Genomic DNA, 57,304 nt, shown 5'->3' with positions numbered 1-57,304 from the left:
GCCTGAACGGACCCCGGCACGCCCCCGACCGGGCGCATGACCTTCCTGCCCTGCCAGACGACGCGCACAAAACACAAGCATTCATAAACCGACCGACCAAGGAGCAAATATGGCTAACACGTTGCAACTGCCGCAAGGCATGCAGATTTCGGCTGATATCAAGCCCGGCTTCGAAACGATTCTCACGCCCGCGGCGCTGGAACTCGTCGCGAAGCTGCACCGCGCATTCGAGCCGCGCAGGCAGGAACTGCTGAAGGCGCGCGCGGAGCGCACGAAGCGTCTCGACGCGGGCGAGCGCCCCGATTTCCTCGCGCAGACGAAGGCCATCCGCGAGGCCGACTGGAAAGTCGCGGCTCTGCCGAAGGATCTGGAATGCCGCCGCGTGGAAATCACGGGCCCGGTCGAGCGCAAGATGATCATCAACGCGCTGAACTCGGGCGCCGATGCCTACATGACCGACTTCGAGGATTCGAACGCGCCGAACTGGGACAACCAGATCACCGGTCAGATCAACCTCAAGGACGCGGTGCGCCGCACGATTTCGCTGGAGCAGAACGGCAAGTCGTACAAGCTCAACGACAAGGTGGCGACGCTGATCGTGCGCCCGCGCGGCTGGCACCTCGACGAGAAGCACGTCACGGTCGACGGGCAGCGCGTGTCGGGCGGCATCTTCGACTTCGCGCTCTATCTGTTCCACAACGCGCAGGAACTGATCGCGCGCGGCAGCGGCCCGTATTTCTATCTGCCGAAGATGGAAAGCCACCTCGAAGCGCGTCTGTGGAACGACATCTTCGTCGCCGCGCAGGAAGCCGTGGGCATCGCGCACGGCACGATTCGCGCAACCGTGCTCGTCGAGACGATTCTCGCGGCGTTCGAGATGGACGAAATCCTGTATGAGCTGCGCGAGCATAGCTCCGGCCTCAATGCGGGCCGCTGGGACTACATCTTCTCGGCAATCAAGAAGTTCAAGAACGACAAGGACTTCTGCCTCGCGGACCGCGCGCAGATCACGATGACGGTGCCGTTCATGCGCGCCTACGCACTCGAACTGCTCAAGACCTGCCACCGCCGCAACGCACCGGCAATCGGCGGCATGAGCGCGCTCATCCCGATCAAGAACGACGCGGCTGCGAACGACAAGGCGATGGCCGGCGTGCGCTCGGACAAGGCGCGCGATGCCACCGACGGCTACGACGGCGGCTGGGTCGCGCACCCGGGCCTCGTGCCGATCGCGATGGAAGAGTTCGTGAAGGTGCTCGGCGATAAGCCGAACCAGATCGCGAAGCAGCGCGCCGATGTGACCATCGCGGGCAAGGATCTGCTCGACTTCCGCCCGGAAGCGCCGATCACCGAGGCGGGCCTGCGCGGCAACATCAACGTCGGCATCCACTACCTCGGTTCGTGGCTCGCGGGCAATGGCTGCGTGCCGATCCACAACCTCATGGAAGACGCCGCGACCGCGGAAATCTCGCGCTCGCAGGTGTGGCAATGGATCCGCTCGCCGAAGGGCAAGCTCGAAGACGGCCGCAAGGTCACGGCCGAACTCGTGCGCGACCTGATCCCGCAGGAGCTGGACAAGGTGAAGGCCGTGGTGGGCGGCGACACGAAGCCGTACGAGCGCGCGGCGCAGATCTTCGAGCAGATGTCGACGTCGGAGAATTTCGTCGAATTCCTGACGCTGCCGCTCTACGAAGAAATCTGATGACCGGCTGATCGCCACGCGCGATCCCGGCGGAAAAAAGGCCCGGCGGATTTTTGCCGGGCCTTCGTGTTTTTTGGCGCGTTAGCGCATCTGACGCTCAGGCCGGCCTTCAGGTCGGCCTTCAGGTTGCCCCTCAGGCCGCATCGAGCCGTTCGTGCGAGACGAGCACGCCGTCGATATCGGCGTATATCCAGTCGCCCGTGCGCACAGCCGCACCCGGCATGCGCACCGTCACTTCACGTTCACCGACACCGCGCCGGAAGCTGCGCTGCGGATGCGTCGCGAGCGCGACAATGCCCACATCAAGCGCATTCAGTTCGAGCGTATCGCGCACGCAGCCGTTGACCACGATGCCCGCCCAGCCATTGTTCTGCACCAGTTCCCCGAGCTTGCCGCCCACCAGCGCGCAACGCAGGCTGCCGCCGCCGTCGACGACGAGCACGCGGCCCGCGCCCGGCGTCTCCAGCGTCGCACGCACGAGCGAATTGTCTTCGAAGACCTTCAGCGTGAACGCCGGACCGCTAAAGGACGGCAAGCGGCCAAACCAGCGGAAAACGGGATCGAGTACGTGCAGCGTGCCGGCAGCGAGCCGGTCTTCGTGTGCGTCGCAGAGGTCGGCAGTAGCGATATTCATGGTGTCTCCATTCGGATACGTTCGGTAAATTCGGATACGTTCGGATAAGGCGAATCGTCCGTATTATGCCTGCCCATTAGACGGTGCAAACACCTCTGTCGAACGGCCATCGCATGTCATCGCCGACCGTGCACCCGTGCGCTTGCAGCCGGATTGCACCTAAAATGAGCGCGAGCCGTTCACATGACGCGCACCTGTGCGCGTGTCTTTCACCATGCCCTTGCAACCGCCGCTGCACGCCAACCCGCACGCCAGTCCGCACGCCGACCCACGCGCCGACCCGCGTGCGGAATTCGCCGATATTCCCCCGGAGTTCGAGCCCACGTCCGCGCATCCCGTGCGTGTACGCTCGCGTCCGATGGCAGCCGGTGTACGGATCTCGCAGCACACCCACGCGTGGGCGCAGCTCGCGTATGCATCGCGCGGCGTGCTGCGCATGATGACGCCCGGCACGACGTGGATGGTGCCGCCGTCGCGCGCAATCTGGGTTCCGCCTTACGTGACGCATGAAGTGGTAATCGTCGAGGATGCCTTCCTGCGCACGCTCTATGTCGACGAATCGGTGGTTCCGTCTGGACTCGACGCATGCCGCGTGGTCGAAGTCTCGGGGCTCCTGCGCGAAACGATCGCCGCCATCGACGAACGCCGCATCGCACCCGCACGTGAACGGCTGCTCGGCGCGCTCGCACTCGACGAGATCACGCGCTCCGCACCGTTGCCGCTCGCGGTGCCGATGCCCGAGGAAAAGCGCCTGCGCTCGCTGTGCGAGGCGCTGCTCGCCGACCCGGCCGGGCCAGGTTCGCTCGAATATTGGGCCGCTCAGGTCGGTGCGAGCACGCGCACAATCGCGCGCCTCTTCCGGCAGGAACTCGGCGTGAGTTTTTCTCAATGGCGACAGCAGGCCATTCTCGCGCGAGCAATTCCACTGCTCAATCAGGGACGGCCGATGGCGATTGTCGCGCAGGAACTCGGCTACCAGAGCCAGAGTGCGTTTTCGGCGATGTTCCGGCGTGCTTTCGGGGAGAGTCCGCGTGCGTTCATCGCGCGCGGCACGGGTGATCGCGCGGAAGAAGGCACTGAAGACTCGGTGTTGCGCGATGCGAGGGACGCCGCTAGCGATGCGTCCGGCGCAACGGACGAATAGACATCGCATAACTTATCGATGCAGCGACTGAACGCAACGTCGATCCTACGTCTCAAGCCGCAATCGAACCGTGTGGATGGCCGCGCGCTCAGACCGGCCGTGTCATGTGCCGTATGGAGCCGAGCCTCGCGAGCCTGGGTCCTGCCACGCGATAGCCCATGCGCTGATAGAGCCGCGCAGCGGGGTTATCGATGAACACGCGCAACTGCAATTCGCGCAGCCCGCGCTCACGCGCCCAGCGATGCGACATGTCGAGCAGGAAAGTGCCAGCGCCGTGGCCGCGGTAGCCCTCGGCGATCTGCACGTCGCGAATATGCAGCGAGTCGCCCTCTTCGGTGATGCGCAGCACGCCGATCGCCTGGCCATCGAGTTCGAGAATGAAGTTCTCCGATTCGCGGTAGCTCGCAAGAAACAGATCGCCGCGCCAGATGAGATGGTGCCGCCGATAGTAGCCACCCATGTTGTTGCGCGTGAGCGCCTCGGCGAACTCGAAGTCGTCCATGGAGGCCTGGCGCAACTGGAAACGCGATGGGATGTCGTTCGGTGCGAACATGGGATGCAAGCGGTACGCCAGGTTGAAGCTCGCTGGGTTAAATCTCGCCGGGTTAAATCTCGATTACGCTACGATACCGCGCGCACGCCGGCAATGACAGATTGTCCGTATGGCCAGACAAAAGGAAAACGGCAGTCCAAATGAAAAAAGCCCACTGGAAAACTCCAGTGGGCTTCGTTCGTCTGGCGGAGCGGACGGGACTCGAACCCGCGACCCCCGGCGTGACAGGCCGGTATTCTAACCAACTGAACTACCGCTCCAGTGCTGCTGCTACCGGCGGGCGTCGGTCGATTCCCGCTGGCTGCGTCGCCGTGCTGCGATGGCGCCGCTGTTGTCTTTGGCGTCCCCTAGGGGATTCGAACCCCTGTACTCACCGTGAAAGGGTGATGTCCTAGGCCTCTAGACGAAGGGGACAACACGGGCTTTCGCCCTTACTGCTTCAACTAAAAAGCCCGCTCAAGTTATAGCCTGAACGGGCTTCATCTGGCGGAGCGGACGGGACTCGAACCCGCGACCCCCGGCGTGACAGGCCGGTATTCTAACCAACTGAACTACCGCTCCAGTTCGACATACGCAGATGGGTGTCAACTGATTCCCACCTGCTGCTTCATCGATCTCATCGACGACGCCTATGTCTGGCGTCCCCTAGGGGATTCGAACCCCTGTACTCACCGTGAAAGGGTGATGTCCTAGGCCTCTAGACGAAGGGGACATGATCTTTTCAGATAATGCCTTGCTACACTTTACTGCGCTTTGCTGCCATTTTCCCGCATTCCGCTATTTAATCTACTCAACAGCGAAAAACAAGATTCTAACTTCTTTACCGCATTATGTGAAGATTTTTTTCTTCACATCCGCTTTCGCGGAGAAATTCTTACTCTGCTCTGTTGGTGGAGGTAAGCGGGATCGAACCGCTGACCTCTTGCATGCCATGCAAGCGCTCTCCCAGCTGAGCTATACCCCCTTGCAGAACAGAAGCGAGATTATAAGGAGCAATTTCGCTTTTGTAAAGAGCTTTTGGATCGTTTCCGGCAACGTTCTTGAAACTTTCGTTCTTGAAACTTCGCCGATCCAGCCACTCCGTCGTGAACTTTGCAACTTGCTCATTGAGCCTGTTCACGCTCCGTTTTCAACGGAGCCCGAATACTACAAGAACTCCTGCGCCGGCGCTAGTGCCGGCGCAGAAAATCTTGAAAAAAGATCAAGCCGATTTCGCGAGACCCTGCTCGATGCGACTCACCACCACATCACGGGTGAAGAGCGAGAGCACCGCATCGATGCCGGGCGTGTGCGTCGTGCCCACCACGAACAGGCGCACCGGCATCGCCAGTTGCGGCATCTTCAGCTTGTGAGCGGCGAGCGTCGCCTTCATCGCAGCCGAAATGCCCTCCTTCGTCCACTCAGCCGCCCTGAATGCACCAGCAAGGTCGGCGAGCGCCGGACGCACGGCGTCCGTGACGTGCTGCGCGAGCGCCTCGGCTTCGGGCTGCGGCTCGCGATAGAACATCTGCGCGCTCTCGGCGATCTCCTTGATCGTATTCGCGCGATCCTTCAGCAGCGCAATCGCGCCTTCGAGCAACGGACCCTGCGCGAGCGATGCATCGTCGATGCCGAGCGCCTCGAAGAACGGCTTCGCGAGTTGCGCGACACGCGCGCTATCGGCTTCCTTCAGGTAGTGGTTGTTGAGCCAGTCGAGCTTGTTCTGGTCGTATTGCGCAGGCGACTTGCCGAGGTGCTCGAGATCGAACCACTCGACAAACTGGTCGCGCGAAAACACTTCGGCGTCGCCGTGCGACCAGCCAAGCCGCGCGAGATAGTTCAGCACCGCTTCCGGCAGATAGCCCGAATCGCGATAGCCCATCACGCTCATCGCGCCGTGGCGCTTGCTCATCTTCTCGCCCTGCTCGTTGAGCACGGTCGGCAGGTGCGCGTAGACCGGCGGCTCTGCGCCGAGCGCACGCAGGATGTTGATCTGGCGCGGCGTGTTGTTCACATGGTCGTCGCCGCGGATCACGTGCGTGATCTTCATGTCGAGGTCGTCGACCACGACGCAGAAGTTGTACGTCGGCGTGCCGTCCGGGCGCGCGATCACGAGGTCGTCGAGTTCCTCGTTCGAAATCTCGACGCGGCCCTTCACGGCATCGTCCCACGCGACGACGCCCGACAGCGGGTTACGGAAGCGCAGCACCGGCTTCACGCCCTCCGGCGGCACCGGCAGGACCTTGCCCGGCTCGGGACGCCACGTGCCGTCGTAGCGCGGCTTTTCACCCGCGGCGCGCTGGCGCTCGCGCAGCGCGTCCAGTTCTTCCGTCGACATGTAGCACGGGTACACGAGGCCCTGCTCGGCCATCTGCGCGAGCACTTCGCGGTAACGGTCCATGCGCTGCATCTGGTAGAACGGGCCTTCGTCGATATCGAGACCAAGCCACGCCATGCCTTCGATGATCGCGTCGACCGCTTCGGACGTCGACCGCTCGACATCGGTGTCCTCGATCCGCAGCACGAATACGCCCTTGTTGTGGCGCGCGAACGCCCACGGATAGAGCGCGGAGCGGATGTTGCCGAGGTGGATGAAGCCGGTCGGGCTCGGCGCGAAGCGGGTACGGACAGGAGTCGTGGTCATGTGCAATTACTCGGAGACGGTACGGCCGCGCGACTGCGGTCGGCGACGGTCGGCGGGGTTCGCCAACGGCGCGGCGCGACCCAACGCGACACGCCTGCGAACGAAGAACCGGGAAAATTCGAGACCGGATTATACCCGCCGCAGGCACCTTCGGCCCGGCCTCGGGCCGCGCACGCGCCCGGCGAATGGGGCACGGGCCGCTTTGCCGCGCATCGTCCCGCGCTTCGCGACCGTGCGCGCATCCTGGGCCGATGTATGTGCCGATGTATGTGCCGACGCATGTGCCGACGCATGTGTCGATGCATGTGCCGACGCATGCGCCGATGCATGGCCGCCCCGTGAACCCAAACCCGCGCCGACACAACGCGTTACAAGCGCTTTTTGAAAACCGGCGCGGCTTTGCCTTATGATGTCGGCGCGCCGTATCCATCGCCCGGCGCCGCGGGGAACGCCAGGCGCTGCCCACGCGACCAGATTGCGGCCCACGGACCGTTCGCGGCGTGTGATCCGGGTGTGATCCTGTGATTGCGCGCCCCACGACAGCCCGTCCGGCGCCGGTTGGAGAACCCGTTTGAAGCCGTCATCGCCCTCTTTGAGCCGCCGCAGCTTTACGCTCGCGGCAGCGTCCACTGTCCTCGCAGCCTGCACGACCGCAGTCACCGAAACCGCCAAAGTCGCACCGCCCGTCAGCGAGACGACCGCCCCGCCGCCCATCGCGAGGCCGGCTCGCCCGGTCCGCGTCGGCCTCGCGCTCGGCGGCGGCGCTGCGCGCGGCTTTGCGCATATCGGTGTGATCAAGGCGCTGGAAGCGCGCAATATCCACGTCGATGTGGTGTCGGGTACGAGCGCGGGCTCGGTGGTCGCGGCGCTCTACGCCTCGGGCATGAATGGTTTCGCCCTCAACAAGCTCGCGCTGCAGATGGACGAAGCGTCGATCAGCGACTGGGCCATGCCGTTCAGCACGCGCGGCTTCCTGCACGGCGTCGCCCTGCAGAATTACCTGAACACGACCCTGCGCAACCGCCCGATCGAAAAGATGGCGAAGCCGCTCGGCATCGTCGCCACCGATCTGCACAGCGGCGAGGCGATCCTGTTCCAGCGCGGCAATACCGGCACGGCGGTGCGTGCGTCGTGCAGCCTGCCGTCGATTTTCGAGCCGGTAAAGATCGGCGGCCACGAATATGTCGACGGCGGCCTCGTGAGTCCCGTGCCGGCTTCGTTCGCGCGCAAGATGGGCGCCGACTTCGTGATCGCGGTCGATATCTCTGCGCGCCCGGAAACGGCCGCTACGGTCAGTCAGTTCGACGTGCTGATGCAGACCTTCACAATTATGGGCCAGTCGATCAAGAACTACGAACTTGAGAAATACGCGGACCTGGTGATTCGTCCGGCCCTGAACGCGATGTCGGGCAGCGATTTTGGCCAGCGCAACGCGGCCATCCTCGCCGGTGAGGAGGCCGTCGCGAGGATGATGCCGGAGCTGGAGCGCAAGCTGGCGGCCGTCCACGCCTCGTTTGCCTGAGAGAACGCGGGCTGCGGCCCGCGCCAACGCAAAAAGCCTGCTTCAGATGAAGCAGGCTTTTCGAGAACCCGGACCGCCTGGTTGCGCGTCGTCGCGCTTAGTTGCCGCGCTTAATTGCCGCCAGAACTGCCGCTGAGCTGAACGCTCACACGCTGCCGGAGGTCCTGCTGCTGTTGCGGCGTAAACGACGCTTCGATGCGGCGGGCGCCGGTAAAGCGCTTTTCCCAATAGCCGTCGTCAAGATCGTCGACACGGATCGTGCTGCCGGTGGACGGCGAATGCACGAACTTGTTGTCGCCGATATAGATGCCGACGTGCGAGAAGGTGCGGCGCATCGTGTTGAAGAACACGAGATCGCCCGGCTTGAGATTTCGCATGCTGACTTTCTCGCCAACACGGCTCATCTCTTCCGCGCGGCGCGGCAGCGACATGCCGAGCGTGTCCTGGAACACATAGCGCACGAAGCCGCTGCAGTCGAGGCCCGAATCCGGAGTGCTGCCACCCCAGCGATAACGGACGCCGATCATGTTCAGTGCGCCCACAACGACGTCGCCGGCCTTGCCGGCCATGCCGGAGAGGAACGATCGGGCGCCGCTGCCAGCCGAAGCCGGGGTCGCCTGTTCAGTGGGAAGGGATTGCGTAGCCTGGGCGTTCGCCGCAATGCTGTGCGAACCGGAGACATCCTGGGTAGAGCTGCTTACTTCGTCGGCGAAGGCGCCGGGCGCCGCGGCTACCAGTATGCCGATGAACATCCCGGCGACGACGCGCGCACAAGCCTGGGTCAAGTATCGGTACTGCATTGTTCGGTAGAAAGTGCCCGCGAAACAGGGGGTTAGAAAAAAACTCTGGACGATACTAGCCAGTAAGTATTTGCGTGTCAAAACAAATAGAAAAAAACAATCGCAATAACCACATCATTGGCGCAGGTTTCTGCGCCTTCGTCATCGCGACAGCGCAGCTTTCAATAATTTTCGCGTGTAAGGATGCGCCGGCTCGTCGAAGATCCGATCGACGTCCCCTGCCTCCACGATCGCCCCGTTTTGCATCACCGCGACCCGGTGCGCCATCGCACCGATCACCTCGAGATCGTGGCTGATGAAAACATAGCCGAGGTTGTATTTGCGTTGCAAATCCGTCAACAATCGCAACACCTGTTGCTGAATCGAAACGTCGAGCGCGCTGGTCGGCTCATCGAGCACGATCACGCGCGGCTCGAGCACAAGCGTGCGGGCGATGGCGATGCGCTGGCGCTGCCCGCCCGAGAATTCGTGCGGATAGCGTTGCAAAGCCGTGCGGTCGAGCCCGACTTCGCGCAACGTTGCAACGATGCGTTTGCGGCGCTCCTCGCTGCCGAGATCGGGCCGATGCAGCGCGAGCCCTTCGCCGACGATGCGCTCGATGGTCTGCCGCGGCGAAAGCGAACTGAATGGATCCTGAAAGACGACCTGCAGATGCGAGCGCAACGAAAGTTTTTCGCGCCCCAGATAACTTTTGAGCGGTTTGCCCTGGAACTCGATCTGACCTGCGGCAGTTCGTTGCAGGCCCAACATTGCCATCGCCAGGGTCGACTTGCCGGATCCGGACTCGCCGACGATGCCGAGCGTCTCGCCCTGCCGCACCGAAACGGTCGCGTCGTTCACGGCCCGAAAGCGTCCCTTGTGCCACCAGCCCTTGAAGCCGGGCAATCGGGTCGGGAAGTCCACGACGACGCCCCTCGCCTCCAGCAGCACCGGCGCGATGGGCAGCACGGGCACGACGTTGCGCTCCGGCCGGCTCGCGATCAGCCGCTGCGTGTACGGATGTTGCGGCGCTTCGAAAATCTGTTCGACGGTGCCGACCTCCACGAGCTTGCCGCGCTCCATCACCGCGACACGCTGCGCAAAGCGGCGCACGAGGTTCAGATCGTGCGTGATGAGCAGCACCGACATGCCCCCGCCGGGTTTCTTGGCTTCTTCGCGCTGCAGTTCGAGCAGCAGCTCAACGATCTGGCCGCGAATCGTCACGTCGAGCGCCGTGGTCGGTTCGTCCGCGAGCAAGAGGCGCGGCCGGCACGCGAGCGCCATCGCGATCATCACGCGCTGGCGCTGGCCGCCCGACAACTGGTGCGGGTAGTCGAAAATGCGCCTGCGCGGCTCCGGAATGCCCGTGCGTTCAAGCAACCCGGCCGCGCGCCCGTAAGCCTCCTTCTTCGTCACGCCGTCGTGCAGCACGATCGTCTCGGCGATCTGTTCGCCGATCGTATAGAGCGGATTGAGCGCCGACATCGGCTCCTGGAAGATCATCGCAATGTCGCTGCCGCGCAGCCCGCGCATCGCGCGCTCGCTCTTCACGAGCAGATCTTCGCCGTCGAAACGGATCGACCCCGTCACCTGCGCGTCGCGCAGCAGCCGAAGGATCGCGAGCGCCGTCACCGTCTTGCCCGAGCCCGATTCGCCGACCAGCGCCACGCGTTGATCACGTCCGATCTCGAACGCGATGTCGTCGACGGCGACCGTGTCGTTAAACCGTACGCTCAGGCCCTCGATTGCGAGCAGCGGCGTGCCGGATTCCTGCCCAGGCGCGCTCACTGGTTGCCTCCGGCCTTCATCGCATCGGAGATGCGCGTATCGAGTGCATTGCGCAGCGCATCGCCCATGAACGTGAGCAGCAGCAGCGTCACGACCAGCACGCCGAACGTCGACATCGAAATCCACCACGCGTCCAGATTGCCCTTGCCCTGCGCAAGCAGTTCGCCGAGACTCGGCGTCGGCGGCGGCACGCCGAGGCCGAGAAAATCGAGGCTGGTGAGCGCGAGGATCGAGCCGCTCATGCGAAACGGCAGGAACGTGATGACCGGCGTAAGGCTATTGGGCAGCACGTGGCGCCAGATGATCTGCCAGTTCGAGAGACCCATCGCACGCGCGGCGAGCACGTAATCCTGATTGCGGTTGCGCAGGAATTCGGCGCGCACGTAGTCGGAGAGTCCGATCCAGCCGAAGAGCGACAACAAAATGATCAGCAGGATGAAACCCGGCTCGAAAATCGACGCGAAGATGATGAGCAGATACAGCTCGGGCATCGCGCTCCAGATTTCGATGAGCCGCTGCCCGAAAATGTCGACCTTGCCGCCGAAGTACCCCTGCACGGCGCCCGCGAGCACGCCGATGATCGTGCCGATCGCGGTCAGCACGAGCGCGAACTCCACCGAGACGCGAAAACCGTAGAGCAGCCGCGCGAAAAGATCGCGGCCGCTCGCGTCGGTGCCGAGCCAGTTCTGCCGCGAAGGCGGCGCCGGATTCGGCACTTTCGAGAAGTAGTTGAGCGTGTCGTAGTAGTACGGATTCGGCGGATAGATCGCGAAGTTGCCCGGCGCGTCGAAACGATGGCGGATATACGGATCGAGATAATCGGCGGGCGTCGGGAAATCGCCGCCGAACGTCGTCTCGGGATATTCCTTGAAAAGCGGGAAATACAGGTGAGCGTCGTAGCGCACGACGAGCGGCTTGTCGTTGCTCCAGAGAGGACCGGCAAGGCTCGCCGCGAACGCGACGAGAAACACGATCAGGCTCCAGTAGCCGAGCCGCTGCTGCCGAAAGCGCGCCCAGACGCGCGAGGCCGGCGTGGGTGACTTGAAAGCGCGCACGGACTCGGTGCGCAATGCGGATTCTGCGCCGGAACGGACTCGGTTCAACTCAGCGCTCCAGTTGTTCGAATTGGATGCGGGGATCGACCCACACGTAGCAGAGATCGGAGATCAGCTTTGTCAGCAGTCCGATCAAGGTGAAGAGATAAAGCGTGCCGAGCACGACCGGATAGTCGCGCCGCACCACCGACTCGTACGAAAGCAGCCCGAGGCCGTCGAGCGAAAAGAGCGTCTCGATCAGCAGGCTGCCCGTGAAGAACGCGCCGATAAACGCCGCGGGAAACCCGACCACGAGCGGCAGCAACGCATTGCGGAACACGTGCTTCCAGAGCACGGTGCGCTCTGAGAGGCCTTTTGCGCGCGCGGTCAGCACATATTGACGGCGGATCTCTTCGAGGAACGCGTTCTTCGTGAGCATGGTCGTCACGGCGAAACTGCCGACCACCGACGCCGTCACGGGCAGCGTGATGTGCCACAGGTAGTCGAGGATCTTGCCGCCCCACGACAGCGTGTCCCAGTTGTCGGACGTGAGGTTGCGCAACGGGAACAACTGCAGGAACGTGCCGCCGCCAAACAGCACGAGCAGCAGCACGCCGAGCACAAAGCCCGGAATTGCATAGCCGATCAGCACGACGAGGCTCGTGACGAGATCGAAGCGCGAGCCGTTGCGCACCGCTTTCGCGATGCCCAACGGCACCGATATCAGATACGTGAGAAAGAACGTCCATAACCCGATGCTGATCGACACCGGCAGCTTCGAAACGATCAGTGACCACACGCTCTGGTGATGGAAGTAGCTCTGTCCGAGATCGAAGCGCGCGAAGCGCCGGAGCATCAGGAAATAGCGTTCGAGCGGCGGCTTGTCGAAGCCGTAGAGCGCCTTGAGCTGCGCGATCTGCTGCGCATCGACGCCCGAATGCGCGCGCATGCCGAACGGCATGCCCTGCTCCGCGCCGCGGCGCAGTTCCCGCACCGCCTGTTCGACGGGGCCGCCCGGCACAAACTGAATCACGGCGAAGGTCAGCGTCAATACGCCGAACAGCGTCGGGATCATCAGCAGCAAGCGTTTGACGATATAGCTCCACATGCTCCTGGCGTCCGTGAGTTATGACTGCGCGGCAAGACCGCGTCAGGGCGCGACGTTCTGGTGCGGCTTGAACCACCATGTCGAGGTGATCCAGTCGATCGCGCCGTAATAAAGCGGCAGCTTCGCCGGGTAAGCCAGCGTGTTCCGGAACGCGACGCGGTGCGTCGTGTTGTACCACTGCGGTACGACATAGTAGCCGCGCATGAGCACCCGGTCGAGCGCATGCGCAGCATCGAGCAGTTGATCGAGCGTTTGCGCCTGCGTGAGCGCCTTGAGAATCGCATCGACGGCCGGCGATTTCACGCCGATCAGATTGCCCGAGCCCGGCTCGTCGGCGGCCTTGCTGCCGAAGCGGTCGACCTGCTCCGCGCCCGGCACCTGCACGTCGGGAAAGCGGATCGTCGTCATGTCGAAGTCGAAGGCATCGAGCCGCTTTTGATAAAGCGCAAAGTCGACCGCGCGATAGTTCACGCGAATCCCGAGCCGCACGAGCGCCTGCGTGTACTGCGCCATGATCGGCGCCCACTGCGCCGAGGCGCTCGTATCGTCGAGCACTTCGAACTCGAACGGCTCGCCTTGCGCGTTGCGCAGCGCGCCGTCGCGATAGGTCCAGCCCGCTGCCGCAAGCAGGCCGCGCGCCTTGAGCAGATTCGCACGCAGCGAGCCGGGCGGATCGGTGTTCGGCTGCACCGGCGGCGCGCCGAACACAGCTGGATCGAGGTCCTTGCGCCACGGTTCGAGCAAGGCCAGTTCGCCCGTCGAGGGCAGCCCCTTCGCCTGCAACTCGGTATTCGCGAACCAGCTATCCAGCCGCGTGTATTGGCTGTAGAACAGCATGCGGTTGAGCCACTGGAAATCCAGCGCGAGATCGAGTGCCTGCCTCACGCGCACGTCCTGGAAAATCGGCTTGCGCAGGTTGATGACGAAGCCTTGCATGCCCGTGCCGTTGTGCTGCGGGAACTCGCGCTTGATGAGCTCGCCGCTGTCGAACCGCTTGCCGACGTCGCGCCGCACCCAGTTGCGCGCGACGTTTTCGACGAGCGCATCGTATTCGCCAGCCTTGAACGCTTCGAGCCGTGCGACGTCGTCGGAATAGAGCTTGTAGGTGATGCGCTCGAAGTTGTTCGTGCCGACGCGCACCGGCAAGTCGTTGCCCCAATAGTGCGGATCGAGCTTGTAGGTGATCGTGCGGCCATTCGAGTGATGCTCGATCACGTATGGCCCGCTGCCGATCGGCTCCTCGAACGCAATCTGATCGAACGCAATGCGGCTGCCGTCGGCGCGCATCCCCCACTTCTGCGAAAACACCGGCATGCCGCCCGCGATCAGCGGCAGTTCGCGGTTACGGGTGCGAAACTCGAAGCGGATCGTCGCCGGATCGATCACGACGGCACGCGTGATTTCGCTGAAATTCGCCTGCACCGATGGCGAAGCCTGTCGGCTCTTGAGCGTGTCGAGCGAGAATTTGACGTCGGCGGCCGTGACCGGATCGCCGTTCGAAAAACGCGCGCGCGGATTCAGGTGGAACGTCACCGAAAGCCGGTCGGGTGCGATGCGAATGTCGTCGGCAAGCAGGCCGTATGCGGATGCCACCTCGTCCATGCTGCCCGCGGTCAGGCTCTCGAACATCAAGCCGAGGCCGGGCGCCGCGTTGCCGCGCATCGTGAAGGGATTGAACTTGTCGAAGCTCGTGAGGCGGTCCGGATTCGCGAGCACGAGCGTACCGCCCTTCGGCGCATCCGGATTCACATAGTCGAAGTGCCGGAAACCGGGCGGATACTTCGGCTCGCCGAATTGCGCAATCGCATACGCGGCGTGCGCGAACGGCATCGCCGCGAATGAGAACGTGAGCGCCAGACAACAGGCCGCCCCCCTCTTCGCCCACGCGCAAAGCCGCGTCGCAACCGTTTGCCCGCGCTGCGCGCGCGCTGCCCTGGCGGGCGTTACTGTCGTCATGGGTGGCGATTTGTCCAGTGAGCGGTGTCTTGTGAGAGAATTCTACCCAAACCGCGCGGCACGGCACTCCGGGCGCGCGACGCATTGACCTGATTAGGAGAATCCATGGGCTTCCTCGCTGGCAAACGCATCCTGCTGACCGGGCTGCTGTCGAACCGCTCGATCGCATATGGCATCGCGCAAGCCTGCAAACGCGAAGGTGCAGAGTTGGCGTTCACGTACGTCGGCGAGCGTTTCAAGGACCGCATCACAGAATTCGCGAACGAGTTTGGCAGCAACCTCGTGTTCCCCTGCGACGTCGCCGACGACGCGCAAATCGAAGCCCTTTTCGTCGATCTGAAGCAGCATTGGGATACGCTCGACGGCCTCGTCCACGCAATCGGCTTCGCGCCGCGCGAGGCTATCGCGGGCGATTTTCTCGACGGCATGACGCGCGAAAATTTCCGCATCGCGCACGACATTTCGGCTTACAGCTTCCCCGCGCTCGCGAAAGCTGCGGAGCCGATGCTCGCCAGCAACGCATCGCTCGTCACCCTGACCTACCTCGGCGCCGAACGCGCGATTCCGAACTACAACACGATGGGCCTCGCGAAGGCCTCGCTCGAAGCAAGCGTGCGCTATCTCGCGGTTTCGCTCGGCCCGAAGGGTATCCGCGTGAACGGCGTTTCGGCCGGCCCGATCAAGACGCTCGCGGCGAGCGGCATCAAGAGCTTCGGCAAGCTTCTCGGCTTTGTCGAGGCGAACGCGCCGCTGCAGCGTAATGTGACGATCGAACAAGTCGGCAACTCGACCGCGTTCCTGCTTTCCGATCTCGCGAGCGGCATCTCCGCCGAGATCATGCACGTCGATGGCGGCTTTCACGCCGTGGTGGGCGTCATGTCCGGCCTCAGCGAATAACGTACTGCCGACGCACTGCCCGCACTTCGTTGCGCGGGCAACTGCAAGACACAAAAAAGCCGCCCTCCTGGGCGGCTTTGCTTTTGCAGCGCTTTTGCGTCCGCTTTTGCGTCCTCAAGCGCCGCGCACGATGTGCTTAGTGCCAGCGGCCGTGATCGTGATCGCGATCGCCCCAGCGGCCATGATCTTCACCGCGGCCATGATGGCGATACCAATCGTCGCGACCCCAGTAGCGGCGGCCATCCCAATAGCGGTCTCCGTGCCAGCCAATGATGATCGCCGGTGCCGGCGCAACATAAACCGGCGCGGGCTGATAAACGACGGGCGGCGGCGCGTACACCGGCGCCGGCGCGACATAAACGGGAGCAGGAACGCCGATATTGACGCCAACGTTCAGGCCGCCAGCCATGGCTGCACCCGACGCACCGATAGCCACACCCCCGACAAGCATTGCAAGAACACGTGCGAACTTCATGGACTCACCTTTTTGCGAATGATTTTGTTGCATGCAATATAGCGCAGCCTCGGGCAGTGAACATTTCACGATTGTAATAACTGATGCACAGAGCGCCTCTGCGCAAGCCGTCGTTACGTCTCGTTACAAGGGCGTGGGCGAAACCGCGCCTCAGTGCCCGCGCAACATGGCGTCGCAACGTGGTGTGAATCGCATTAACAACTTTCCCGGTATTCACAATAGATGCGCCGAAACCACGCGATACTGCAACGCCCGGCAGCATAACACCGCTCATGACGCCGTAGAGGCGAGTCTCGCAACGTTTGCGAGCCGAAGTCAACATACTCGGCGCTCGGTCGTTCGGGGGGGGGTCTACAACGGCGCGCCGGACAAAACGACACATCGCCGCACATCGCTGCGCAGTCCTGACATTCCCGCCAGTCACGGATTGATTCGCGCAAGCCACGCCCGCAACCCACATTTCCCAGCCGCAAAACAAAAACCCCGCAAGTCCGAGAACTTGCGGGGTTTCGCCACCATATGACTGGCGGAGACGGAGGGATTCGAACCCTCGATCCAGGTTTTGGCCCAGATGCTCCCTTAGCAGGGGAGTGCCTTCGACCTCTCGGCCACGTCTCCCGAAAACTTCGCTCGCGCCAGGGAGGCAGCGCGACGAAGCCAAGATGATAGCGGGTTAGCGCGTCGCGGTCAATTTGTGGGACGTATTTTTTTGCAGGATTTCGACCGGTACGCGATCGACTTCGAAACATAAACTCGCGCAATAAAGTTCGGCCACCATACTGCTACGCCCACGAGACCTGTCAAACACGCATTAAACGCGCGTCAAACGCACGTCACACGGCGCTCACTCGTGCTCGAGATCGAATGCCTTGTGCAGCGCGCGCACCGCCAGTTCCATGTACTTCTCGTCGATCAGCACCGAAATCTTGATTTCGGAGGTCGAGATCATCTGGATGTTGATGCCCTCTTCCGCCAGCGTGCGGAACATCTTGCTCGCGACGCCCACGTGCGAACGCATGCCCACACCGACCACGGAAATCTTCGACACCTTCGGGTCGCCGAGCACCTGTTCGGCGCTCACGTGCCCCTTCACCTGGTTCGTGAGGATATCCATCGCGCGCGTGTAATCGCCGCGCGCCACCGTGAACGTGAAAGCCGTTTTGCCCTCCACGCTCTGGTTCTGGATGATCATGTCGACGTCGATGTTCGCATCCGCCACCGGACCGAGGATCTGATACGCAATTCCCGGCTTGTCGGGCACGCCCATCACGGCGATGCGGGCCTCGTCGCGCTGGAACGCGATACCCGAAATGACTGCTTTTTCCATGGTGTCGTCTTCTTCAAAAGTAATCAGAGTGCCCGATTTCATTTCCTCGTCGAGCGGCATCATCGGGTCGGTCAGGCTGGAGAGCACGCGCGTCTTCACCTGATACTTGCCCGCGAATTCGACCGAGCGGATCTGCAGCACCTTCGAACCGAGGCTGGCCATTTCCAGCATCTCTTCGAACGTGATGCGATCGAGGCGGCGCGCGTCGTCCACCACGCGCGGGTCGGTCGTGTAGACGCCGTCGACGTCCGTGTAGATGAGGCATTCGTCGGCCTCCAGCGCCGCGGCCACCGCGACTGCCGAAGTGTCCGAGCCGCCGCGGCCAAGCGTCGTGATGTGACCTTCGGGATCGATGCCCTGGAAGCCCGTAATCACGACCACCTTGCCCGCATCGAGGTCGGCCAGCACGCGCTCGCCGTCGATTTCGCTGATACGCGCCTTCGTGAACGAACTGTCGGTTTTGACCGGGACTTGCCAGCCGGTGTAGCTGATGGCGTCGACGCCGGCTTCGTGCAGCGCGATGGACAGCAGGCCGACGCTCACCTGCTCGCCGGTTGACGCGATCATGTCGAGTTCGCGCGGATTCGGCTGCGCGGAAATCTCTTTCGCGAGCCCGAGCAGGCGGTTGGTTTCGCCGGACATCGCCGAAGGCACGACGACCATCTTGTGGCCTGCCTTGTGCCATTTGGCAACGCGCCTGGCGACGTTCTTGATGCGCTCGACCGAGCCCATCGAGGTGCCGCCGTATTTGTGTACGATGAGTGCCATTGTCGTTCTGAACTGGAGATGTTACCGCGCTGGCGCACTGAAGACGGCCTCGCCGCCCGGCCCTTGGCCCCTGGCTTGGCTACGGCTTGCATGCAGCGCGTGCAGCACGCGCGGAGTTTGTCCGGCGCGCGAAAAACGATTGGGTTCCGGCGCCCCTGCCCGCATGTCGCGACGATGTCCCCGCAACCGACGCTTAACCGCCGAAGGAAAGATCGCGCCCTCTTCACTGCCTGCCGCTTTTGGCGGCGTCCGTGAACACGAAAAAGCGGGCTGGACAAACGAGTTAACCTACCCGATCGGCGCGGAAATTTCAAGACGAAATTGCCTGCTCATGGACGAAAAAGGCTTGTGCAGCAAGGATTTGCAGCAATTGGCGCTATTGATTAAACCCTTTTTATCAATATCGACGCCATGGCAGCGTTAATAATGGGGTCCGATTTATTTTTATAACGTCACGCGATCTGCAGATCCTCGCGCCACTCGATGCGCCGCCAGGTTGACGTCGTCTTAACTGAAGACGCGCCTCCGTGCGCGGCAAATTCCCACTCGGGGAACGCCGCGCGATTCACGCCGATGCGTGGCACGAACAAGAGCGTCTCGCCGCTGAAGAGCAGCGGCACGTCGCGCTCCCAGGCCGGAATGCCCTGCCGCTGAAACAGATGCTTGAGCGTGCGGCTCACCCCTGCTGACGCGTCGCGCACGCGCTCGCCGCCGGAGCGCTCGCGCGCGACGAGCGGTTGGCTGGCGAGCAGCGCTTCGGGCACTGCACCGGGGTCGGCGGCATCGGCGGGCGCAAACACGAATGTGCCGCGCCACTGCGGCAAGCGCCAGATTTCCTCGCCATGCCAGCTCAGTTCGGCCGGTTCACGCACCGATTGCGCAACCTTCGGCTCACGCGCCCTCTCCCAGAAAACCTTCCCGCGATAGCAGCGCAGCCGTTGCCCGGCGTGATCGACGCCCAACGCATGATCGCCGCCGGAGCCGTCCTCGCGGGCGATCTCGCGCAACTGGCGCAACGCATCGGCGATACGCGCGGTCGACGCCGTGGGCAGACCGAGCGTGCGCATCCAGTAACGCAGTACGTTGAGTGCGCGCGCATCGTCGAGCGCGACCAGCTTCGCATGCAAGAGCGACTCGGCATCGTGGCCGACGGCGATATCGCCGAGGTCGATCTGCGCCAGTTCGTCGAGCAGACGCTGCGCCGACGCCGCATGCGCCGCCGTGCGCGCAAGCGCATCGCGATAGCCCGGAAAATGCGCGGCGAGCGCAGGAATCACGTCATGGCGCAGCGCATTGCGCGCGTAGCGCGTATCGACGTTCGATTCGTCGTCGACCCAGCGCACGCCGTGCGCGTGCGCATACGCTTCCAGTTGCGAGCGCAACAGATACAGGAACGGCCGCACGCGCGGCACGCCGCCAGCGGGCGTGCGCGCCGGCGCCATTGCGGCCAGCCCCGCGAGCCCTGCCCCGCGCAGCAATTGCAGCAGCACAGTCTCGGCCTGATCGTCGGCGTGCTGCGCGAGCCACAGCGACTGCGCGCCATACGCGGCGCACATCTCGTCGAGCGCGCCGTAACGCGCCTCGCGCGCCGCCGCCTCAATACCCGCACGATCGGCGCGAGCCACCGCGATGTGCCGCGCGTCGAACGCCACGCCGAGCACGCTCGCCGTCGCCGCGCAATGCGCGAGCCACCGGTCGGCGTTCGGACTCAGACCGTGATGCACGTGAAGCGCGACGCAACGCGACGTGCCCGCGATGCGCACGGCGGCATCGAGCAGCACGGACGAATCGAGGCCGCCGCTATAGGCAACGGCGACGATGCTGTCGTTCGGGAGGCTGGAAAGCGCGACGCCGAGCGCATCGAGAACGATGCGCCCGGCGTCGGGATCGGGATGGTCAGTCACAGCGTGACGGCGCGTTCGCGCCGGCCATGTAGACGCGAGGCTTATGCGCCCGGCGTCGTTTCCTTGAATTTGCCGTAGGCCATCAGGCGCTCGTAACGACGCTCCTTCAGATCGGCGACGCTCATGCCCTGGAACTGGCGCAGCGAGTCGGAGAGCGCGCGGCGCAGCAATGCGGCCATGCCCTTCGGATCGCGATGCGCGCCGCCGAGCGGCTCGTTCACGATCTTGTCGATGAGACCGAGCGCCTTCAGGCGGTGCGCGGTGAGGCCAAGCGCTTCCGCAGCCTCGGGCGCCTTCGCGGCGCTCTTCCACAGAATCGACGCGCAGCCTTCCGGCGAAATGACCGAGTAGGTCGAGAATTGCAGCATCAGCACGGTATCGGCCACGGCAATCGCGAGCGCGCCGCCCGAGCCGCCTTCACCGATGATCGTCGTGATGATCGGCGTCTTCAGTTCGGCCATCACGTACAGATTGCGGCCGATCGCTTCCGACTGGCCCCGCTCTTCCGCGCCAATGCCCGGATATGCGCCCGGCGTGTCGACGAACGAGAAGATCGGCAGACCGAATTTCTCGGCGAGGCGCATCAGGCGCTCGGCCTTGCGATAGCCTTCGGGACGCGGCATGCCGAAGTTGCGCGCAGCGCGCTCCTTCGTGTCGCGGCCCTTTTGCTGCCCCATCACCATGCAGGCCTGGCCGTTAAAGCGCGCAAGGCCGCCGACGATCGCCAGGTCGTCCGCGTACGCGCGGTCGCCGTGCAGTTCGTGAAAATCGGTGAACAGCTCGTGAACGTAGTCGAGCGTATAGGGACGCTGCGGATGGCGCGCGATCTGCGAGACCTGCCACGGGCTCAGACTTAAATAGAGGTCCTTCGTGAGCTGCTGGCTTTTCTTCGAAAGCCGGTCGATCTCCTCCGAGATATCGACGGCCGAGTCGTCTTGAACGAAGCGCAGTTCTTCGATTTTCGCTTCGAGTTCAGCGATCGGCTGTTCGAAATCCAGAAACGTGGTTTTCATGTGTTGGAATCCTTGCACTTGCCGGCAGCGCGTATTCTAACCGCGACTGCCCGCATCGAAACTGGCGCAGAACTATCGGTTGACGATGACGATAGTCAAACACTCAACCGCATCTGCACCTTCAAATGCCGTCAAACCGAAGCACGCGGCTCACGCGGGCTCGAGACTGCGCCACATATACCACGTCGCGACGGTACGCCACGGCTCCCAATTGGCCGCGACTTCGCGTGCTTCGCTGCGCGTGACGGGTTCGCCGCTGAAGTAGTTGACGCTGATCGCACGGATCAGTCCGAGGTCGTCGAGTGGCAGCACATTCGGACGCGCGAGATTGAAGATCAGGAACATCTCCGCAGTCCAGCGGCCGATGCCGCGGATCTGCGTGAGCTCGGCGATCACTGCCTCGTCGTCCATCGACTTCCACTTGCCGACGTGCAGTGCGCCCGACACGAAGTGTTGCGCAAGATCAAGAATGTATTCCGCCTTGCGCTTCGACAGTCCGCATGCCGCGAGCTTCTCGTGACCGAGCTTCAGGAACTGCTGCGGCACGAGCTTGGGGCACGCATCCTCGACACGCCGCCACATCGCCTGCGCAGCCGCCGTCGAAATCTGCTGGCCGACCACCGAGCGTGCGAGCGTGACGAAAGGATCGTCCTGGCTCATGAGATGCACGGGGCCGAACTTCGGAATCAGCTTCTTGAGAATGCGGTCGCGCTTGACGAGATCGGCGCACGCGCGATCCCAGTAGTCGGGGCGTTGCACTTCAAGCTCGAACGCGTCTGACAGATTTTCAGCCGACGTTTCGGGCGCCGCTGCGCCATCGGGCCGCGGCCCGGGCACGGCATGCAACGCTCCGGCATCGAGCGGCACCTGTGCGCCGTTGGCCTTCATGCGCGCCGATTTCGCGCCCGCTTTGGGCGCCGGCTTCGCCTCGCCGTTGAGCGCCGCCCCGCTTTGCTTGCCCGCCGTCTTGTTTGCCGGCGCCGTCTTGCCATCGAGCACGTCTTTTGCGGTCTTCGCCGCCGCGGCGCCGCGCACCGCGCGCCTGCCCGCCGCCGCGCTCGTTTGTGACGCAGACCGCCTTGCCTGCGTCTTTGTGGCCGTTACCATCCTGCCTCCTGCCTCGCGAATCGATCAGTGGAAACTGGACAGCCCGCTCAAACGCGGCGCCACTCGGTCAATCCGCCCGGTTTGTCTTCCAGCGCGACACCGGCATCGAGCAGTTCGGCCCGGATCCGGTCCGCCTCCGCATACTGCTTCGCCTGCTTCGCGGCGGCGCGCGCGGCGATCTTCGCTTCGATTGCGGCTACGTCGAGCGCGCCTGCTTCGGGCGCACCCACGGCCTGCTGCAAGAACACGCGCGGCTCGCGCACCAGAAGCCCCATCACGCGCGCGAGGCGTTGCAGCTGACGCGCGAGCACCGCATCGCGCGTCCGGTTCACTTCAGTCGCAAGATCGAACAGCACGGCAATCGCGACCGGCGTATTGAAGTCGTCGTTCATCGCCGTGCGAAAACGCTGCGCAAACGGCTCGTCCCAGTCGAGTTCGCCCGCATCCGGCGTCACGTCCTTCAGCGCCGTGTAAAGACGCGTGAGCGCGTTGCGTGCATCGTCGAGGTGCACGTCGCTGTAGTTCAACGGTGAACGATAGTGCGCGCGCGCCATGAAGAAGCGCACCACTTCAGCATCGTATTTCGCCAGCACGTCGCGGATCGTGAAGAAGTTGCCGAGCGACTTCGACATCTTCTCATTGTCGATCTGCACGAAACCGTTATGCATCCAGTAGTTGACGAAGGTCTTGCCGGTCGCACCTTCGCTTTGCGCAATCTCATTCTCATGGTGCGGAAACTGCAGATCCTGGCCGCCGCCATGAATGTCGAAATGCTCGCCGAGTAATGCACAGCCCATCGCCGAGCATTCGATATGCCAGCCCGGGCGTCCGCGGCCATAGTCCGAATCCCAGCTCGTATCGGCGGGCTCCTGCGGCTTTGCCTGCTTCCAGAGAACGAAGTCGAGCGGATCCTGCTTGGCGTCGTTTGCCGCCACGCGCTCGCCCGCGCGCAAGTCTTCGATCGACTTGCCCGAGAGCGCACCGTAGTTCGCGAACTTGCGCACCGCGTAGTTCACGTCGCCATCCGTGCCCTGATACGCGTAGCCATTCTTCTGCAGCATGCCGATCATATCGAGCATCTGCGGGATATAGTGCGTCGCCCGCGGCTCGTGATCGGGACGCGCCACGCCGAGTGCATCGGCGTCTTCGTGAAGCGCGTCGATGAAGCGGTCGGTGAGCGACTTGATCGTCTCGCCGTTTTCCACCGCGCGGCGAATGATCTTGTCGTCGATATCGGTGATATTGCGCACGTACGTCACGTTATAACCGAGCGCGCGCAGCCATCGCTGGACGATATCGAATACCACCATCACACGCGCATGGCCAACGTGACAATAGTCATACACCGTCATGCCGCAGACGTACATGCGTACGACGCCGGGCTCAAGGGGCACGAAAGGCTGCTTGTCACGCGCGAGCGTGTTGTAGATGCGCAGTGATTCCATAAAGAAGATGGATACGTGGTCGAAGAAAATCCGCAACGGCGTCGATCGCGGCCGGCCGGTGCGACGCACCGCGGCGCTCAGGCTGCGATCTGGGCGGAGACGACCACGAGGAGCAAAGACAGCCAGGCGTCTCACGCTGCGCGCCCGGAACATACCGGATGCAACCGGAACAAGCGCGCGACGAAAACGCACAGACCTTTTGTTAGAATGGCTCGGAGTATAACACCGCGAACTCACCCTATGAAACCTTCCAGCGGCCGCGCGCCTCGCGTTGCGACCCTTGCCGCAGCGGCGCTTGCGAGCGTCGCGTTCGTCCTTGGCAGCGCGCAAATCGCACAGGCTGCGACGCTTGCGACGACGGACAGCACGCCCGAAGCCGACAGCGCCATCGCGCAGCATAACTGGGCGGCCGCGCTCGAAGCCCTCGACGCGCGCATCAAGTCCAACCCGCGCGACGTGCAGGCGAAGTTCAAGCGCGCCACGATCCTCGCGCGCATCAATCGCGACGACGAGGCGATCGAGGCATTCACCGCGCTCACGCAGCAATACCCTGAACTGCCCGAACCGTACAACAATCTCGCGGCGCTCTACGCGAAGCACGGCCGCTTCGACGATGCGCGCGTCGCGCTGGAAACGGCGGTCAAGGCGAACCCGTCCTATGGGCTCGCCTGGGAGAACCTCGGCGACCTCTATCTGCGCATGGCCGATGCGTCATACCGACGCGCAACGGCGCTCGGCCATGCGAGCGGCACGACGCAGCAGCGCTTAACCGACCTCCAGAATATCGTCGCGCCGTCCAATGCGCCGGGTAAGGCACACCCGGCACACCCGGCGCAAGCCCCAGCCGCAAGCGCCGCGCCTCTCGCTTCGCCCGTGCTGAACAGCCCGACATTCCAGTTCGGCGGCCCGAGCGGGCCGCTCGCGATGCCGCCGTTCATGGCGCCTTCGCAGTAAGCCGCGTCGCGCTGCGCACGCAGCGCCGCACCCTGTTTTTCCGCTACCCGCTTTTCCGAGGATACTCATGAAATGGTTGATGTTGGCGCTCGGCAGCGCCGCCCTGATCGCGAACGCACCGGCCTTTGCGCAACCTGCCGTGCAGGCCGCGCACCCGCAGGTGCTCATCAAGACCAGCGAGGGCGACATCCGCGTCGAACTCTATCCTGAGAAAGCGCCGAAGACCGTCGACAACTTCCTCCAGTACGTGAAGTCAGGCCAGTACAACGGCACGATTTTCCATCGCGTGATCCGCGGGTTCATGATCCAGGGCGGCGGCTACACGACGAGCTATGTCGAGAAACCCACGCGCGCGCCGATCCCGCTCGAGAGCAAGACCGGCCTGAAGAACCTGACCGGCACGATCGCGATGGCGCGCACGGGCGACCCGGATTCGGCGACGGCGCAGTTCTTCATCAACACCGTCGATAACGCCGGCCTCGACTATCCGAATCCGGACGGCAACGGCTACGCGGTGTTCGGCAAGGTCACCCAGGGCATGGACGTCGTGTCGAAGATCGAAGCGGCGCCCACCACCTCACGCGGCCCGATGTCCGACGTGCCGCAAACGCAAATCGTGATTCAGTCGGCGACCGTCGTCGGCAAATAACGGATAACAACGGGTAACGCCGCTCCACTCATCGCACGGCGCGGCACCGGCACACGCGAGCGCACAACGCTTCGCCTCGTGCCGCTGCCGCGCCGTCCAACCACCCCTGCCACAGCAAAGGATTGAATCATGGTCGAACTGCATACGAACCACGGCGTCATCAAGCTCGAACTCAACGCCGAAAAGGCCCCGAAGACGGTTGAAAATTTCCTCGCCTATGTGAAGAAGGGCCACTACGACGGCACCGTCTTCCACCGTGTCATCGACGGCTTCATGATCCAGGGCGGCGGCTTCGAAGCCGGCATGACGCAAAAACCCACCGACGCTCCGATCGAAAACGAAGCGAACAACGGCCTGAAGAACGAGCGCGGCTCGATCGCGATGGCGCGCACCAACGACCCGCATTCGGCGTCGGCCCAGTTCTTCATCAACGTCGCCGACAACGACTTCCTGAACCACTCGTCGCCGTCGCCGCAAGGCTGGGGCTACGCCGTGTTCGGCAAGGTCGTCGAGGGCCTCGAAGTCGTCGACAAGATCAAGAAGGTCAAGACCGGCTCGAAGGGCTTCCATCAGGACGTGCCGGTTGACGACGTCGTGATCGAGAAGGCTGTCATCGTCGACTGACAACACACCGCGCACGCTTCATTCATGCTGCAGGAAAAGGCACTACGACACGCCGCTGCGGGCGTACCTGGCGAGGGCAAGCGCCCTCACGCGGCACGCCCGTTCATGTTCATTTCGGACCTGCATCTGAATGAGGCGATCCCGCACACGGTCGCCGCGTTCGAGCGTTTCATCCGCGTCACCGCCGATCAGGCGGACTCGGTGTTCATTCTCGGCGACCTCTTCGAATACTGGATCGGCGACGACATGCTCGACGATCCATTCGTCGCGCGCATGGCCGCGCTGCTGTACTCGCTTTCGGAGCGCGGCATCGCGCTCTACGTCATGCACGGCAATCGCGACTTCCTGATGGGCAGGCGCTTCATGAAAGCGTCGGGCGCAATCTGGCTGACCGATCCGATCGCGATCATGGCTTTCGGCACGCGCATTGCGCTCGCGCACGGCGACGCGCTGTGCACCGAGGATCACGGCTACCAGCTGTTCCGCAAGTTCGCGCGCAATCGCCTCGTGCAGCTGCTCTTTCTCGCGTGGCCGCTGCGCTGGCGGCGCGCGCTCGCCGAGAAGATGCGGAGCAAAAGCGAAGCAGGCCGTTTGCGGCCCATCTTGCCGCGCTACGACGTGACGGCGCGCGGCGTCGCGGCGCTCTTCAAGCGCAGCCGCGCAGGGACGATCATTCACGGTCATACGCACCGCCCCGCCCGCCACGAGGAACCTGGCGGCGTGCGCTGGGTGCTGCCCGACTGGGATCTCGATCACGGCAAGCCGCGCGGCGGCTATCTGCGCGTCGATGCGGAAGGATTCAGGATGATGCCGCTCGAGTGAGCGGCATCGAAACACCGGCAGGCGCGCTTCTTTATGCGCCGACGAAGATCATGCGCGCACGTTGCTGTGAGCCGCGTGATCGATGAGACCGTGAATCGCGAGCGACACCGGATCGTCCGCGTTCGGCGTGATCCCGTGGGCGCAAAACGCTTCGTGCGCCGTGCGCGGGCTAGCGCGCTTCGTCGTCCCGATCCCGGCCTTTGATCTGAAGGATGTTCTTTGCTATGCCGCGCACGATGTTGACCTCCTCGCGCTCGAGGCCGGAGCGCGCGAAGAGCCGCCGCAGCCGCGACATCAGTTTCTTCGGATTGGCCGGATCGAGAAAGCCGAGCGCGATCAACGCGTTCTCGAGATGGACGTACATGCGTTCGATGTCGTCGCTCGTGGCGAGCGGAGACCCCGCGGGCACAGCGCCCGCAGCCGAAAGCGCGGCGCCCGCCTCGCCTGCGGCGAGATACGCGAGCCGAAGTTCGTAGGCGAGCACCTGGACCGCCTGCGCAAGATTGAGCGAGCTGTACGCCGGATTCGCCGGAATATGGGCGAGCGCGCTGCAGCGCTCGACATCGTCGTTCGAGAGGCCCGTGCGCTCATTGCCGAACACGATCGCAATATCGCCGTGCGCGCCCACCTGGCGGGCGGCGTCCTGCACCGCCTCGCGCGGCGTGCCGGGCGGCGGCCCGTACTCGCGCGTGCGCGACGTCATCGCGAGCGACCAGCGCGTGCCCGCGAGCGCATCCGCGAGCGTCGGCACGACGTGGGCGCCCGCCAGCACATCGTCGGCGCCGCTCGCCATCGCGACGGCATCGGGGTCGCTCTGCGCCTGCGGCATGCGCGGCGCGACGAGCACGAGTCGCGAAAAGCCCATCGTCTTGAGCGCGCGCGCAGCCGCGCCGATGTTGCCGGGATGGCTCGGCTCGACGAGCACGAAACGCGTGGAAGTGAAGCCGCCGCGCAGCGGCTCGTGGGCGTCGCCTGAGGCGGCGTGAAGATCGGAATGCACCAAGATGAGTCTCGAACGACAGCGAAATGAATCGAACACGTATGCGTATGGTAGCGCGCCTTGCGGCTGGCCCGCAGCCCGATGCGGAACACGTCAAGCAAGACCCGGCCGGACTCGGGTAAAATGGCGGATTCGCACGCGGTTGCGCGCCTCTTTTGGGTGAGCGCAAGGCGTCGGTGCCCTTGTCGACGGTTTATCGAAGGTTTATCGACGGGCGCCGACATCCGGCCGACCGGCCCGCCGCACCTCGCTCTTATTCAATTCGTCTCCGTTGGCGGGACAGGTCCGCGCAAGCTCCCTGTCCATCGTTAGACGCTTTTATCTTCTGCAAACTGGCGCGCCGCCCTTGGCACGCGCCGGATAAAAAGGATCCAGGCTCATGCATCCCATGCTCAACATCGCTGTCAAGGCCGCGCGCCGCGCCGGGCAGATCATCAACCGCGCGTCGCTCGATCTCGAGCTCGTGCAGGTCTCGAAGAAACAGCACAACGATTTCGTCACGGAGGTGGACAAGGCGTCGGAAGCGGCGATCATCGACACGCTCAAGACCGCCTACCCCGATCACGCCATTCTCGCGGAAGAATCGGGCCACTCGGACAACGAATCCGAATACCAGTGGATCGTCGATCCGCTCGACGGCACCACGAACTTCATCCACGGCTTCCAGTACTACTGCGTTTCGATTGCGCTCACGCACAAGGGCATCATTACGCAGGCTGTCGTCTACGATCCGACCCGCAACGACCTCTTCACCGCCTCGCGTGGCCGCGGCGCGTTCCTGAACGACCGCCGCATCCGCGTGGGCCGCCGCGACCGTCTCGCCGACGCACTGATCGGCACTGGCTTCCCGTTCCGCGAGAAGGACAGCCTCGAGCGCTACACCGATCTGTTCGCCGATATGACCCGCGCCTGCGCGGGCCTGCGCCGTCCGGGCGCGGCGGCGCTCGATCTGGCGAACGTCGCCGCAGGCCGCATGGACGGCTTCTTCGAGCAAGGCCTGAGCCCGTGGGACGTCGCGGCAGGTGCGCTGCTCGTGACGGAGTCAGGCGGCCTGATCGGCAACTACACGGGCGACTCGGACTTCCTGCATGTGGGCGAAGTGGTCGCGGGCAACCCGAAGCTGTACGCGCAGATGGTGCCGATCCTCTCGAAGTACACCCGCATCAACGCGGCCTGACGTTCATGAAAGCCGTGTGTGCCGTGGCCCGGTCGCAAACCGGCGCGGCCATGCGGTGATTGCATCGCAAGCAGTCCGGCAGCAGCGAGCGGCTTCGGCCGCTCGATCGTTTTCCGGGCTGAACACGCCCGGCTGCCTGCTAATGCCAACGATCGCTTGCGGCGTGTCCGGATTCTGCGTGGCAGGTTGCCCGTTTGCAAAGTACGGAATCCTTACCGAACCACGCTCTCGATCATTGTCGGCACGGTGCCCGGCGGCGCGCACGTTTCCATTTGTGCCGGACGCTTCGCCGCACTTCCACGCGTCGGCGGACTTCGCGATGCGTTCGGCATAGCCACAGCCGTGACGCGCGCACCAGCCGAACCTGCGCGCGCCCGGTGACGAACGAGCACGTACGCACGGCGCTGGCCGTTTGGCCAGGTTCACCTGCGCACGGCGCGAGTTAAACTCACGCCCTGAACCCCTAGCAAGACTCCGAGGATGGCTACACACACCGAAGGCGACATCGCGCAACATACGCCGATGATGCGCCAGTACCTGAGCATCAAGGCCGACCACCCGGGCACGCTCGTGTTCTACCGGATGGGCGACTTTTACGAACTGTTCTTCGAAGACGCCGAGAAGGCCGCGCGCCTGCTCGATCTCACGCTCACGCAGCGCGGCGCGTCCGCGGGCAATCCGATCAAGATGGCAGGCGTGCCGCACCACGCCGTCGAACAGTATCTTGCGAAGCTCGTGAAGCTCGGCGAATCGGTGGCGATTTGCGAGCAGATCGGTGATCCGGCCACCTCGAAGGGGCCCGTCGAACGCAAGGTCGTGCGCGTGGTCACACCGGGCACGCTGACCGACGCGGCATTGCTTTCCGACAAAAACGACGTCTATCTCATGGCCGTCTGCCCGGGTCACAACCGGCGCGGCGTCACTGTGAACGTCGGCCTCGCATGGCTCAATCTCGCCAGCGGCGCGCTGCGCCTCGCGGAAGTGGCGCCCGACCAGGTCGCCGCAGCCTTCGAACGCATCCGCCCGGCGGAAATTCTCGTCGCGGAAATGCCTGCCGACACGGCGGGATGGACGGCGCCCGCCGGCATCGGCGCACTCACGCGCGTGCCCGCGTGGCACTTCGACGTTTCATCGGGCAAAGAGCGGCTGCGCGGTCAACTCGACGTCGCCAGTCTCGACGGCTTCGGTGCCGAATCGCTGACGAGCGCGTGCGGTGCAGCGGGCGCGCTGCTGCTCTACGCAGCGGCTACCCAGGGTCAGCAATTGCGCCACGTGCGCAGCCTGAAGGTGGAAGCCGAATCCGAATATATCGGGCTCGACCCGGCCACGCGCCGCAATCTCGAATTGACCGAGACACTGCGCGGCACCGAATCGCCCACGCTCTGCTCGCTGCTCGATACCTGCAGCACGACGATGGGCAGCCGCCTGCTGCGCCACTGGCTGCATCATCCGCCGCGCGACGCGTCGGTTGCGCAGATGCGTCAACAGTCGATCGGTGCGCTGCTCGATGCACCGCCGCCCGCGACTGTCGACGCCTTGCGCGCCGTGCTGCGCCAGGTCGCAGACGTCGAGCGCATTACCGGGCGTCTCGCGCTGCTCTCGGCCCGTCCACGCGACCTGTCGAGCCTGCGCGACACCTTCGCCGCCCTGCCCGCGCTGCGCGAGCAAGTCGCTGCGGCCAGCGGTGCAGCGACTGCGCTCGCGCGCATCGCCGTCGCCCTGGAGCCGCCCGCCGCATGCACGGACCTGCTGCAGCGCGCGGTCGCGCCGGAGCCGGCTGCGATGGTGCGCGACGGTGGTGTGATCGCACGCGGCTACGACGCAGAGCTCGACGAACTGCGCGACATGTCGGAAAACTGCGGCCAGTTCCTGCTCGATCTCGAAACGCGCGAACGCGCACGCACGGGCATCGGCAATCTGCGCGTCGAGTACAACAAGGTCCACGGTTTCTATATCGAAGTCACGCGCGGCCAGACGGATAAAGTCCCCGAGGACTACCGCCGCCGCCAGACGCTCAAGAACGCCGAGCGCTACATCACGCCGGAATTGAAGGTGTTCGAGGACAAGGCGCTTTCGGCCCAGGAGCGCGCACTCGCGCGCGAGCGCTCGCTTTACGACGCGCTGCTGCAGGCGCTGCTGCCCTTCATCCCCGATTGCCAGCGCGTCGCTGCGGCGCTCGCGGAACTCGACTTGCTCGCAGCCTTCGCGGAGCGCGCGCGCGCGCTCGACTGGAGCGCACCGGCGTTTTCGGAGGCGCCCGGCATCGAGATCGAACAGGGCCGTCATCCAGTCGTCGAGGCACAGGTCGAACAGTTCATCGCGAACGACTGCTCGCTGAACACCGACCGCAAGCTGCTGCTCATCACCGGCCCGAACATGGGCGGTAAGTCGACGTTCATGCGCCAGACCGCACTGATCGCACTGCTCGCGTACGTGGGCAGTTACGTGCCCGCAAAAAGCGCGCGCTTTGGCCCGATCGACCGCATCTTCACGCGCATCGGCGCCGCCGACGATCTCGCGGGCGGGCGTTCGACCTTCATGGTGGAAATGACGGAGGCGGCAGCCATCCTCAACGACGCCACGCCGCAAAGTCTCGTGCTGATGGACGAGATCGGGCGCGGCACTTCGACGTTCGACGGACTTGCGCTCGCGTGGGCAATCGCCCGCCATCTGCTCGCGAGCAACGGCTGTCACACGCTGTTCGCCACGCACTACTTCGAACTGACGCAGTTGCCGACGGAATTCCCGCAGGCGGCCAACGTCCATCTCTCGGCGGTCGAGCACGGGCACGGCATCGTGTTCCTGCATGCGGTCCAGGATGGCCCGGCGAACCAGAGCTACGGCCTGCAGGTCGCGCAGCTCGCGGGTGTGCCGGCTGCGGTGATCCGGGCGGCGCGCAAGCATCTCGTGCATCTCGAACAGATGTCGGCCGGCCAGCCCACACCGCAACTCGACCTGTTCGCAGTAGCGACCGACGACGATGAACTGCTCGAAGTTGCGGACGCACCGGAAGCGCCGGACCCTTGCGCGTCGCTCGTCGCCGAGCGGCTGCGCGCGCTCGATCCGAACGAACTGCGACCGCGCGATGCACTCGATCTGTTGTACGAACTGCATGAACTGGCAACGGCGCCGCACGCAAAAAGCTGAGCGTCCACGCGTGACGCCACCACGGCCGGTGCGCCACGGGAGCACCGCGCCGTATCGCGCGTGCGCACTGTACGTCCCGCTGCATGTGCTGGTGGCGACGCTGGCTCTTGCGCTGCCGATCGGCACTGCGTGGGCGCAGTCGCCGCGCTATACGTTCGCGGTCGTTGCCAACGTCTTGACCTCGCAACGCGAAGAACCCGCCGCGAACCGGCTCATCGACGCGATCAGCCGCGAGCCGCAACCGGCGTTTGTCGTCTATGACGGCAACCTCAAGGGTCCGCGCGAAACCTGTGCGGATGCTCTCTACGACCGACGCCGCGCGATGCTCGACGCGTCGCGTGCGCCGCTCGTCTTCGTGCCCGGCCAGCACGACTGGGTCACATGTGGCACGAGCGGATCGGGCGGGTACGATCCGGTCGAGCGGCTCGACCTGATGCGCCAGACCTTCTTTTCCGATCCCGCCGCACTCGGGCAGAGTCCGCTCCCCGTCACCCGCGAAAGCGAGGTGCCGCGATTCAGGCCGTACCGGGAAAACGTGCGCTGGCAGGTTGGCGATACGGTGTTCCTGGCGCTGAACGTGCCGGACGGCAACAACCATTATCTGAATGCAGGTGGGCGCAACGGCGAGTTCGAAGACCGCGTGATCGCCAACGGCTTCTGGCTCGAGCATGCTGCCGAATATGCGAAGCGCCGCGATGCGCGTGCGATTGTGATCTTCGTTCAGGCCGACCCGCTGCCCGAACGCGACGAGCGAGCCGACCGCTTCGCCTGGCTACGCTTCGGCCGTCGAACACACGACGGCTACCTCGAATTCAGGCGCAGTCTGATCAAACTGGCCGAAACTTTCCGCGGCCCGGTCGTGCTGATCCATGCTGACGACACGAAGCTCGCACGCGGCTACATCATCGATCAGCCACTGCGCACTGAAAAAGGCGGGAAGGTGACGAACGTCACGCGCATCGCCTTCGATCTGCACGCCCCGCTCACGCAATGGCTGCAGATAGACGCGGATATGACGCGGCGCACGCCGCTGCGCGTGAGTGTGCGCGACGTGCCGAAGCATCTGCCGCCTCTCGCGCCATCGCTGCCGGACTTCAACCAGCCGACGCTACCACCCGGGCTGCCGGAAATGTCGTCGATGCCCGATGTCACGGAAATCCCGGGCATGCAGCAGGCGCCTGGCGTCCTGCCGGAGAACGCAGCACAGCCCGCGAGCAACGCAATGCCCGCGCCCGCGCAACCGGTGTCCGGTGCGCTGCCGAACAGCCAGCCCCCGGTACCGCCAATGCTGCCAGATCAGTAGATTTTCAGCCGGGCGTGCGGGCGCATGCACCCGCACGTGGCATAGCAGGCGCCGGCCAGAGCCGGCGTGGTGGACAGATTAGTGGAGCGTGGGTTTGGAGCCGTCTTCGCCGCCGTCCTCGTCGTCTTCGTCTTCGTCGATCACTTCGAGGCCGTCCGCGCCGTGCGCATGCTCATGCTCGATTTCATCGTCGGTCGCCTGGCGCACTTCCTTGACTGTCAACGCGAATCGCAGGGCCATGCCCGCAAGCGGGTGATTGCCGTCGAGCACGACCTTGTCTTCGGCAACGTCCGTGACGGTGTAGATGAGCGCGTCGAGGTCTTCGTCGCCCTCTTCCGGCGTGCCCTCGAACTGCATGCCGACTTCGAGCGGCTCCGGGAAACGATTACGCGGCTCGATTTTCACGAGTTCGGGATCGTACTCTCCGAACGCATCCTGCGGCTCAAGCTGGATCTGGGTCTCGAAGCCCGGCTCCTGGCCGTCCAGCACTTCCTCGATCTTGGGGAACGTGCCGTCATAGCCGCCGTGCAGATAAACCATCGGCTCGTCGCTCTCCTCGATCAGATTGCCCTGCGCATCCGATAGCTTGTAAGCGACCGACACGACGGTGTCCTTTGCAATTTTCATTCGATCCTCCAGAATACTGCCGCTATTATACGATGCGATGGCATCCCCCTGACCATCTGACGGGCGCGCTCAAGCGGCGCGCCAGGCGCGTCGCCCCGCGGCAGATATCAACGCCGAATCGCGGTCCACGGCGACCGACCGTGTAGCACGCTCGACCGGCCCGCCAAGCTTTCACTCCGCTTCCAGTTATTAATTGATATACCAATTTCGCTACTGGCTCTTACAGCGCGGTGGGAGTTCGAAGGTGGCTATGCCAAAGTGCTGTCACGCGGGTAATCAGCGGGCCGTTGCCGACGCAGACTCTCGTCGACTGGCTGGAAACGGAACGCGCAAAAGGGCGCTCCAAAATCCATCGACGCGATGCTGATGTATCTTGTTTTGTTGGGCGGCGATTGAGCGGATCGAAGTACCTGTCGTCTTCGCCCACCCAAACGGTAGGCCCGCCGGTCGCCCGCAGATCGCCCCCGGTCGCCTGGTGAGGCACGATTGCAGTTTCACGCGTCAAAATGTGGGAGAAACGCTCGACCGCAGGTCAATCCTGCATTACGATGCGCGCTCGTACTGTCTGAACGGGGAACAGTCTCTGCCCGGAGCGGCAGGAAAGTGGCTGCCAGAACTGGCTGATTACCGGATAACCACGGCGTGATGGATGGGAAACGCTTTGTAACACTCTCACATGCCGCGCCGATGACAGCTTTGCTTTACGAGTGGTATTGTGCGGGCTGGATACGGGCTGGGGCGCTTGCATAAGTGCTCTGAACTGCTATACCGTACCCGGTTGTTATACCGTACTAATATGATGCTAGTATGAGAAAGACAACGTATTGGCCCTGGATTGGTCGACGGTCGATACGAAAGTGCCTATAATTTCCGCCCAGGCTGTTGGGAAGATTCGCGCACTTGAAGCGCGCCTCCTTCAGCCTAGGTCGGTGTTGGGGCACATTACCGGTATTATTTGCGCTGTTGCTTACCTTTAACCATAAAAGGACGTGATCATGAAGAAATCCCTCCTCGTAGCATCCCTGCTGGCAGTTGTCGCACTGGCTGCGTGCAACAAGAGCAGCGATCAGGCTGCCGCGCCGGCAGACGGTGCGTCGGCCCCGGCCGCCGCTCCGGAAGCCGCATCGCCTGCTGCTCCCGCTGCAGCTGCTGCGAGCGACGCTTCGGCACCGGCCGCTGCTGCTCCGGAAGCCGCATCGCCGGCAGCTCCGGAAGCTGCATCGCCGGCTGCTGGCGCAAGCCAGTAAGCTGTATTGCTGCAACGCCCGCGTGGAGTTCAGCTCCGGCGGGCATCGCAGCGCGTCGGCACACAACGTGGCGCTATCGCCAGGTGTGTGCCGCGCAAGCAGAAAAGCCACGAACTTTCGTTCGTGGCTTTTTTGTTTTTGCGGCATCCTCGACATGCGGCGCGCATATTCTGCACGCCCAACGATGCGGCCCTGCCTCTGTCGAAGCGGTCCCGCCCCCGGCAGTGCCGCCCGGCTCGCCGCTTACTGCGCGTCCTCGTCCTCTTGCCTGCCGAAGAACGCCCTCACCACCTCGATCTCGCGCGTGCGCTTGAACGGCGGCAGACTTTGCCAGATGCGGCGTCCATAGGGCTTATCGACGAGACGCGTATCGCAGATCATCAGCACGCCCCGATCCGTTTCGGCACGGATCAACCGGCCCGCGCCCTGCTTCAGCGTGATTACCGCCTGAGGCAGCTGATGGACCGCGAACGGGCTCAAACCCTTCTTCGTGAGCGCATCGAGACGCGCCGCGAGTACGGGATCGTCGGGCGGCGCAAACGGCAGCTTGTCGATCACCACGAGCGATAGCGCATCGCCGCGCACGTCCACGCCCTCCCAGAAACTCTGGCTGCCGACGAGGATTGCGTTGCCGTAGCTCCGGAAGCGTTCGAGCAGCTCCGTGCGGCTCGCGTCGCCTTGCACGAGGAGCGGCGTATTCCAGCCGCGCGCCTCGATCGTCTCGCGCAGTTTCGTGGCGATGCGATCCACCGCGCGCAGCGTCGTGCACAGCATGAATACGCCGCCGCCCGAGGCCTCGATCGCCGGCATGGCGGCTTCGAACACGGCGTCCGTGAACTGCGGCGACGACGGCTGCGGCAGGTTGCGCGGCACATAGAGCAGCCCTTGCGACGGATAGTCGAACGGGCTCGGCAGCGTCATCGAACGGCGCGAGCTGAGGCCCATCTGCGCCGCATAGTGCGTGAAGTCACCGCGCACGGAGAGCGTCGCCGACGTGAAGATCCACGTACGCGGCACGCCTGCACGCTGCTTCGCGAAAATCGGCGCGACCGACAAAGGCGTTTCGTGCAATTGCACGGTGTGCGAGAACACTTCGACCCAGCGGACCTTCTCGTCGGCATCGGCGTGTTCGTCGTCCTGCTCGCCCTGCGCTTCGGGTTTGCGCGCTTCGTTCTTGCGCGCATCATGCGACGGCACTTGGGCCGCCACGGGCACCGTCCAGCCCGCCAGCACGCCCTGCAAGTCGCGCGCGCGGCGCAAGCACGCGCCGAGCGATTCGGCACGTTCAGCCTGGCTGGCGAGCGCCGTCACGAGCGCTGCGAGCTCGGTTTGCAGTGCATCGAGCGAATCGAAGAGCGGATGATCGCCGGGCAACTGCGTGATCGACAGACGCAGCGAATCTTCCTTGAATGCAAGCCGCACGTCGCGCGCGGCACGTTCCAGCGCTGCGCCGAGCTTCACCCACTCGACGGCGTCGCGCGCATGGCTCAGGCCTTCGGTCACGCAATCACGCGCGAGTTCGAGGAACTGCGAGGTGGAAAGTGTTTCGCCAAAGAACAGCGTTGCCGTCTCGGGCAGCTGGTGGGCTTCGTCGAAAATGATCGTGTTCGCGCTCGGCAGCAGTTCGGCCATGCCGGTGTCGCGCAGCATGATGTCGGCGAAGAACAGGTGATGATTGACGACGACGATATCGGCCTGCTGCGCCTCACGGCGCGCCTGCATCACGAAGCAATCCTTGTAGTGCGGACACTCCTGACCCAGGCAGTTGTCGCGCGTCGACGTCACCATCGACCACACCGCCGCCGTCTCGGGCACGCTCGCGAGTTCGGCCTTGTCGCCGGAGCGCGTGATCTTCGCGAAGCGCACGATTTCCTGCAGATACGCCGTTTCCTGGCGCGACGGCAGGCGACCGTTATCGGCCGTACGCTGCAGATAGTAATGACACAGATAGTTCGAGCGCCCCTTGAGCATCGCAACGCTCACCGGCACCGCGAGCGCGTCGCGAACCGTCGGGATGTCGCGCTGGAACAACTGGTCCTGAAGGTGCTTGGTGCCCGTCGAGACGATCACCTTGCCGCCCCAGAGCATCGCCGGCACGAGGTAGGCGTAGGTCTTGCCGGTCCCCGTGCCCGCTTCGACGATCAGCGTGTTGTCGCCCGCCTCCGCGATGGCCTTCGCTGCTTCGTCCGCACGCTCCTGCGCAGCAGCGTCGCTTGCGCCGCCCCGCTGGCGACGCGCCGGCCGCGACTGCAATTCGAACGCCGAGGGATCGGGCAGCGCCTGCGCCGCCGCCTCCATTGCGGCGGCCACGGCACGCGCCATCTCGATCTGCGACGCGCGCGGCCGGTAGCCGTCGATTTCGCGGGCGAGCAGCCCGTCGGCGGCGAACAGGTCTTCGAGTTCGGCGGCGCGGCGCGTGCTCAGCGCCGCCGTCGACACGGATGTTGCTGACGACGCGGCGCCGGACGCGGGACGTGCGTCCGCCGGCACGTCGCCTTCAGGCGCCGGCCGCGATCGGGATACGGGTGTTGAATTCAAGGCAAGCGGTTCCTGCTCGGTCCGGCGGGCGCGGCGGTCTTGAAGCCGCGCCCCGGCGCCTGCCAGGACCCGGAATCAGGCGTACCCGTCCGAAATCTTCGTTGAATCGGGGTCCAGCTGCAGTTGCAGCAGGATGATGTTGTCCTTGACCTTGAGCTTGCGCTTCTTGAGCCGCTGCAATTCGAGATCGTCGCTTCCCGGCGTCTCGGCCATCCGTTCGATCAGCCGGTCCAGATCGCCGTGCTCCGACTCCAGCTGCAGAATGCGGTCCTGAAGAACCGCCGCCTTGACTTCACGTTGCTGCTCGCGCATGCTCGCCTCCTCGTTCTGAACGGCGCGCTCCTCGCGTATCGGATTGCGCGCCTGAGGTGCTGTACGGCTCAAAAAAACGTGCTACTGGTCCTGCTGCTGCATCTGCTTTTGCTGCTGTTGCTGCTGCTCTTGTTGTTGCTGCTTTTGCTGGGCCTTTTCGGCCGCCTGTTTCTGACGTTCTTCGACGTCGGCCTTGTGCTTCGCCGCGTCCGCCTGCTTCTGCTGAAAACGCTCGGCCTTCTGGGTCCGTTCCTGCGCTTTTTGCTCGCCCTGCTGACGCGCCGTGTTCAGCTTCTTCTGGAAATCCGACTGCTTCTGGTCGTACGCGGCCTGGTTCGCCGCGCGCTGCTTCTGCGACTGCTCGCCAGCGTGTTGCGCCTCCGCGAGTGCGTGCTGTTGCTGCTTCTGTTCATACGCCTGCTCGTTGGCCGCGCGCTGCGGTGCTTCGGCGGCGCGCTGCTGCACATCGAGCGCATGTTGCTGCTGCTTCTGCTCGAACGCCGCGGCGTTGCGCGCCTCATTGGCGGCGCGCTGCGGCGCATCTACCGCATCCTGCGCGCGTTGCAGCGCCGCCTGCTGGTCGCGAGCGCGCGCGCGCTCCGCGCGCTGCTCATCGTCGAGCTTGAGCTGCTGGCTGCGGATATCCGCCTGTACGACCCGCATGCGGTCGCGCGCCTTGCCGATGCAATGATTCACGAAGAACGTGCTGTAGCAATCGTGCTGCGCCACCCCATAGCGATAATTGTTCTCCGCCGTGCGCCGGTCGAGTTCCTTCTGACGCGCCTCGAAACCCGCCTGCACGCCCGCAACCGCCGTATCCGACGCGTCCGGCGACGCTTCCGGCGCCGTGTGGTCCTGCGCCTTGACGGGCACGCTGACCGAAGCGCACAACACAATGGCGCAAACCGCCAGACGGGCGGCGATCCGCCAGCCAGCGTCTTGACGCGGGCGAGTCGGTACGAGGGTCGAGCCGGGGAGCAAGCGGAAGGTCGTCAACGTCTTCTGGAGGCAGCGGAACATGCGCCAAATTCTAACACCGCCCGGGTTGAGCACTCCGGCATTTATGGCAAAATGCGCCGCTCCACCAGAGCGCATTCGCGCCGCAAGGCCACCGCGTTCAGGGCACGGGAAATGCAACCTGAGCAGCCCGCGCAACCCGATCATCGCAAGAATATCCAGACCCTATGACGGAAACCGTAGCACTCAAGATCGTCCAGCGTATCGCCGCCGAACTGGCCGTTCAGCCGCGCCAGGTGGCAGCCGCCGTGCAGCTTCTCGATGAAGGCGCGACCGTTCCGTTCATCGCCCGCTACCGCAAGGAAGTCACGGACAATCTCGACGATACGCAGCTGCGCACGCTCGAAGAGCGGCTCCTGTACCTGCGCGAACTCGAAGAGCGCCGTGCCGCCATCCTCGCGAGCATCGACGAACAAGGCAAGCTCACCGACGAACTGCGCACCGCCATTGTCGCTGCGGACAGCAAGCAGGTCCTCGAAGATCTGTATCTGCCGTACAAGCCCAAGCGCCGCACGCGCGCGCAGATCGCGCGCGAAGCCGGCCTGCAGCCGCTCGCCGATGCGCTGCTCGCCAATCCGCTGCTCGATCCGCAAACCGAAGCCGCGCAATACGTGGACGCCGAAAAAGGCGTCGCCGATGTGAAGGCCGCGCTCGACGGCGCGCGCGACATCCTCTCGGAGCAATTCGGCGAAACGGCCGAGCTGCTCGGGAAACTGCGCGACTGGCTGCACGATCAGGGCATCGTGACGTCGAGCGTGGTCGACGGCAAGGAAAGCGAAGAAGGCGAGAAATTCCGCGACTACTACGACTATTCCGAGACCATCAAGACCGTGCCGTCGCACCGCGCGCTCGCGCTCTTTCGCGGCCGCAACGCAGGCGTGCTGATGATCAAGCTGGGCTTGGGCGCCGAGCAGGATGCCCTCGTGCCGCACCCCGGCGAAGGCATGATCGCGCGTCACTTCGGCATCGCGAATCAGGGCCGCCCGGCCGACAAGTGGCTCTCCGACGTGTGTCGCTGGTGCTGGCGCGTGAAAGTGCAGCCGCACCTCGAAAACGAACTGCTCACGGGCCTGCGCGAGCAGGCCGAAACCGAAGCGATCCGCGTGTTCGCGCGCAACCTCAACGATCTGCTGCTCGCAGCACCGGCAGGACCGAAGGCCGTGATCGGCCTCGATCCGGGCCTGCGCACGGGCGTGAAAGTGGCCGTCGTCGACCGCACTGGCAAGCTGCTCGCGACCGACACGATCTATCCGCACGAGCCGCGCCGCGACTGGGACGGCTCGCTCGCGAAGCTCGCGCGCATCGCGCGCGAAACGCAGGCGGAACTCATCAGCATCGGCAACGGCACGGCTTCGCGCGAAACCGACAAGCTCGCCAGCGAGCTGATCTCGCGTCATCCCGAACTGAAGCTGCAGAAGATCGTCGTGTCCGAAGCGGGCGCATCGGTTTATTCCGCATCGGAACTCGCGGCGAAGGAATTCCCCGAACTCGACGTGACCTTGCGCGGCGCCGTCTCCATCGCGCGCCGTCTTCAGGACCCGCTCGCCGAACTCGTGAAGATCGAGCCGAAAGCCATTGGCGTTGGCCAGTATCAGCACGACGTGAACCAGCGTGAGCTCGCGCGCGCACTCGACGCCGTGGTCGAGGACTGTGTGAACGCCGTCGGCGTCGATGCGAACACGGCCTCGGTCGCCCTGCTCGCGCGCGTCTCGGGTCTGAACGCGACGCTCGCGCGCAACATCGTCGACTATCGCGACGCCAACGGTCCGTTCCCGTCGCGCGCGCATCTGCGCCACGTGCCGCGCCTCGGCGACAAGACCTTCGAACAGGCCGCGGGCTTCTTGCGCATCAACAGCGGTGAGAATCCGCTCGACCGCTCGTCGGTGCACCCGGAAGCCTATCCGGTGGTCGAGCGCATGCTCGCGAAGATCAAGCGCACCATCGGCGACGTGCTCGGCAATCGCGAAGCGCTTTCGGGCCTTACGCCGAACGAATTCGTCGACGAACGCTTCGGTCTGCCGACCGTGCGCGACATCCTCAGCGAACTCGAAAAACCGGGCCGCGATCCGCGTCCCGAGTTCAAGACCGCGACGTTCCGCGACGGCGTCGAGAAGGTCTCCGATCTCGTGCCGGGCATGCTGCTCGAAGGCGTCGTGACGAACGTGGCCGCATTCGGCGCGTTCATCGACATCGGCGTGCATCAGGACGGCCTCGTGCACGTGTCCGCGATGTCCACGAAGTTCATCAAGGACCCGCACGAAGTCGTGAAGGCCGGCCAGGTCGTGAAGGTGAAGGTGCTCGACGTCGACGTGAAGCGTCAGCGGATCGCACTGACGATGCGCCTTGCCGACGATCCCGCGAGCGTCGCCGCACAGCGCGGCGGCAGCAGCGGGAACGCTGGCGGCGGCGCGGGCAACCGCAACGGCGGCGGCAATTCAGGCCGCGGGCAGCGTCCGCGCGAAGCGGAACCCGCAGGCGCCATGGCAGCCGCATTCGCGAAGCTCAAGTCACGCTGATCGACGGCGTGTACCGCGCGTGGGCCTGCGATGGCCCACGCAGCGTCGAACAATGAAAAACGGCACCGCGGTGCCGTTTTTCATTGCCGTAAGACAAGCGCAGCGATACAACCCGCGATCAGATCTCGATCTTCGTCCCAAGCTCCACCACGCGATTCGCGGGGATGCTGAAGAAGTCGGTAGGCTTCGCGGCGTTCTGGTGCATCCACGCGAACACACGCTCGCGGAAGAACGACATGCCGGGCAACTGTGTCGGCACCACGGTCTCGCGCGCGAGGAAGAACGACGTGTCCATCATCTCGAACGTCATGCCGTGCGAACGCCCCACTTGTTCGAGCACCGCCTGCACATCGGGCGTTTCATTGAAGCCGTAGTCGGCCTTCACGAGATACAGCCCGCCGCCGATGTCCTTCACGCTCACGCGCTCCGAATCGGCGACATACGGAATATCGCGCGTCACGAACGTCAGGAAGATCGTGCGCTCGTGCAGCACCTTGTTGTGCTTGAGGTTGTGCAGCAGGCTCACCGGCACGAGCGCATTGCTGCCCGTCAGGTAGATCGCCGTGCCCGAGACGCGATGTGGCGGGTGCGCGAGCAACCCTTGCAGGAACGGCATCAGCGGAATACCGTCGGCGGCCGTGCGCGCCTTCACGATCATGCGGCCCTTGTACCAGGTCATCAGCAGGAAGAACAGCAGCGCGCCGATGCACAGCGGCAGCCAGCCGCCCTCCTCGACCTTCAGCAGGTTCGCGCCGAAGAAGCCGAGATCGACGGTCATGAGGCCCCCGATGATCAGCCCGACAAGCACCTTGTTCCAGTTCCAGACCTTCACCATTACGACGCACGCGAGCACCGTGGTGATCACCATGGTCGCGGTCACGGCAATCCCGTACGCGGCGGCGAGATTGTCCGAACTCTTGAAGCCCATCACGATGCACAGGATGATGAAGAGCAGCATCCAGTTCACGACCGGTACGTAGATCTGGCCGATCGCGAGTTCGGACGTATGCAGCACCTTCATGCGCGGCACGTAGCCAAGCAGGATCGCCTGGCTCGTGAGCGAGTACGCGCCCGAGATCACGGCCTGCGATGCGATGACCGTCGCCACCGTCGAGAGCACGACGAGCGGCAGCAATGCCCAGTCGGGTGCGAGCAGGAAGAACGGATTTTCGATGGCGTGGTGGTTCTGCATCAGCAGTGCACCCTGGCCGAAGTAGTTGAGCACGAGCGACGGCATCACGAGCACGTACCAGGCCATGCGGATCGGCTTCGCGCCGAAATGGCCCATGTCCGCGTAGAGCGCTTCCGCGCCGGTCAGCACGAGTACGACGGAGCCCAGCACGACGTAAGCCTGCAAGAGGTGCTCGCCCATGAAGCTGACCGCGTAGTACGGATTGAGCGCGGCGATGATCGCCGGTGCTTCCATGATGCGCGAGACGCCGAGCACGGCAATGGTCACGAACCACAGCACCATGATCGGTCCGAACAGCCGGCCGACGAGCGCCGTGCCATGCCGCTGGATCCAGAAGAGCGCAATGAGGATCAGCATCGTGAGCGGCAGCACGAGATGCGCGAGCTTGGGCGCCGCAATTTCGAGACCTTCAACCGCCGAAATCACCGAGATCGCCGGGGTGATCACCGCATCGCCGTAAAACATGCAGGCGCCGAAGATGCCGAGCCCCGTCAGCACGATGGCAAATCGGCTCGTGCGGTCGAACGGGCGCAACGCCAGCGCCATCAGCGCGAGCACGCCGCCTTCCCCGTTGTTGTCGGCGCGCATCACGAACAGCACGTACTTGATGCTTACGACGATGATGATCGCCCAGAACAGGAGCGAGATGACGCCGAGGATGGAAGTGTTGGTCAGCGGGATCCCGTGAGACGGGCTAAACGCCTCCTTCAGCGAATAAAGCGGGCTGGTGCCGATATCGCCGAAGACCACGCCGATCGCCGCCATGGCGAGAGTCGGCAGAGGCTGCTTGGCCACGTGTGTGCTAGTTGTCATAAACGCGGAAGTCCGTTTCCGAGGCGGAGAAAAAACGACCGCCATTCTAAACCGGGCGACGTGGCGCGCTATGGCGCATCGTTGTTGGGATGCCACGTCGTTCGTTCCGGCGAAGTGTAGCATTGGCCCCATTCGGCGTCTGCCCGGGTGCGTGGCGCGGCGCACCGGCACGCGTCAACCCCCGTCCCAAAAGAAAACGGAGCCCCGAAAGGCTCCGTTCTTCATTCGCCATGCCACGTAATATCACGTCATATCACGTAATACGCGACGACGACGGGCATTGCGCATCCGCATCAGGACACGAGGCTCTGCCCCGACTGCTGGAGGCCGCGCTTGATCCACGCACCGAGATTATGCGGACGCACCGAGTCCCATTCCTCGAACGGCTGATGGATCCACGGATTGGTCGGCAGGTGCTGCACGAAGTAGTCGGGTTTGACTTTCGAGCAGCCCTTGTACCAGAGCACCGCCGAACGCACGCCGGTCACGGCCGGATAGCGCTCCTTGAGGTGATCCTGCACGCGCGCGAGCGTGACGCCCGAATCGACGAGATCGTCGACGAGCAGCACGTTGCCCGAAAGCTGGCCGCGCGTCATCGTGATGTACTGCGCAATGTCGAGGTCGCCCTGCTGCGTGCCGGCCGCTTCGCGGTACGAACTGGTCGCGAGAATTGCGAGCGGCAGGTCGTAAATGCGCGAGAGCTGGTCGCCTACGCGCAGGCCGCCGCGCGCGAGACAGAGGATCTGGTCGAACTTCCAGCGCGACTCGTGCACTGCGAGCGCCAGCAGTTCGACCAGCCGGTGGTACTCATCCCAGCCGACCCACAGATTCTTTTCGTCGTTGCGCGGGTCCGTCATCTGAATCATCGTGCGCGTTCCTCTCACACTTTGAACGGATGACGCAGCAGGATCGTCTCGTCGCGATCCGGGCCGGTGGAAACCATGTCGATCGGCACGCCTGCCACTTCCTGCACGCGGCTCAGGTACGCCTGCGCGCTCTTCGGCAGCGCATCCCACTGCGTGATGCCGATGGTGCTTTCCTTCCAGCCGGGGAACGTTTCATAGACCGGCTCGCAGGCTGCAACCTGCGACGCGCCGCGCGGCAGGATGTCGACGTCCTTGCCGTCCACCTTGTAGCCGACGCAGAGCTTCACTTCGTCGAGTCCGTCGAGCACGTCGAGCTTCATGATGCACAGGCCCGTCACGCCGTTGATCTGGATCGAGCGGCGCAGCGCGGCGGCGTCGAGCCAGCCCGTGCGGCGCGGACGGCCCGTGACCGAACCGAATTCCTTGCCGACGTTCGCAAGCGTCACGCCCGCCATGTCCTGGCGATCGGGGTTGTCGGCATCGTAGAGTTCGCTCGGGAACGGACCCGAGCCGACGCGCGTGCAATACGCCTTCGTGATGCCGAGAACGTAGTTCAGCTGCTGCGGGCCCACGCCCGCGCCCGCCGACGCAGCACCTGCAACGCAGTTGCTCGACGTGACATACGGATAGGTGCCGTGATCGATGTCGAGCAGCGTGCCTTGCGCGCCTTCGAACAACAGATTGCCGCCCGCGCAGTTCACATCGTAAAGACGACGCGAAACGTCCGTGACCATCGGCTTCAGACGGTCGGCGTAACCGAGCATCGTGTCGAGGGTCTGCTGGAAGTCCACCGCGGCCGCGCCCAGATATTGCGTGAGCACGAAGTTGTGATAGTCGAGGCTCTCGCGCAGACGCTCGGCGAAGGTTTCCGGTTCGAACAGATCCTGTACGCGCAGACCACGGCGCGCGACCTTGTCTTCGTAGGCCGGGCCGATGCCGCGGCCGGTCGTGCCGATCTTCGCGGCGCCGCGGCGCGCTTCGCGAGCCTGGTCGATGGCGATGTGATACGGGAGGATGAGTGTGGTGGCTTCGGAGATGAAGAGGCGCTTCTGGACGTCGACGCCCGCGCTTTCGAGTTCGCCGATTTCCTTGAACAGGGCTTCGGGCGAGAGCACCACGCCGTTGCCGATGTAGCATGCGACGCCGGCGCGCATGATGCCCGACGGGATGAGACGGAGAATGGTCTTCTTGCCGCCGATGATGAGTGTGTGGCCGGCGTTGTGACCGCCCTGGAAGCGCACGACGCCTTGGGCGTGGTCCGTCAGCCAGTCGACGATCTTGCCCTTGCCTTCATCTCCCCACTGGGTGCCCACGACGACGACGTTGCGTCCCGGGGTTACATTCACTGCGCTGGCAGACATGGTGTTTCGTAAGCTGGTTAAAAACGCATTTTATATGGGTTCCGGGGCGCGCTCGTGGTTTTTCCCGAAAAAACTGGGTTTTTCCTTTGCGCTCAACGGTATGGGCGAAAAAAAACGGGGACGTGCCGCCCCGTTTGAATCCGCCTTCGGCCCGGCTCAGACGCGTGTTTCGACAACCCACGCGCCGTTGCGCTCGACCAGTACGCGGTCGCACGCGAATTCGTCCATCGTGTGTTCATGACCCGGCAGCGCCTGAATGACGACCTCGCCCGCGTCGCGCAGCGCGGCGACTGCGGCGCACAGTGCCTCGTCGTGACGCCACGGCGCGAGGATCGCGCTGCTGCGCGCTTCGACCGGTGAAATCCGGGCCACTTCGCGCAAATCGAGCGAGAAACCCGTCGCGGCACGCGCCCGGCCAAACGCCTTGCCCACCTTGTCGTAACGGCCGCCGCGCGCGACCGCATTCGGCACGCCGTCCACGTACGCCGAGAACATCACGCCGGTGTGGTACGCGTAGCCGCCCAGATCGGCCAGATCGATCATCAGTTCGCCGCCGTCGATCTCGCCGATGAGGAAGGCCAGATCGTCCAGCGCCCGCGTAATGCCATCGAGCGCCGGCAGACGCTTGCGCGCCTCGTCGAGCACGCTCGCATCGCCATAGAGCGACGGCAGCGTGCGCAGCGCGTCGCGCGTGACCGGCGCGAGGTCTGCCGTGAGTTCCGCGAGCGTCGGCACATCCTTGCCCGCGAGCGCCTCATAGAGCGAATCGCCGAGCGCCGCTGCCGCCGGATCGGTCTCGATCAGGGCGGCAAGCACGCCTGCGTGGCACAGGTCGAGACGCACTTTGGTAAGCCCCGAGAGCCGCAGCGCGTCGAGCATCAACTGCTGGATTTCGAGGTCGGCTTCGAGTCCCGCATGGCCGTAGATTTCCGCGCCGATCTGGATCTGCTCGCGCGTGGCGTGCAGACCGCGCGGACGCGTATGCAGCACATTGCCCGCATAGCACAGGCGCGTCACGCCCTGGCGGTTCAGCAGGTGCGCGTCGATGCGCGCGACCTGAGGCGTCATGTCCGCGCGCAGGCCCAGCGTGCGGCCCGAAAGTTGATCGACGAGCTTGAACGTGCGCAGATTCAGATCGCGACCGCTACCCGTGAGCAGCGACTCGAGATATTCGAGCAGCGGCGGCATGACCATTTCATAGCCGTATGCGCGGAAGCGGTCCAGCAGGCGACGGCGCAATTCTTCGATCTTGCGCGCCTCGGACGGCAGCACATCGGCAATATTTTCGGGGAGTAACCAGGTCGACATCGATTGAGTCCTACCACTATGAAGGCGGCGCGCGAAGCGTGACGCGCGAGCCGCAGTACCGGAGCGCACGGCACAGTCCGCGCGCGCGCATATGCATTCAGGCAATCAGGTTGCGAGCATGAGCAGCACGAGGCCGAGCCCCATCACAATCAACCCGCCGATCCGGATATGGTGCGGCGGCCGTTCCGCGATTTTACGGAAGGTGTCGCGCCACGCCGTCGGAAAGACGAACGGAAACATGCCCTCAATGATCAGCATCAGCGCGATCGCGAGCAGGAGGGAACCGGCTATGTCCATGCTAAAGAACGTACCGCGCAAGTGCGCGGCCCTTCGTTTGTCTCGTATTGTTTAATGTTTGCGCGGTGCGGCGGGAGCCGCTGCGGCCTCGCCGTTGGGACCGCGCATGAAGCGAAAGAATTCGCTCGACGAATCAACCACCATGACATCGCTCGGCTTGAAGGTCTCGCGATACGCCTGCATGCTCTGGTAGAACTGATAGAACTGCGGATCGCGGCCGAACGCCTCGGCGGCAATGGCAGCGGCCTTGCCGTCGCCCTCGCCCTTGATGGCCTGCGCCTGGCTGTAGGCATCGGCGAGCACGCCCTGCTGACGGCGCACCGCATCGTCCTTGATCTGCTGCGCTTCGGCCGCACCCTGCGCACGCTCGTTGGCGGCGTCCTGCTCGCGCGCGGCGCTCATACGCTTGAAGACCGCATCCGCCAGTTCGGGCGGATAGTCGACGCGCGAAAACTCGATGGCGACGACTTCGATGCCAAGCGGCGCCGCCGCCTCGCGCAGCGTATCGCGCGCGCCATTGGCAATCGCTTCCTGCTGCGCGAGCGCGTTGGTCAGCGTGACCTTCGAAAAGGCGCCGCTGAGCGCATCGCGCGAAAGCGAGGCGAGCCGTTCGGACAGCGTCTGCGCGTCGCCGCGCGTCGCCGCGAAGAACTTGAGCGGATCGGTGACGCGATAGCGGATCACCGGGTTCACGAGCAATTCGGTCTTGTCGGACGTCGAGTACCGGACGGCGTCGGGCGCAGCGAACGCCTGGACGCGCGTATCGATGAACGTCGTGGTCTGGAGCGGCGGCGGCAGCTTCACGTGGATGCCGGGTTCGGCAAGCGAATCCGTACGGCCGCCCGTGGACGCAATGACGGCAACGTGGCGCGGATCGACGACGAACACCGACGACGAGATGACGAGCACGGCCACGACGACAACGACCGCAAGCGCAATGATTCGGTTCATATGAGCGCTCCGTTACTGCACGTCGTCTTCGCGACCGCGACTGCGGAGCGCGTCACGCGACCGTAACGACTCGTTGCCGGGGGCACTCGCCGACGCTGCGGGCGAAGCCGCGGCGCCCGGCTGCGCGGCGCCGGACTGCTGCACGTCGCTCGCGGCGGGGGCCGATGCTCCGGGCGCGGCTGCTGCAGCGCCCGGCGCTCCGGCAACCCCGGCGGCGGTAGCGGCAGCCGCCGTGCGCTGGCGCGTCGCTTCGGCGATCTTGTCGAGCGGCAGATTGATCACGCTGTTGCCGGCCTTGCTGTCGACGAACACCTTCGTCGTATTCGAGTAGATATGCTGCATGGTCTCCAGATACATGCGCGTGCGAATCACGGCCGGCGCCTTCGAGTATTGCTCGTACACCTGCTTGAAGCGTTGGGCATCGCCCGTTGCCCGCGCGACGACACGTTCGCTATAGGCCTTGGCATCGTCGATCATGCGTGCGCCGTCAGCCTGCGCGTGCGGGAGCAACTGATCCGCATAAGCCTGTGCTTCGCGCTTCGCGCGCTCGCTCTCCTGGCGCGCGCGCGCGGCGTCGTCAAATGCAGCCTGCACCTGTTCGGGCGCCTGCACGCTCTGGATCGTCACGCCGGTCACGGCGAGGCCGGTCTTGTATTCGTCGAGCGCATGCTGGATCGCATCGGCAAGCTGCGCGCGGATCGGTTCGCGGTCCGCGTAGAGCAGATCGCTCGTGCTGCGCGCGCCCACGACCGTGCGCACCGCGTTCTGCGCGACCTGCGTGACGGTGAGATCGGGATCGATGCTGCGGAAAAGATAATCGGTGGGCTGCCTCACCTGGTACTGCACCGTGAAGCGCACGTCGAGAATGTCGCCGTCGTGCGTGAGCACCGCCGCATCTTTCACATTGGCCGGACGCACGAGGTTGCTGCGGCCGATCTCGACCGAGCGGATCTCGCCGACGTTCACGATTTCCTGCGTCTGGAACGGAAACGGCAAGCGCCAGTGCACGCCCTGCCCGACGGTCTGACGATACTGCCCGAACTGAAGCACGACGCCGGCCTGCCCGTCCTGGACGACAAACACGCCGCTGCCGAGATAGATCGCAATCAGCACGCCGAGCACGATGCCGACGCCGATGCGCGCCCCGTGTCCGTTGTCGGGGCGAGGACCGGGAGCGCCCGGGCCCTGGCCCTTGCGTCCGAAGAATGCCGTGAGGCGGCGGTTGAAGTCGCGCCACATTTCGTCGAGATCGGGCGGACCGTCGCCCTGATCGCCGCCCCTGTCGTCGTTGCGGCCGTTCTTGCCGGGCGGGCGGCGCGAATCGTCCGCGCGGTGACCATTGCCGTCACCACGGCCCCAGCGAGGGTCGTTCAACGTGAGAATGGCGCGCGCACGCTGCCAGCCAGTCCGCTTGTTGTAATCGTTCACCTGTGTTCGTTCACCAGAGTAGACAGCGGGTCAATGCGTGTGGCTTTCGCCTGCTTTTGCCAGGTATTGCGCGGTGGCCGCACGATTCAAACCTTTCGGTTCAAACCTTTCGGTTCGAGCCGTTCCGAACCAGCCTGATTGTGGCTCATTGTGGCTGATCGTAGCTCAGCGGCCGTGTTCCGGTTCCCTGCGAGGCTCATGCGGCAGCGCGTCCCCGTCGGCACCAAAGGCGCCAAACCGCTGCGAAGGCTGCGAAGCGTCGACAAGCGGCTCCGCAGTCGCAATTTCCGCGATGGCAGCGCGCAGCGTATCCAGCCCGACGCCTGTTCGCGCGCTCAAAAAGACGCGCGAAATATTACCATATTCGTCCCGCTCGACCGTCCCGCCGCGGGCCGCCAGTTCAGGCACGGCATCGATCTTGTTGAACACCAGCACCTGACGGATCGAATCCGCCCCGATATCGTGCAACACTCCGTTGACCTGATCGATCTGGTCAAGACGCACCGCGCTCGACGCATCGACCACGTGCAGCAGCAGATCGGCCTGAATGGTTTCCTCGAGCGTCGCACGAAACGCGGCAACCAGCTGGTGAGGCAGCTCGCGGATAAAACCAACGGTATCCGACAGCACGATCTGGCCGACCTCGCCGCCGAGCCACAGGCGCCGCGAGGTCGTATCGAGGGTTGCGAACAACTGGTCGGCGGCATACGCCTGCGCCTTGGTGAGCGCATTGAACAGCGTGGACTTGCCCGCATTCGTATAGCCGACGAGCGACACCGACATCGTCTGGTTGCGCTGACGCTGGCGGCGTTGCGTGCCGTGCTGGCGGCGCAGCTTCGCGAGGCGCCCCTGCAGCATCTTGATGCGCTCGCCGATGAGCCGGCGGTCGGTTTCGAGCTGGGTTTCGCCGGGGCCGCGCAAGCCGATACCGCCCTTCTGACGCTCAAGGTGGGTCCACGCGCGCACGAGCCGAGTGGCAAGGTACTGGAGCTGCGCAAGCTCGACCTGCAGCTTGCCTTCGTGACTGCGGGCGCGCTGCGCAAAAATATCGAGGATCAGGCTCGTGCGATCGACCACGCGGCGGTCGAGTGCGCGCTCCAGGTTGCGTTGCTGGGCGGGCGACAGCGCGTGATTGAAGATGACGATTTCGACGTCGTTCGCCTCGCAGGCGAGACGCAGTTCATCGGCTTTGCCGCTGCCGATGAACATGGCGGCGTCGGGGCTCGAGCGTCGGCCGGTGAGCGTAACGGCTGGACGGGCGCCCGCACTTTGTGCGAGCAGGCTGAGTTCTTCGAGGCCGGCTTCGAAATCGGTCTTGCCAAAGTCGATGCCGACGAGTGCGGCGTTGGTCAAATTAGCGGGTATCAAAATGGAAACGGCCGGTCCGGCTCGCCTTCATGGCGCCCCGGACCGGCCGTGTCGTGGGTCAGGACGTTTCCGAATCCGGGTGGAAATTCACCGGACGGGCGGGGACGACCGTGGAAATGGCGTGCTTGTACACCATCTGCGTAACCGTATTACGGAGCAACACGACGTACTGGTCGAACGATTCAATGTTCCCTTGAAGCTTGATGCCGTTGACCAGGTAGATCGAAACAGGCACGTGCTCCTTGCGCAGCGCGTTCAAAAACGGGTCTTGTAACAGTTGCCCTTTGTTGCTCATAGCGAACTCCGTATTTTTTTGCAGGTTTAACTTGGGACGACGCCGATGAAAAAGGGATCCGGCGCCAATCGCTACACTATAGCTGATTCTCGTTCACCCGCGCGGAACACACCCGTCCGGCCAGGACGGTGTGCGCGCCAGCGAACGCAGCCTAGTTTTTCTCGGTGTAGGGGTTCGTCGAGGAACGAAACTCTATGCGCAATGGAGTCCCGGTCAGCGAGAAAGTTTCCCGGAAGCGATTTTCCAGATAGCGCTTGTAGGTCTCCGTGACCGCATCGAGCGCATTGCCGTGGATCACGATAATCGGCGGGTTCTGTCCCCCCTGGTGCGCGTAGCGCAGCTTCGGACGTACCGGGCCGCGGCGGCGCGGCTGCTGGAACTCCACGGCCTCGATCAGCGCGCGCGTGAGGCGCGGCGTGGGCAACTTGGCCATCGCGGCGGCGTAGGCCGCGTCCACCGAACGCATCAGCGCGCCGACACCGAAATTCTCCGTTGCCGAAATGAAGTGAAACTTGGCGAAGTCGAGGAACTTCAGCTTGCGCTCCAGATGGTGCTTGACGCGATCGCGGGCGTGATCGTCGAGACCGTCCCACTTGTTCACGCCCACCACGAGCGCGCGGCCCTGCTCCACCACGAACCCGGCGATGTGCGCGTCCTGGTCGGAGATTTCCTGCTGCGCGTCGAGCATCATGACCACGACGTTCGCATCCGAAATCGACTGCAGGGTCTTCACGACGGAGAACTTCTCGATCGCCTCGAACACCTTGCCGCGGCGGCGCAAGCCCGCTGTGTCGATGAGCGTGTATTTCTTGCCCCCGCGCTCGAAGTCGATGTAGATCGAGTCGCGCGTGGTGCCCGGCATGTCGAACGCAATCACGCGGTCTTCGCCGAGCAGCGTGTTCACGAGCGTCGACTTGCCGACGTTCGGACGCCCGACGATTGCGATCTTCACGCCATGCTTTTCGGCGTCCTCTTCACTTTCTTCCGGCTGATCGGCGTAGGCGTCGTCGAGCGCCTCGTTGATCATCTCGGTCACGCCGTCGCCGTGCGCGGCGGAAATCGCACGCGGGTCGCCTAGTCCGAGCTCGTAGAAGTCGGCGGCCACGGCACTGTATTTCATGCCTTCGGCCTTGTTGACGACGAGGTAGATCGGCCGGCCGGTCTTGCGCAGATAGTCGGCGATGTGCTTGTCCTGCGGCGCGAGCCCGTTGCGGCCGTCGCAGATGAACACGACGATGTCCGCCTCTTCCACCGCCTGACGCGTCTGGCGCGCCATCTCGTGCAGGATGCCGTCTTTCGCGACGGGCTCGAAGCCGCCGGTATCGACCACGAGGTACGGGCGATCGCCCACGCGCCCCTCGCCATAGTGACGGTCGCGCGTGAGGCCGGGCAGGTCGGCCACCAGCGCGTCGCGCGAACGCGTGAGCCGGTTGAACAGCGTGGATTTCCCCACATTGGGGCGCCCGACAAGGGCGATTACGGGTTTCATCTGATGTTTTCTACGGTAAGGCGCGGCAACGCTCTGCGCTTGCAGGGCTGCATCACTTGCAAATTATCACGAAAATCGCCCGATGCCGGGGCGAGGCGTGCGACCGGTATTTCGCACCAGTCCGGCCGGTGCCGGACAGACGGGCGAGAGACGGGCGAAAAACGGGCGGACCGCAGCCGGGAAGCCCGCGCCCTCTTTCAACGCATCAGTTCAAAAATGCGTACGGCCGGCATAAGCCGGCCTGGATCAGGCGACGTACGGTCTGGCCGACCCGCCGCCTTCGAAGCATGATCCTGGCGCCGCCTGGCCACGCGGGCCGGGCAGCGCAGGATACCGCTTACTGCGGACGCAGACCGAACAGGTTGCCGTTCTTCGTCTGGACGACGAGCGTGTTGCCGACCAGGACCGGTGCCGCGGTAATCGGGCTGCCGTCGGTTTTCACGCGCGCCACGAAGCTGCCGTCGTCCATCGACAGGAAGTGGACATAACCCTTGAAGTCGCCGAGCACGACTGCGTGGCCGAGCACGGCCGGCACGCTGAGACCGCGGTCCTTGAGCTTGTTCGTGACCCAGGTCTGCGTACCCGTCGAAACGTTGTACGCATGCACGATCGACGCATCGTCCGCGCCGACCACGGTGTTCTCGTCCTGGGCTATGCCGCTCACGCTCGAGAACGGCTTTTGCCAGATTACGCGGCCCGAATTCGCATCGAAGCAGGCGAGCTGCCCCTGGAACGTGACCGCGCACGTCATGGCGCCAACCAGCGTCGGCGGGCCGCTCACGTCGTTGATGCGCTCGACTTCCGTCACACCCTTCGGATAGGACACCGGCGTTTCCCAGAACGCGTCGCCCGTCGTGAGGTTGAGCGCGGCGAACCCGCCGCCCGGGAAGCCCGCGAGCACAGCCTGGTCGCCCGCGAACGTCATGCCGGCCGACACGCGCAGATTGAGCGGAACCGCACGGTTGCGGTAGGTCCACTTCTGCTCGCCCGTCTGCGCATTGAAGCCGACGATCTGACCGTCGATCGTGCGCACGACCACGAGGCCGTTGCCGACGAGCGGCGGCGAGATGATTTCGCCGGGCGCGGTGGCTTTCCACGAAAGCTTGCCGTTCGCGTCGAGCACGTAGACCTGGCCCTTCAGGCCGCCGACAGCGGTCAGATTGCCGTCGCTGCCGACGCCCGCCGAAATGTCGTCCTTGAGCTTCGTGCTCCAGATTTCCTTGCCGGTCTGCGCGTCGATCTTCGCGACCGAGCCGTTCTCGCCCGCCGCAAACACGGCATCGCCGACGGCGACCGGCGAGAACAGATAACGGCCGGCCTTGCCGACGCCCGCTTTCCATACCTGCTGGACGTTGAGCACCGGCTTGAACTGGGTGAGCGGCGTCGGCACGTGGCTCGCGTCCTTGCCCGACGAGCAGGCCGTCAGCGCCAGGACCGTCATTGCACAGGCGGCGGGCACAACGTATCGTTTCAGCAGATTCATCGGTGAACGAAGCATCAATGTAGTTGGTTTATGGAGAATGGCTGAGAGCGCGCGGATTAGCCGCCGAGCGCGTCCAGCTTGAACTGGACCAGCTGGCGCTCGGACGCATCGCTTTTCGGCAAGCTGTCGAGCGCGAGCTTGTAGGCGGCGCGCGCATCGTCGTGCTTGCCGGCGGCGGCAAGCAGGTCGCCGCGGCCATCGGCGACGAGGCCCTTGAACGGACCCGAATCCGGCTGGGGAATCAGCGCGAGGCCCTGATCGTAGGCCTTTTCGTCGAGCAGCAGCGACGCGAGACGCAGCTTCGCGATCTGGCGGAATTCATCGTCCTTCGCGTGGTCGGCGGCCCACTGCAGCTGCGCTTTCGCGCCGGCCGTGTCGCCCGCCACATACAGCGACTTCGCCACCGTCAGCGCCGTCATCTGCGCGTATGCGGTGCCGCCAAAGCGGTCTTCCATGTCGGATGCAACGCGCGTGAGCACGGCCTTGTCACCACCCGTCGCCGCCTGCTGCACCTGGTCGTACAGCACGGCGGCCTCGGCCGCATGGCGGCGCTGCCAGTAATTCCAGCCGTTCCACGCAGCGAGCGCGAGCAGAACGATCAGCACGATCCACGTGGTGGAGTTGCCCCACTGCGCCCACCATGCCTTGAAGCTCTCGATCGATTCCTGTTCGTCGTGATAACTCATCGCGTCGCGATTCCTCGTTTTTTAGCCATCCTGGCGCATCCGTTTCGTCTATCGGGTACGCCGTGCGGGTTGTTCAAGCCGGCCGCGATCAGTCGTCGCCATCTTCGGCGGATGCAACCATCGCATTGATTAGATATTCGGTCAAGTCTTCAAGCGCGACGGTTTGCTGCTCGTTGCGCGCGTCGGCAGCGGTCCCGCGCAACGGCTTCACGCCCACCACGCCGTTCGCCACCTCGTCCTCGCCGAGCACGACGGCGAACGCGGCGCCGCTCGCGTCCGCGCGCTTCATCTGCGACTTGAAGCTCGCAGCCTGGCCGTCGGCGCTGCAGTGCAGGATCACGTCGAGACCGGTGTCGCGCAGACGCTCCGCCACGATGAAGGCCTGCTCGCGCGCCGCGTCGCCCTGGTGGACAACGTAGACATCGCAACCTTCTGCCTCCGGCACGAGGTCGTCTTCCTTGAGCAGTTCGAGGATGCGCTCGACACCCATCGCCCAGCCGCACGCCGCCGTCGGCTTGCCGCCCAGCTGCTCGATCAGCGGATCGTAGCGGCCGCCTGCGGCAACCGTGCCCTGTGCGCCGAGCTTGTCGGTGACCCACTCGAACACGGTCAGATTGTAGTAATCGAGACCGCGCACGAGACGCGGGTTGACCGTGAACGGAATGTTGTTCGCCTTGAGGATGCGCTGGAGTCCTTCGAAGTGCGCGAGCGACTGCTCGCCGAGGAAATCGATCAGCTTCGGCGCGTTGTTCGCCACTTCCTGCAGCGCCGGGTTCTTCGTGTCGAGCACGCGCAGCGGGTTGGTGTACAGGCGGCGCTTGCCGTCCTCGTCGAGCAGCTCGACGTGCTGCTCCAGATACTTGATCAGCTCGACGCGATGCGCGGCCCGCTCTTCGGCCAGACCCAGCGAATTGAGTTCGAGCTTGATGCCGGTGAGGCCGAGGTCGTCCCACAGGCGCTGGCACATCAGGATGATTTCGGCGTCGGCATCCGGGCCCGCGAAGCCGAGCGCCTCGACGCCGACCTGGTGGAACTGGCGATAGCGCCCGCGCTGCGGACGCTCATGGCGAAACATCGGGCCGATGTACCACAGGCGCTTCGGGCCGTCGTAGAGCATGTTGTGCTCGATCGACGCGCGCACCACCGCAGCCGTGTTCTCCGGGCGCAGCGTGAGATTTTCGCCGTTCAGCGCGTCGGTGAAGCTGTACATCTCCTTTTCGACGATGTCCGTCACTTCGCCGATGCCGCGCGTAAAGAGTTGCGTGTGTTCGAGAATCGGCGTGCGGATGTTCTGGTATCCGTACGAACGGAGCATCGACTTCACGGTTGCTTCGAAGAATTCCCACAGCCCCGCTTCCTGCGGCAGGATGTCGTTCATGCCCTTCACGCCGGCGAGCTTTTCGGGCTTACTTTTCTGTTCAGTCATCTGATTGCGATTGACGATGTTCGGTTGTGCGTCGCGTCGATGCAGTGCTGCGTGCACGCATCCGTGCTTTAAGCCGTGGCTTCGGAGTTGCCGTACTTGCGCACGACGTAGTCGCTGACAATCTTCTGGAACTCTTCGGCAATGTGTTCGCCGCGCAGCGTCTTGACCTTCTCGCCGTCGATGAACACCGGCGCCGCCGGGTTCTCGCCCGAGCCGGGCAGGCTGATGCCGATGTTCGCGTGCTTCGACTCGCCCGGACCGTTCACGATGCAGCCCATCACGGCGACGTTCATCGTCTCGACGCCCGGATATTCGCCGCGCCATATCGGCATCTGCGCGCGCAGGTAGTTCTGGATCTGCGACGCGAGTTCCTGGAAGAGCGTGCTGGTCGTGCGGCCGCAACCCGGGCAGGCGATGACCATCGGCATGAACGAGCGCAGGCCCATGGTCTGCAGGATTTCCTGGCCGACGATCACTTCGCCCGTGCGCGATGCGCCCGGCTCCGGCGTCAGCGAAATACGGATCGTGTCGCCGATGCCTTGCTGCAGCAGCACCGAAAGCGCAGCCGTCGAAGCGACGATGCCCTTCGAGCCCATGCCCGCCTCGGTCAGGCCGAGGTGCAGCGCGAA

48 protein-coding genes, 6 tRNA genes and 2 pseudogenes (2 of these 56 only partly in view) are annotated in these 57,304 nt (G+C 64.2%); 16 read left to right on the top strand and 40 right to left on the bottom strand.

The window, feature by feature from the left end:
* Positions 1-40, top strand: the 3' end of a protein-coding gene (locus tag ACFPTO_RS02845) for a haloacid dehalogenase type II (protein WP_377709309.1). 758 nt of this gene lie to the left of the window's left edge; 40 of the gene's 798 nt are visible here — the last part of the coding sequence; its start codon lies beyond the left edge, outside the window; it ends in the stop codon at positions 38-40.
* Positions 41-109: 69 nt separating this feature from the next.
* Entirely contained in the window at positions 110-1,702 is a 1,593-nt protein-coding gene (aceB, locus tag ACFPTO_RS02840) for a malate synthase A (protein ID WP_377709308.1), read from the top strand.
* Between the two features lie 133 nt (positions 1,703-1,835).
* Here aceB and rraA read toward each other — a convergent pair whose 3' ends face one another.
* Positions 1,836-2,336 carry a ribonuclease E activity regulator RraA gene (gene rraA, locus ACFPTO_RS02835; protein WP_377709306.1) on the bottom strand — a complete coding sequence of 167 codons (501 nt, stop codon included), beginning with the start codon at positions 2,334-2,336 and terminating at the stop codon, positions 1,836-1,838.
* A 214-nt stretch (positions 2,337-2,550) separates the two neighbouring features.
* On the opposite strand from rraA, the gene ACFPTO_RS02830 reads away from it, so the two are divergent.
* Positions 2,551-3,480 carry an AraC family transcriptional regulator gene (locus ACFPTO_RS02830; protein ID WP_377709304.1) on the top strand — a complete coding sequence of 310 codons (930 nt, stop codon included), beginning with the start codon at positions 2,551-2,553 and terminating at the stop codon, positions 3,478-3,480.
* 88 nt (positions 3,481-3,568) lie between these two features.
* Here ACFPTO_RS02830 and ACFPTO_RS02825 read toward each other — a convergent pair whose 3' ends face one another.
* From ACFPTO_RS02825 to gltX, 7 genes are all read right to left on the bottom strand, one after another.
* Entirely contained in the window at positions 3,569-4,033 is a 465-nt protein-coding gene (locus ACFPTO_RS02825) for a GNAT family N-acetyltransferase (RefSeq protein ID WP_377709302.1), read from the bottom strand.
* A 183-nt stretch (positions 4,034-4,216) separates the two neighbouring features.
* Positions 4,217-4,293 (bottom strand) — tRNA-Asp (locus ACFPTO_RS02820).
* A 78-nt stretch (positions 4,294-4,371) separates the two neighbouring features.
* Positions 4,372-4,447: transfer RNA gene (locus ACFPTO_RS02815), tRNA-Glu, on the bottom strand.
* A 70-nt stretch (positions 4,448-4,517) separates the two neighbouring features.
* Positions 4,518-4,594, bottom strand: a tRNA-Asp gene (locus tag ACFPTO_RS02810).
* 75 nt (positions 4,595-4,669) lie between these two features.
* Positions 4,670-4,745 (bottom strand) — tRNA-Glu (locus ACFPTO_RS02805).
* Between the two features lie 176 nt (positions 4,746-4,921).
* A tRNA-Ala gene (locus ACFPTO_RS02800) sits at positions 4,922-4,997 on the bottom strand.
* A gap of 237 nt (positions 4,998-5,234) precedes the next feature.
* Positions 5,235-6,656, bottom strand: coding sequence for a glutamate--tRNA ligase (gene gltX, locus ACFPTO_RS02795; protein WP_377709300.1), 1,422 nt, complete (start codon positions 6,654-6,656; stop codon positions 5,235-5,237).
* A gap of 571 nt (positions 6,657-7,227) precedes the next feature.
* On the opposite strand from gltX, the gene ACFPTO_RS02790 reads away from it, so the two are divergent.
* Positions 7,228-8,178, top strand: a complete 951-nt coding sequence (locus tag ACFPTO_RS02790; protein ID WP_377709298.1) for a patatin-like phospholipase family protein — start codon at positions 7,228-7,230, stop codon at positions 8,176-8,178.
* Positions 8,179-8,288: 110 nt separating this feature from the next.
* Here ACFPTO_RS02790 and ACFPTO_RS02785 read toward each other — a convergent pair whose 3' ends face one another.
* From ACFPTO_RS02785 to ACFPTO_RS02765, 5 genes are all read right to left on the bottom strand, one after another.
* Entirely contained in the window at positions 8,289-8,978 is a 690-nt protein-coding gene (locus ACFPTO_RS02785) for a C40 family peptidase (RefSeq protein WP_377709296.1), read from the bottom strand.
* 141 nt (positions 8,979-9,119) lie between these two features.
* Positions 9,120-10,745 (bottom strand): ABC transporter ATP-binding protein, encoded by a 1,626-nt coding sequence (locus ACFPTO_RS02780; protein WP_377709294.1) that lies wholly within the window; start codon positions 10,743-10,745, stop codon positions 9,120-9,122.
* Entirely contained in the window at positions 10,742-11,848 is a 1,107-nt protein-coding gene (locus ACFPTO_RS02775; protein ID WP_377709292.1) for an ABC transporter permease, read from the bottom strand. Before ACFPTO_RS02775 ends, ACFPTO_RS02780 begins: the two co-directional genes overlap by 4 nt.
* A gap of 1 nt (position 11,849) precedes the next feature.
* Entirely contained in the window at positions 11,850-12,887 is a 1,038-nt protein-coding gene (locus ACFPTO_RS02770) for a microcin C ABC transporter permease YejB (RefSeq protein ID WP_293034717.1), read from the bottom strand.
* A 42-nt stretch (positions 12,888-12,929) separates the two neighbouring features.
* Positions 12,930-14,717 (bottom strand): extracellular solute-binding protein, encoded by a 1,788-nt coding sequence (locus ACFPTO_RS02765; RefSeq protein WP_377709407.1) that lies wholly within the window; start codon positions 14,715-14,717, stop codon positions 12,930-12,932.
* Positions 14,718-14,948: 231 nt separating this feature from the next.
* On the opposite strand from ACFPTO_RS02765, the gene fabI reads away from it, so the two are divergent.
* Positions 14,949-15,740, top strand: coding sequence for an enoyl-ACP reductase FabI (gene fabI, locus ACFPTO_RS02760; protein ID WP_377709291.1), 792 nt, complete (start codon positions 14,949-14,951; stop codon positions 15,738-15,740).
* A gap of 136 nt (positions 15,741-15,876) precedes the next feature.
* Here fabI and ACFPTO_RS02755 read toward each other — a convergent pair whose 3' ends face one another.
* The 3 genes from ACFPTO_RS02755 to ACFPTO_RS02745 all read right to left on the bottom strand — a co-directional run bounded on the left by ACFPTO_RS02755 (position 15,877) and on the right by ACFPTO_RS02745 (position 18,310).
* Positions 15,877-16,215 (bottom strand): PXPV repeat protein, encoded by a 339-nt coding sequence (locus tag ACFPTO_RS02755; RefSeq protein WP_377709289.1) that lies wholly within the window; start codon positions 16,213-16,215, stop codon positions 15,877-15,879.
* A gap of 524 nt (positions 16,216-16,739) precedes the next feature.
* Positions 16,740-16,833, bottom strand: a tRNA-Ser gene (locus tag ACFPTO_RS02750).
* A gap of 226 nt (positions 16,834-17,059) precedes the next feature.
* The gene (locus ACFPTO_RS02745) at positions 17,060-18,310 is read right to left on the bottom strand and encodes an aspartate kinase (protein WP_377709288.1); all 1,251 of its coding nucleotides are present in this window, start codon (positions 18,308-18,310) and stop codon (positions 17,060-17,062) included.
* Between ACFPTO_RS02745 and ACFPTO_RS02740 the strand changes: the two genes are divergently transcribed.
* A complete protein-coding gene (locus ACFPTO_RS02740) occupies positions 18,300-18,734 on the top strand; it encodes a hypothetical protein (protein ID WP_377709287.1) in 435 nt (144 codons plus the stop codon). The two genes, ACFPTO_RS02745 and ACFPTO_RS02740, sit on opposite strands and share 11 nt — an antisense overlap.
* Before the next feature lie 28 nt (positions 18,735-18,762).
* On the opposite strand, the gene tilS is transcribed toward ACFPTO_RS02740, so the two are convergent.
* From tilS to cysS, 4 genes are all read right to left on the bottom strand, one after another.
* Positions 18,763-20,214 carry a tRNA lysidine(34) synthetase TilS gene (gene tilS, locus ACFPTO_RS02735; protein WP_377709286.1) on the bottom strand — a complete coding sequence of 484 codons (1,452 nt, stop codon included), beginning with the start codon at positions 20,212-20,214 and terminating at the stop codon, positions 18,763-18,765.
* A 41-nt stretch (positions 20,215-20,255) separates the two neighbouring features.
* A complete protein-coding gene (locus tag ACFPTO_RS02730) occupies positions 20,256-21,227 on the bottom strand; it encodes an acetyl-CoA carboxylase carboxyltransferase subunit alpha (RefSeq protein WP_296654233.1) in 972 nt (323 codons plus the stop codon).
* A gap of 150 nt (positions 21,228-21,377) precedes the next feature.
* On the bottom strand, positions 21,378-22,334 hold the full coding sequence (locus tag ACFPTO_RS02725; RefSeq protein WP_377709284.1) for a DNA-3-methyladenine glycosylase family protein: 957 nt from the start codon (positions 22,332-22,334) through the stop codon (positions 21,378-21,380).
* A gap of 47 nt (positions 22,335-22,381) precedes the next feature.
* Positions 22,382-23,779 carry a cysteine--tRNA ligase gene (gene cysS, locus ACFPTO_RS02720; RefSeq protein ID WP_377709283.1) on the bottom strand — a complete coding sequence of 466 codons (1,398 nt, stop codon included), beginning with the start codon at positions 23,777-23,779 and terminating at the stop codon, positions 22,382-22,384.
* 240 nt (positions 23,780-24,019) lie between these two features.
* Here cysS and ACFPTO_RS02715 point away from each other — a divergent pair, with 240 nt between their 5' ends.
* The 4 genes from ACFPTO_RS02715 (at position 24,020) to ACFPTO_RS02700 (ending at position 26,828) form a co-directional block, all read left to right on the top strand.
* Positions 24,020-24,733 (top strand): tetratricopeptide repeat protein, encoded by a 714-nt coding sequence (locus ACFPTO_RS02715; protein WP_377709281.1) that lies wholly within the window; start codon positions 24,020-24,022, stop codon positions 24,731-24,733.
* A 67-nt stretch (positions 24,734-24,800) separates the two neighbouring features.
* Entirely contained in the window at positions 24,801-25,382 is a 582-nt protein-coding gene (locus tag ACFPTO_RS02710; RefSeq protein ID WP_377709279.1) for a peptidylprolyl isomerase, read from the top strand.
* Between the two features lie 129 nt (positions 25,383-25,511).
* Positions 25,512-26,006, top strand: a complete 495-nt coding sequence (locus ACFPTO_RS02705; RefSeq protein WP_377709278.1) for a peptidylprolyl isomerase — start codon at positions 25,512-25,514, stop codon at positions 26,004-26,006.
* Between the two features lie 24 nt (positions 26,007-26,030).
* Entirely contained in the window at positions 26,031-26,828 is a 798-nt protein-coding gene (locus tag ACFPTO_RS02700) for a UDP-2,3-diacylglucosamine diphosphatase (RefSeq protein ID WP_377709276.1), read from the top strand.
* A 54-nt stretch (positions 26,829-26,882) separates the two neighbouring features.
* Here the strand turns inward: ACFPTO_RS02700 and ACFPTO_RS02695 are convergent.
* Positions 26,883-26,981: pseudogene (locus ACFPTO_RS02695) on the bottom strand (serine O-acetyltransferase); the annotation flags it as partial.
* A 16-nt stretch (positions 26,982-26,997) separates the two neighbouring features.
* On the bottom strand, positions 26,998-27,828 hold the full coding sequence (locus tag ACFPTO_RS02690) for an RNA methyltransferase (RefSeq protein WP_377709405.1): 831 nt from the start codon (positions 27,826-27,828) through the stop codon (positions 26,998-27,000).
* Positions 27,829-28,207: 379 nt separating this feature from the next.
* On the opposite strand from ACFPTO_RS02690, the gene ACFPTO_RS02685 reads away from it, so the two are divergent.
* The 3 genes from ACFPTO_RS02685 to ACFPTO_RS02675 all read left to right on the top strand — a co-directional run bounded on the left by ACFPTO_RS02685 (position 28,208) and on the right by ACFPTO_RS02675 (position 33,455).
* Positions 28,208-29,005, top strand: coding sequence for an inositol monophosphatase family protein (locus tag ACFPTO_RS02685; RefSeq protein WP_377709275.1), 798 nt, complete (start codon positions 28,208-28,210; stop codon positions 29,003-29,005).
* Positions 29,006-29,485: 480 nt separating this feature from the next.
* Positions 29,486-32,152 carry a DNA mismatch repair protein MutS gene (gene mutS / locus ACFPTO_RS02680; protein ID WP_377709274.1) on the top strand — a complete coding sequence of 889 codons (2,667 nt, stop codon included), beginning with the start codon at positions 29,486-29,488 and terminating at the stop codon, positions 32,150-32,152.
* On the top strand, positions 32,118-33,455 hold the full coding sequence (locus ACFPTO_RS02675; protein ID WP_377709273.1) for a hypothetical protein: 1,338 nt from the start codon (positions 32,118-32,120) through the stop codon (positions 33,453-33,455). The genes mutS and ACFPTO_RS02675 overlap by 35 nt, the downstream gene beginning before the upstream one ends.
* A 78-nt stretch (positions 33,456-33,533) precedes the next feature.
* Here the strand turns inward: ACFPTO_RS02675 and ACFPTO_RS02670 are convergent, their stop codons facing one another.
* The gene (locus ACFPTO_RS02670) at positions 33,534-34,082 is read right to left on the bottom strand and encodes an FKBP-type peptidyl-prolyl cis-trans isomerase (protein ID WP_377709271.1); all 549 of its coding nucleotides are present in this window, start codon (positions 34,080-34,082) and stop codon (positions 33,534-33,536) included.
* 511 nt (positions 34,083-34,593) lie between these two features.
* Here ACFPTO_RS02670 and ACFPTO_RS02665 point away from each other — a divergent pair.
* Positions 34,594-34,832, top strand: a pseudogene (locus ACFPTO_RS02665) (cupin domain-containing protein); the annotation flags it as partial.
* Between the two features lie 245 nt (positions 34,833-35,077).
* On the top strand, positions 35,078-35,329 hold the full coding sequence (locus tag ACFPTO_RS02660) for a hypothetical protein (RefSeq protein WP_293033530.1): 252 nt from the start codon (positions 35,078-35,080) through the stop codon (positions 35,327-35,329).
* Between the two features lie 243 nt (positions 35,330-35,572).
* On the opposite strand, the gene ACFPTO_RS02655 is transcribed toward ACFPTO_RS02660, so the two are convergent.
* From ACFPTO_RS02655 to ACFPTO_RS02645, 3 genes are all read right to left on the bottom strand, one after another.
* On the bottom strand, positions 35,573-37,867 hold the full coding sequence (locus tag ACFPTO_RS02655; protein WP_377709269.1) for an ATP-dependent DNA helicase: 2,295 nt from the start codon (positions 37,865-37,867) through the stop codon (positions 35,573-35,575).
* Positions 37,868-37,942: 75 nt separating this feature from the next.
* Complete coding sequence (locus tag ACFPTO_RS02650) at positions 37,943-38,179, bottom strand: DUF465 domain-containing protein (protein ID WP_377709268.1); 237 nt, start codon at positions 38,177-38,179, stop codon at positions 37,943-37,945.
* 81 nt (positions 38,180-38,260) lie between these two features.
* A complete protein-coding gene (locus tag ACFPTO_RS02645; protein WP_417629187.1) occupies positions 38,261-39,274 on the bottom strand; it encodes a colicin transporter in 1,014 nt (337 codons plus the stop codon).
* Between the two features lie 89 nt (positions 39,275-39,363).
* Between ACFPTO_RS02645 and ACFPTO_RS02640 the strand changes: the two genes are divergently transcribed.
* Positions 39,364-41,712: a Tex family protein gene (locus ACFPTO_RS02640; protein WP_377709265.1), complete on the top strand. Its 2,349-nt coding sequence runs from the start codon at positions 39,364-39,366 to the stop codon at positions 41,710-41,712.
* 118 nt (positions 41,713-41,830) lie between these two features.
* Here ACFPTO_RS02640 and ACFPTO_RS02635 read toward each other — a convergent pair whose 3' ends face one another.
* The 14 genes from ACFPTO_RS02635 to ispG all read right to left on the bottom strand — a co-directional run.
* The gene (locus ACFPTO_RS02635; protein ID WP_377709263.1) at positions 41,831-43,717 is read right to left on the bottom strand and encodes a potassium transporter Kup; all 1,887 of its coding nucleotides are present in this window, start codon (positions 43,715-43,717) and stop codon (positions 41,831-41,833) included.
* A gap of 293 nt (positions 43,718-44,010) precedes the next feature.
* On the bottom strand, positions 44,011-44,583 hold the full coding sequence (locus ACFPTO_RS02630; RefSeq protein ID WP_377709262.1) for a phosphoribosyltransferase: 573 nt from the start codon (positions 44,581-44,583) through the stop codon (positions 44,011-44,013).
* Between the two features lie 14 nt (positions 44,584-44,597).
* On the bottom strand, positions 44,598-45,944 hold the full coding sequence (locus tag ACFPTO_RS02625; protein ID WP_377709260.1) for an adenylosuccinate synthase: 1,347 nt from the start codon (positions 45,942-45,944) through the stop codon (positions 44,598-44,600).
* A 156-nt stretch (positions 45,945-46,100) separates the two neighbouring features.
* A complete protein-coding gene (locus ACFPTO_RS02620; RefSeq protein ID WP_377709258.1) occupies positions 46,101-47,252 on the bottom strand; it encodes an ATP phosphoribosyltransferase regulatory subunit in 1,152 nt (383 codons plus the stop codon).
* A gap of 105 nt (positions 47,253-47,357) precedes the next feature.
* The gene (locus ACFPTO_RS02615; RefSeq protein ID WP_028210024.1) at positions 47,358-47,549 is read right to left on the bottom strand and encodes a DUF2065 domain-containing protein; all 192 of its coding nucleotides are present in this window, start codon (positions 47,547-47,549) and stop codon (positions 47,358-47,360) included.
* Positions 47,550-47,600: 51 nt separating this feature from the next.
* Complete coding sequence (hflC, locus tag ACFPTO_RS02610; protein ID WP_377709257.1) at positions 47,601-48,500, bottom strand: protease modulator HflC; 900 nt, start codon at positions 48,498-48,500, stop codon at positions 47,601-47,603.
* A gap of 12 nt (positions 48,501-48,512) precedes the next feature.
* On the bottom strand, positions 48,513-49,928 hold the full coding sequence (gene hflK, locus ACFPTO_RS02605) for an FtsH protease activity modulator HflK (RefSeq protein WP_377709256.1): 1,416 nt from the start codon (positions 49,926-49,928) through the stop codon (positions 48,513-48,515).
* A gap of 165 nt (positions 49,929-50,093) precedes the next feature.
* Positions 50,094-51,281 (bottom strand): GTPase HflX, encoded by a 1,188-nt coding sequence (gene hflX / locus ACFPTO_RS02600; protein WP_377709255.1) that lies wholly within the window; start codon positions 51,279-51,281, stop codon positions 50,094-50,096.
* Between the two features lie 73 nt (positions 51,282-51,354).
* Positions 51,355-51,591, bottom strand: coding sequence for an RNA chaperone Hfq (hfq, locus tag ACFPTO_RS02595; protein ID WP_028224456.1), 237 nt, complete (start codon positions 51,589-51,591; stop codon positions 51,355-51,357).
* Between the two features lie 151 nt (positions 51,592-51,742).
* Positions 51,743-53,080: a ribosome biogenesis GTPase Der gene (gene der, locus ACFPTO_RS02590; RefSeq protein ID WP_377709253.1), complete on the bottom strand. Its 1,338-nt coding sequence runs from the start codon at positions 53,078-53,080 to the stop codon at positions 51,743-51,745.
* A 337-nt stretch (positions 53,081-53,417) separates the two neighbouring features.
* Positions 53,418-54,563 carry an outer membrane protein assembly factor BamB gene (gene bamB, locus ACFPTO_RS02585; RefSeq protein ID WP_377709251.1) on the bottom strand — a complete coding sequence of 382 codons (1,146 nt, stop codon included), beginning with the start codon at positions 54,561-54,563 and terminating at the stop codon, positions 53,418-53,420.
* 56 nt (positions 54,564-54,619) lie between these two features.
* Positions 54,620-55,249: a tetratricopeptide repeat protein gene (locus ACFPTO_RS02580; RefSeq protein WP_377709250.1), complete on the bottom strand. Its 630-nt coding sequence runs from the start codon at positions 55,247-55,249 to the stop codon at positions 54,620-54,622.
* Between the two features lie 88 nt (positions 55,250-55,337).
* Positions 55,338-56,675: a histidine--tRNA ligase gene (gene hisS / locus ACFPTO_RS02575; RefSeq protein WP_377709249.1), complete on the bottom strand. Its 1,338-nt coding sequence runs from the start codon at positions 56,673-56,675 to the stop codon at positions 55,338-55,340.
* Positions 56,676-56,743: 68 nt separating this feature from the next.
* On the bottom strand, positions 56,744-57,304 hold the 3' portion of the coding sequence (gene ispG / locus ACFPTO_RS02570; RefSeq protein ID WP_377709404.1) for a flavodoxin-dependent (E)-4-hydroxy-3-methylbut-2-enyl-diphosphate synthase. It continues 747 nt past the right edge of the window; the window shows 561 of its 1,308 coding nt (coding positions 748-1,308); its start codon lies off the right edge, out of view; the stop codon is at positions 56,744-56,746.

It is taken from the genome of Paraburkholderia denitrificans (assembly GCF_042655705.1).
GTDB classification, from domain to species: Bacteria; Pseudomonadota; Gammaproteobacteria; order Burkholderiales; family Burkholderiaceae; genus Paraburkholderia; species Paraburkholderia denitrificans.
This window is presented reverse-complemented; position numbering and strand designations above follow the sequence as displayed.

Bases quoted from the DNA above. Each gene is read 5' to 3' on its own strand.
- aceB (WP_377709308.1), top strand. From the start codon at position 110: ATGGCTAACACGTTGCAACTGCCGCAAGGCATGCAGATTTCGGCTGAT.
- rraA (WP_377709306.1), bottom strand. From the start codon at position 2,336: ATGAATATCGCTACTGCCGACCTCTGCGACGCACACGAAGACCGGCTC.
- ACFPTO_RS02830 (WP_377709304.1), top strand. From the start codon at position 2,551: ATGCCCTTGCAACCGCCGCTGCACGCCAACCCGCACGCCAGTCCGCAC.
- ACFPTO_RS02825 (WP_377709302.1), bottom strand. From the start codon at position 4,033: ATGTTCGCACCGAACGACATCCCATCGCGTTTCCAGTTGCGCCAGGCC.
- gltX (WP_377709300.1), bottom strand. From the start codon at position 6,656: ATGACCACGACTCCTGTCCGTACCCGCTTCGCGCCGAGCCCGACCGGC.
- ACFPTO_RS02785 (WP_377709296.1), bottom strand. From the start codon at position 8,978: ATGCAGTACCGATACTTGACCCAGGCTTGTGCGCGCGTCGTCGCCGGG.
- ACFPTO_RS02770 (WP_293034717.1), bottom strand. From the start codon at position 12,887: ATGTGGAGCTATATCGTCAAACGCTTGCTGCTGATGATCCCGACGCTG.
- ACFPTO_RS02765 (WP_377709407.1), bottom strand. From the start codon at position 14,717: ATGCCGTTCGCGCACGCCGCGTATGCGATTGCGCAATTCGGCGAGCCG.
- fabI (WP_377709291.1), top strand. From the start codon at position 14,949: ATGGGCTTCCTCGCTGGCAAACGCATCCTGCTGACCGGGCTGCTGTCG.
- ACFPTO_RS02755 (WP_377709289.1), bottom strand. From the start codon at position 16,215: ATGAAGTTCGCACGTGTTCTTGCAATGCTTGTCGGGGGTGTGGCTATC.
- ACFPTO_RS02740 (WP_377709287.1), top strand. From the start codon at position 18,300: ATGAGTGCCATTGTCGTTCTGAACTGGAGATGTTACCGCGCTGGCGCA.
- ACFPTO_RS02745 (WP_377709288.1), bottom strand. From the start codon at position 18,310: ATGGCACTCATCGTACACAAATACGGCGGCACCTCGATGGGCTCGGTC.
- ACFPTO_RS02730 (WP_296654233.1), bottom strand. From the start codon at position 21,227: ATGAAAACCACGTTTCTGGATTTCGAACAGCCGATCGCTGAACTCGAA.
- ACFPTO_RS02725 (WP_377709284.1), bottom strand. From the start codon at position 22,334: ATGGTAACGGCCACAAAGACGCAGGCAAGGCGGTCTGCGTCACAAACG.
- cysS (WP_377709283.1), bottom strand. From the start codon at position 23,779: ATGGAATCACTGCGCATCTACAACACGCTCGCGCGTGACAAGCAGCCT.
- ACFPTO_RS02715 (WP_377709281.1), top strand. From the start codon at position 24,020: ATGAAACCTTCCAGCGGCCGCGCGCCTCGCGTTGCGACCCTTGCCGCA.
- ACFPTO_RS02710 (WP_377709279.1), top strand. From the start codon at position 24,801: ATGAAATGGTTGATGTTGGCGCTCGGCAGCGCCGCCCTGATCGCGAAC.
- ACFPTO_RS02705 (WP_377709278.1), top strand. From the start codon at position 25,512: ATGGTCGAACTGCATACGAACCACGGCGTCATCAAGCTCGAACTCAAC.
- ACFPTO_RS02700 (WP_377709276.1), top strand. From the start codon at position 26,031: ATGCTGCAGGAAAAGGCACTACGACACGCCGCTGCGGGCGTACCTGGC.
- ACFPTO_RS02685 (WP_377709275.1), top strand. From the start codon at position 28,208: ATGCATCCCATGCTCAACATCGCTGTCAAGGCCGCGCGCCGCGCCGGG.
- mutS (WP_377709274.1), top strand. From the start codon at position 29,486: ATGGCTACACACACCGAAGGCGACATCGCGCAACATACGCCGATGATG.
- ACFPTO_RS02675 (WP_377709273.1), top strand. From the start codon at position 32,118: ATGAACTGGCAACGGCGCCGCACGCAAAAAGCTGAGCGTCCACGCGTG.
- ACFPTO_RS02670 (WP_377709271.1), bottom strand. From the start codon at position 34,082: ATGAAAATTGCAAAGGACACCGTCGTGTCGGTCGCTTACAAGCTATCG.
- ACFPTO_RS02660 (WP_293033530.1), top strand. From the start codon at position 35,078: ATGAAGAAATCCCTCCTCGTAGCATCCCTGCTGGCAGTTGTCGCACTG.
- ACFPTO_RS02650 (WP_377709268.1), bottom strand. From the start codon at position 38,179: ATGCGCGAGCAGCAACGTGAAGTCAAGGCGGCGGTTCTTCAGGACCGC.
- ACFPTO_RS02645 (WP_417629187.1), bottom strand. From the start codon at position 39,274: ATGCGCTCTGGTGGAGCGGCGCATTTTGCCATAAATGCCGGAGTGCTC.
- ACFPTO_RS02640 (WP_377709265.1), top strand. From the start codon at position 39,364: ATGACGGAAACCGTAGCACTCAAGATCGTCCAGCGTATCGCCGCCGAA.
- ACFPTO_RS02635 (WP_377709263.1), bottom strand. From the start codon at position 43,717: ATGACAACTAGCACACACGTGGCCAAGCAGCCTCTGCCGACTCTCGCC.
- ACFPTO_RS02630 (WP_377709262.1), bottom strand. From the start codon at position 44,583: ATGATTCAGATGACGGACCCGCGCAACGACGAAAAGAATCTGTGGGTC.
- ACFPTO_RS02625 (WP_377709260.1), bottom strand. From the start codon at position 45,944: ATGTCTGCCAGCGCAGTGAATGTAACCCCGGGACGCAACGTCGTCGTC.
- ACFPTO_RS02620 (WP_377709258.1), bottom strand. From the start codon at position 47,252: ATGTCGACCTGGTTACTCCCCGAAAATATTGCCGATGTGCTGCCGTCC.
- ACFPTO_RS02615 (WP_028210024.1), bottom strand. From the start codon at position 47,549: ATGGACATAGCCGGTTCCCTCCTGCTCGCGATCGCGCTGATGCTGATC.
- hflC (WP_377709257.1), bottom strand. From the start codon at position 48,500: ATGAACCGAATCATTGCGCTTGCGGTCGTTGTCGTCGTGGCCGTGCTC.
- hfq (WP_028224456.1), bottom strand. From the start codon at position 51,591: ATGAGCAACAAAGGGCAACTGTTACAAGACCCGTTTTTGAACGCGCTG.
- der (WP_377709253.1), bottom strand. From the start codon at position 53,080: ATGAAACCCGTAATCGCCCTTGTCGGGCGCCCCAATGTGGGGAAATCC.
- bamB (WP_377709251.1), bottom strand. From the start codon at position 54,563: ATGAATCTGCTGAAACGATACGTTGTGCCCGCCGCCTGTGCAATGACG.
- ACFPTO_RS02580 (WP_377709250.1), bottom strand. From the start codon at position 55,249: ATGAGTTATCACGACGAACAGGAATCGATCGAGAGCTTCAAGGCATGG.
- hisS (WP_377709249.1), bottom strand. From the start codon at position 56,675: ATGACTGAACAGAAAAGTAAGCCCGAAAAGCTCGCCGGCGTGAAGGGC.